The sequence below is a fragment of the Paenibacillus sp. FSL H8-0283 genome (assembly GCF_045040675.1).
GTDB lineage: Bacteria > Bacillota > Bacilli > Paenibacillales > Paenibacillaceae > Paenibacillus > Paenibacillus amylolyticus.
The window spans coordinates 5,533,070-5,590,740 of the sequence record NZ_CP150295.1 but is presented as its reverse complement, the minus strand read 5'-3'; the positions used below and the strand labels follow the sequence as shown (position 1 = coordinate 5,590,740).

At 46.9% G+C, this 57,671-nt stretch carries 45 protein-coding genes, 2 tRNA genes and 1 other annotated feature (1 of these 48 cut by a window edge); of the genes, 42 read left to right on the top strand and 5 right to left on the bottom strand.

What is annotated here, in order from left to right:
- Window positions 1–29: 29 nt before the first annotated feature.
- Window positions 30–596, bottom strand: a complete 567-nt coding sequence (locus MHI52_RS24675; protein WP_405157813.1) for a phosphatidylglycerophosphatase A — start codon at window positions 594–596, stop codon at window positions 30–32.
- Window positions 597–868: 272 nt separating this feature from the next.
- Between MHI52_RS24675 and MHI52_RS24670 the strand changes: the two genes are divergently transcribed.
- The 9 genes from MHI52_RS24670 to MHI52_RS24630 all read left to right on the top strand — a co-directional run bounded on the left by MHI52_RS24670 (window position 869) and on the right by MHI52_RS24630 (window position 11,247).
- Complete coding sequence (locus tag MHI52_RS24670; RefSeq protein WP_405157812.1) at window positions 869–1,924, top strand: GerMN domain-containing protein; 1,056 nt, start codon at window positions 869–871, stop codon at window positions 1,922–1,924.
- Between the two features lie 301 nt (window positions 1,925–2,225).
- Window positions 2,226–2,981 carry a ribonuclease PH gene (rph, locus tag MHI52_RS24665; RefSeq protein ID WP_017692572.1) on the top strand — a complete coding sequence of 252 codons (756 nt, stop codon included), beginning with the start codon at window positions 2,226–2,228 and terminating at the stop codon, window positions 2,979–2,981.
- 1 nt (window position 2,982) lies between these two features.
- Complete coding sequence (locus tag MHI52_RS24660; RefSeq protein ID WP_036605875.1) at window positions 2,983–3,606, top strand: XTP/dITP diphosphatase; 624 nt, start codon at window positions 2,983–2,985, stop codon at window positions 3,604–3,606.
- Window positions 3,607–3,955: 349 nt separating this feature from the next.
- Window positions 3,956–4,798, top strand: a complete 843-nt coding sequence (locus tag MHI52_RS24655; RefSeq protein ID WP_405157811.1) for an STM4015 family protein — start codon at window positions 3,956–3,958, stop codon at window positions 4,796–4,798.
- 21 nt (window positions 4,799–4,819) lie between these two features.
- A complete protein-coding gene (locus MHI52_RS24650) occupies window positions 4,820–6,067 on the top strand; it encodes an STM4014 family protein (RefSeq protein WP_339284086.1) in 1,248 nt (415 codons plus the stop codon).
- Window positions 6,060–6,845, top strand: a complete 786-nt coding sequence (locus MHI52_RS24645; RefSeq protein WP_074096266.1) for an STM4013/SEN3800 family hydrolase — start codon at window positions 6,060–6,062, stop codon at window positions 6,843–6,845. Before MHI52_RS24650 ends, MHI52_RS24645 begins: the two co-directional genes overlap by 8 nt.
- Before the next feature lie 47 nt (window positions 6,846–6,892).
- Window positions 6,893–8,281 carry an STM4012 family radical SAM protein gene (locus MHI52_RS24640; protein ID WP_405157810.1) on the top strand — a complete coding sequence of 463 codons (1,389 nt, stop codon included), beginning with the start codon at window positions 6,893–6,895 and terminating at the stop codon, window positions 8,279–8,281.
- A complete protein-coding gene (locus MHI52_RS24635) occupies window positions 8,278–9,138 on the top strand; it encodes an STM4011 family radical SAM protein (RefSeq protein WP_253502920.1) in 861 nt (286 codons plus the stop codon). The genes MHI52_RS24640 and MHI52_RS24635 overlap by 4 nt, the downstream gene beginning before the upstream one ends.
- 411 nt (window positions 9,139–9,549) lie before the next feature.
- On the top strand, window positions 9,550–11,247 hold the full coding sequence (locus MHI52_RS24630) for a methyl-accepting chemotaxis protein (RefSeq protein ID WP_036673520.1): 1,698 nt from the start codon (window positions 9,550–9,552) through the stop codon (window positions 11,245–11,247).
- A 147-nt stretch (window positions 11,248–11,394) separates the two neighbouring features.
- On the opposite strand, the gene asnB is transcribed toward MHI52_RS24630, so the two are convergent.
- A complete protein-coding gene (asnB, locus tag MHI52_RS24625; RefSeq protein ID WP_405157809.1) occupies window positions 11,395–13,239 on the bottom strand; it encodes an asparagine synthase (glutamine-hydrolyzing) in 1,845 nt (614 codons plus the stop codon).
- A gap of 192 nt (window positions 13,240–13,431) precedes the next feature.
- On the opposite strand from asnB, the gene MHI52_RS24620 reads away from it, so the two are divergent.
- Together MHI52_RS24620 and MHI52_RS24615 are read left to right on the top strand one after the other, a co-directional pair.
- The gene (locus tag MHI52_RS24620; protein WP_017692581.1) at window positions 13,432–13,731 is read left to right on the top strand and encodes a hypothetical protein; all 300 of its coding nucleotides are present in this window, start codon (window positions 13,432–13,434) and stop codon (window positions 13,729–13,731) included.
- 31 nt (window positions 13,732–13,762) lie between these two features.
- The gene (locus tag MHI52_RS24615) at window positions 13,763–14,119 is read left to right on the top strand and encodes a hypothetical protein (RefSeq protein ID WP_036605881.1); all 357 of its coding nucleotides are present in this window, start codon (window positions 13,763–13,765) and stop codon (window positions 14,117–14,119) included.
- A 177-nt stretch (window positions 14,120–14,296) separates the two neighbouring features.
- Here MHI52_RS24615 and MHI52_RS24610 read toward each other — a convergent pair whose 3' ends face one another.
- Window positions 14,297–14,590: a DUF4870 domain-containing protein gene (locus MHI52_RS24610; protein ID WP_017692583.1), complete on the bottom strand. Its 294-nt coding sequence runs from the start codon at window positions 14,588–14,590 to the stop codon at window positions 14,297–14,299.
- 479 nt (window positions 14,591–15,069) lie between these two features.
- Here MHI52_RS24610 and MHI52_RS24605 point away from each other — a divergent pair.
- From MHI52_RS24605 to MHI52_RS24595, 3 genes are all read left to right on the top strand, one after another.
- A tRNA-Arg gene (locus MHI52_RS24605) sits at window positions 15,070–15,143 on the top strand.
- A gap of 199 nt (window positions 15,144–15,342) precedes the next feature.
- Window positions 15,343–16,113, top strand: a complete 771-nt coding sequence (locus MHI52_RS24600; protein ID WP_340984354.1) for a methyltransferase domain-containing protein — start codon at window positions 15,343–15,345, stop codon at window positions 16,111–16,113.
- A gap of 392 nt (window positions 16,114–16,505) precedes the next feature.
- Window positions 16,506–20,465 (top strand): S8 family serine peptidase, encoded by a 3,960-nt coding sequence (locus MHI52_RS24595; protein ID WP_340984355.1) that lies wholly within the window; start codon window positions 16,506–16,508, stop codon window positions 20,463–20,465.
- Between the two features lie 128 nt (window positions 20,466–20,593).
- On the opposite strand, the gene MHI52_RS24590 is transcribed toward MHI52_RS24595, so the two are convergent.
- Window positions 20,594–21,823, bottom strand: a complete 1,230-nt coding sequence (locus MHI52_RS24590; protein WP_340984357.1) for an MFS transporter — start codon at window positions 21,821–21,823, stop codon at window positions 20,594–20,596.
- A gap of 499 nt (window positions 21,824–22,322) precedes the next feature.
- Window positions 22,323–22,396, bottom strand: a tRNA-Arg gene (locus tag MHI52_RS24585).
- Between the two features lie 189 nt (window positions 22,397–22,585).
- On the opposite strand from MHI52_RS24585, the gene MHI52_RS24580 reads away from it, so the two are divergent.
- From MHI52_RS24580 to mreC, 28 genes are all read left to right on the top strand, one after another.
- Window positions 22,586–23,566 carry a hypothetical protein gene (locus MHI52_RS24580; RefSeq protein ID WP_405157808.1) on the top strand — a complete coding sequence of 327 codons (981 nt, stop codon included), beginning with the start codon at window positions 22,586–22,588 and terminating at the stop codon, window positions 23,564–23,566.
- A 138-nt stretch (window positions 23,567–23,704) separates the two neighbouring features.
- Window positions 23,705–25,045, top strand: a complete 1,341-nt coding sequence (gene tig / locus MHI52_RS24575) for a trigger factor (protein WP_405157807.1) — start codon at window positions 23,705–23,707, stop codon at window positions 25,043–25,045.
- 379 nt (window positions 25,046–25,424) lie between these two features.
- Complete coding sequence (clpP, locus tag MHI52_RS24570; protein WP_036605886.1) at window positions 25,425–26,015, top strand: ATP-dependent Clp endopeptidase proteolytic subunit ClpP; 591 nt, start codon at window positions 25,425–25,427, stop codon at window positions 26,013–26,015.
- Between the two features lie 12 nt (window positions 26,016–26,027).
- Window positions 26,028–27,281, top strand: coding sequence for an ATP-dependent protease ATP-binding subunit ClpX (gene clpX, locus MHI52_RS24565; RefSeq protein ID WP_036605887.1), 1,254 nt, complete (start codon window positions 26,028–26,030; stop codon window positions 27,279–27,281).
- A gap of 121 nt (window positions 27,282–27,402) precedes the next feature.
- A complete protein-coding gene (ispG, locus tag MHI52_RS24560) occupies window positions 27,403–28,500 on the top strand; it encodes a flavodoxin-dependent (E)-4-hydroxy-3-methylbut-2-enyl-diphosphate synthase (protein WP_017692591.1) in 1,098 nt (365 codons plus the stop codon).
- A 167-nt stretch (window positions 28,501–28,667) separates the two neighbouring features.
- Complete coding sequence (lonB, locus tag MHI52_RS24555; RefSeq protein ID WP_036605888.1) at window positions 28,668–30,422, top strand: ATP-dependent protease LonB; 1,755 nt, start codon at window positions 28,668–28,670, stop codon at window positions 30,420–30,422.
- An 86-nt stretch (window positions 30,423–30,508) separates the two neighbouring features.
- Entirely contained in the window at window positions 30,509–32,848 is a 2,340-nt protein-coding gene (gene lon / locus MHI52_RS24550) for an endopeptidase La (protein ID WP_339284069.1), read from the top strand.
- Between the two features lie 156 nt (window positions 32,849–33,004).
- Window positions 33,005–33,661: a ribosome biogenesis GTP-binding protein YihA/YsxC gene (yihA, locus tag MHI52_RS24545; protein WP_036605890.1), complete on the top strand. Its 657-nt coding sequence runs from the start codon at window positions 33,005–33,007 to the stop codon at window positions 33,659–33,661.
- Window positions 33,662–33,928: 267 nt separating this feature from the next.
- Window positions 33,929–34,516: a hypothetical protein gene (locus MHI52_RS24540; protein WP_036605891.1), complete on the top strand. Its 588-nt coding sequence runs from the start codon at window positions 33,929–33,931 to the stop codon at window positions 34,514–34,516.
- A 335-nt stretch (window positions 34,517–34,851) separates the two neighbouring features.
- Window positions 34,852–35,253: an adenosylmethionine decarboxylase gene (gene speD / locus MHI52_RS24535; protein WP_036673526.1), complete on the top strand. Its 402-nt coding sequence runs from the start codon at window positions 34,852–34,854 to the stop codon at window positions 35,251–35,253.
- 345 nt (window positions 35,254–35,598) lie between these two features.
- Window positions 35,599–36,984, top strand: a complete 1,386-nt coding sequence (gene hemA, locus MHI52_RS24530) for a glutamyl-tRNA reductase (protein ID WP_036605893.1) — start codon at window positions 35,599–35,601, stop codon at window positions 36,982–36,984.
- A 14-nt stretch (window positions 36,985–36,998) separates the two neighbouring features.
- Complete coding sequence (gene ccsA, locus MHI52_RS24525; protein ID WP_036605894.1) at window positions 36,999–37,826, top strand: cytochrome c biogenesis protein CcsA; 828 nt, start codon at window positions 36,999–37,001, stop codon at window positions 37,824–37,826.
- A 5-nt stretch (window positions 37,827–37,831) separates the two neighbouring features.
- On the top strand, window positions 37,832–38,482 hold the full coding sequence (locus MHI52_RS24520; RefSeq protein WP_076320306.1) for a bifunctional precorrin-2 dehydrogenase/sirohydrochlorin ferrochelatase: 651 nt from the start codon (window positions 37,832–37,834) through the stop codon (window positions 38,480–38,482).
- 2 nt (window positions 38,483–38,484) lie between these two features.
- The gene (hemC, locus tag MHI52_RS24515) at window positions 38,485–39,441 is read left to right on the top strand and encodes a hydroxymethylbilane synthase (protein WP_036605896.1); all 957 of its coding nucleotides are present in this window, start codon (window positions 38,485–38,487) and stop codon (window positions 39,439–39,441) included.
- A 4-nt stretch (window positions 39,442–39,445) separates the two neighbouring features.
- Complete coding sequence (cobA, locus tag MHI52_RS24510) at window positions 39,446–41,008, top strand: uroporphyrinogen-III C-methyltransferase (protein WP_076253319.1); 1,563 nt, start codon at window positions 39,446–39,448, stop codon at window positions 41,006–41,008.
- A gap of 102 nt (window positions 41,009–41,110) precedes the next feature.
- Entirely contained in the window at window positions 41,111–42,112 is a 1,002-nt protein-coding gene (gene hemB, locus MHI52_RS24505; protein WP_017692601.1) for a porphobilinogen synthase, read from the top strand.
- 26 nt (window positions 42,113–42,138) lie between these two features.
- Window positions 42,139–43,443 carry a glutamate-1-semialdehyde 2,1-aminomutase gene (gene hemL, locus MHI52_RS24500; RefSeq protein ID WP_036605898.1) on the top strand — a complete coding sequence of 435 codons (1,305 nt, stop codon included), beginning with the start codon at window positions 42,139–42,141 and terminating at the stop codon, window positions 43,441–43,443.
- Entirely contained in the window at window positions 43,440–44,345 is a 906-nt protein-coding gene (locus MHI52_RS24495) for an RluA family pseudouridine synthase (RefSeq protein WP_405157806.1), read from the top strand. The genes hemL and MHI52_RS24495 overlap by 4 nt, the downstream gene beginning before the upstream one ends.
- Before the next feature lie 367 nt (window positions 44,346–44,712).
- Window positions 44,713–46,296, top strand: coding sequence for a LysM peptidoglycan-binding domain-containing protein (locus tag MHI52_RS24490; protein ID WP_282320391.1), 1,584 nt, complete (start codon window positions 44,713–44,715; stop codon window positions 46,294–46,296).
- Between the two features lie 155 nt (window positions 46,297–46,451).
- Window positions 46,452–46,733, top strand: a binding site (T-box leader).
- A 61-nt stretch (window positions 46,734–46,794) separates the two neighbouring features.
- Window positions 46,795–49,461, top strand: coding sequence for a valine--tRNA ligase (locus tag MHI52_RS24485; protein ID WP_127548260.1), 2,667 nt, complete (start codon window positions 46,795–46,797; stop codon window positions 49,459–49,461).
- A gap of 77 nt (window positions 49,462–49,538) precedes the next feature.
- Window positions 49,539–50,915 (top strand): folylpolyglutamate synthase/dihydrofolate synthase family protein, encoded by a 1,377-nt coding sequence (locus tag MHI52_RS24480; protein ID WP_036673600.1) that lies wholly within the window; start codon window positions 49,539–49,541, stop codon window positions 50,913–50,915.
- Window positions 50,916–50,971: 56 nt separating this feature from the next.
- Window positions 50,972–52,291 carry a UDP-N-acetylmuramate--L-alanine ligase gene (gene murC, locus MHI52_RS24475; protein WP_047841184.1) on the top strand — a complete coding sequence of 440 codons (1,320 nt, stop codon included), beginning with the start codon at window positions 50,972–50,974 and terminating at the stop codon, window positions 52,289–52,291.
- Between the two features lie 116 nt (window positions 52,292–52,407).
- Complete coding sequence (locus MHI52_RS24470; RefSeq protein ID WP_164783275.1) at window positions 52,408–53,634, top strand: SPOR domain-containing protein; 1,227 nt, start codon at window positions 52,408–52,410, stop codon at window positions 53,632–53,634.
- Window positions 53,635–53,779: 145 nt separating this feature from the next.
- Window positions 53,780–54,022 (top strand): DUF4321 domain-containing protein, encoded by a 243-nt coding sequence (locus MHI52_RS24465; protein ID WP_047841183.1) that lies wholly within the window; start codon window positions 53,780–53,782, stop codon window positions 54,020–54,022.
- A gap of 94 nt (window positions 54,023–54,116) precedes the next feature.
- On the top strand, window positions 54,117–54,728 hold the full coding sequence (locus MHI52_RS24460; protein WP_405157805.1) for a Maf family protein: 612 nt from the start codon (window positions 54,117–54,119) through the stop codon (window positions 54,726–54,728).
- 37 nt (window positions 54,729–54,765) lie between these two features.
- Window positions 54,766–55,455, top strand: coding sequence for a DNA repair protein RadC (gene radC, locus MHI52_RS24455; protein WP_036673540.1), 690 nt, complete (start codon window positions 54,766–54,768; stop codon window positions 55,453–55,455).
- 183 nt (window positions 55,456–55,638) lie between these two features.
- Window positions 55,639–56,673, top strand: a complete 1,035-nt coding sequence (locus MHI52_RS24450; protein ID WP_017692612.1) for a rod shape-determining protein — start codon at window positions 55,639–55,641, stop codon at window positions 56,671–56,673.
- Between the two features lie 185 nt (window positions 56,674–56,858).
- Window positions 56,859–57,671, top strand: the 5' portion of a protein-coding gene (gene mreC, locus MHI52_RS24445) for a rod shape-determining protein MreC (RefSeq protein ID WP_124117730.1). It continues 60 nt past the right edge of the window; the window shows 813 of its 873 coding nt (coding positions 1–813); it begins with the start codon at window positions 56,859–56,861; its stop codon lies off the right edge, out of view.

Genomic DNA, 57,671 nt, shown 5'->3' with positions numbered 1-57,671 from the left:
ATGACCTCAGATATGAAACGAGTTACACATTATACAGCGTCATCACTGACAGGTTTTTCTCCCAGTGCTTCTTCAAGCTCGGATTGTTTGCGATGGGCGATCCGACTGCTCGCTGCTGATGCAATCGCACCGACAATATCATCGAAGAACGTGTGGACAGGGCCCAGGCTCTTGTCATTCAGTCGTTCAAGCACCCCTGGTTTCAGCTTGTCCACATAACCATAATTCGTAAATCCAATGCTGCCATATACATTGACGATGGAGAATGCCAAAATCTCATCCACGCCATACAATCCTTCATCGTTCTCAATCATCTCCTGCAAAGGAGATATGAGCTGCCCCTGTTCTGCCAGAATATCAAGCTGAACTCCGGTCAAAACAGCGTTCTGTACCTCACGTTTACGGAGAACCATCTCCACATTTTCGATACATTCTTCCATCGTAAGACCTGGATAATATTTTTGTTGCAATAACATGACCAGCTCTGCGATCTCAGGGATCGTGACGCCCCGCTTATGCAGCCATTCCCTTGTTGCCTCCGCCACCTTGCGGCTATTCAGGCTGTAAGGGATTTTTTCTTGCTCAGGATGTTCCATGGGCGATTCCTCCTCTGAAGTTAGCAATGTCCCTACTCTTGCTTCCTAATACGTTATTAACCTGGTTTACGTTTCTTTAAGATAATAAAATTATAAGTTTCAGTGAAGTTGAACAATTCGATTAACACATGAAAAATTTCAGCTAAAAACGGTCTGCCTTCCGTGAAAGTGCGTTGATAGACATTTTTCTTATTATCTTTTAGTTATTTTTTGGACAAAGGCTCGTATACATGGTAGTACAAACTGTAAAAATGATGAGGGGGAACGTGATCATGAGAAAGATCCATTCTTTGCGTACGGTATCGGCAGCAGCGCTGCTGAGTATTCCTATGGTATTGTCAGGCTGCGGCATGTTTGGAGCACAGTCTTCCGAAGCTGTTGATCCACCACCGCCCATCCAGGAAGCAGCTATGATTCAAGCGGCCGAAGGGAATGGAGCACTCGCAATGCTCCCGTTAACGACGGTATATCTGCAAGACCAGCAGGGGCTGCTCGCTCCGGTATCCCTGACACTTCCTTCTGGAACAGACGCAAGCAGTCCAAAGACAGCTCTGGATACACTTGTCACAGGCGGGGCCTATGCGGGTATGCTGCCTGAAGGATTCCAGGGCGTTCTCCCGCAGGGAACGGTTGTGCAGAATGTAACGATTCACGCGGATGACAAGCTGGCGGTTGTTGAGTTCTCGGGTAATTTTTCCAAGTATGATGCAAAGGAAGAACGGAAAATGCTAGAAGCTGTCACGTGGACATTGACGGGAACACCTGATGTGGAGAATGTGCAGATCTGGGTGGATGGCAAAAAGTTAACACAAATGCCTGTGAACAGCACGCCGTTGCCTGAACCGCTGAATCGGGCTGTGGGAATCAATCTGGATCTGGGTGATACGTTTGTGACCAACAGCAGCCCGGTAACGGTCTATTTCTCCGCTGCTTCGCCAGCGGGCATCCAATATTATGTTCCAGTGACACGTCTGGTTACACCTGGTGAAGATCGGGTGCAGGCAGCATTGAACGAACTGATCAAAGGACCTGACAAAGATGGAGAACTGGAAGAGGTCATGACAGGCGGAACGGAGCTGCAATCGGTCAAAACGGCAGAGGATGGCACGGTCACGGTTGCCTTGAAAGATGATATGTTTGCCGAAGGGGATATCGTGCCAAGCGAGCTGTTACAATCTGTCGTATTAACCACTGCGGAGAACACAGCCAGCAAGGATGCCAAAGTACAGATCGAGTGGAACGGCCAAAAAACGGTCATGGGTGACGACAACAGGGATTACAGTGCGCCGGTTTCCAAGCCTGAATATATCAACGAAATTCCGATTTAATGAACGCAGAATGCTTAAGGATGCTTTTAACCGAACTCTTTGGTAAAATATAAGGGATTCGTAAAAATACGTGTTCAAAAAGATCGGTTTTCAGTACCGAGAAGATGGGATGAAGCTAGAAATGGAGTAGCGGAGCGTAGGCAAACTACGTGAGCAACGGACATTTCGGCTGAATTCCATATTCGATGCTGATGATGCCTTAAGGCATTTTTCGTAATCAAAAGCGAGCTTTTTGAACAATCTCTAAAAGTGTGAATAAGTTCAACATTACAGGATGCTTAAGTCGTAGGAGGCAGAAAATATGAGATCAAACGGACGAACCAGCGAACAGCTGCGCCCGCTGAATTTAACAGTGAACACGAATAAATACGCCGAGGGCTCTGTACTGATTGAAGTTGGAGATACAAAGGTGATCTGTACAGCTACAGTAGAGGAACGTGTACCTCCCTTTATGAAAGGGCAGGGTAAAGGCTGGGTAACAGCTGAATATTCCATGTTGCCACGTGCAACACATACCCGGAACCAACGTGAAGCCAATCGTGGCAAATTAACTGGACGCACCATGGAAATCCAGCGTCTGATTGGTCGGGCACTGCGCTCGGTAGTTAATCTGCAGGCTCTTGGTGAGCGTACGATTACCTTGGACTGTGATGTTATTCAAGCTGACGGAGGTACACGCACAACGTCCATTACCGGTGCATTTGTAGCGCTGGCACTTGCCGTGAACAAGATCTCCCAACAGCACAAACTGCAAGTGTTCCCGATTACGGATTTCATTGCCGCAGTAAGTGTGGGTGTTGTGGGTGAACAGCCTGTACTGGATCTGAACTATGATGAAGATTCCAAAGCCAAGGTGGACATGAACTTGGTGATGACAGGTGGCGGTAAATACGTCGAGCTTCAGGGAACAGGTGAGGAAGCACCATTTGATCGCCGTGAGCTGAACGCCATGTTGGAACTGGGCGAACAGGGAATTCTGGAAATGATCGAGCGTCAAAAAGAAGTGCTTGGACCGATTGCGCTCAAGATCGGCGCGCGTGGATTAGGGGAAGCCTAAGATGAGTTTGGACAGCCCAATCCTCATTGTTGCAACCCGCAATGCGGGTAAAGTCCGTGAATTCGCTCATGCTTTCGCACCGCTTGGCAAAGAGGTTAAGAGCATGTTTGACTATCCGGAGCTGCCGGATGTCGTAGAAGATGGCGTAACGTTTGCGGAGAATGCCTGGAAGAAAGCCAAAGCGGTTGGTGATGCGCTTGGTTTGCCGGTTCTGGCAGATGATTCAGGTTTATGTGTAGACCTGTTGGATGGTGAGCCGGGAGTATATTCAGCGAGATATGCAGGCGAAGGAGCAACGGATGCACAGAATAATGCGAAGTTGCTGGAGACGCTGGAATCGTTGAAATCCGGTGAGGACACCGAGCAGCCGCTACTAAGTCCGGCTCGTTTCGTTTGTGCGCTGGTCCTGTACGATCCGACAACAGGTGATAAGTATGAATCAGAAGGCACTGCGGAAGGCTGGATTACGGCTCAAGCTGCAGGTGCTGGCGGTTTTGGATATGACCCACTCTTCTATGTACCTGAATACGAGCTGACGATGGCAGAGCTGACGCTTGAGCAAAAGCAAGCGATTAGCCACCGTGGTCACGCGCTGAGAGCGCTTGTATCCAGACTTGAAGGCTGAGACTAAACGAAACATCTTGATTTAACTTCATGATATGTGAACATCAAAGCGTTAATGGAAGGACAGAAGCATTCCGATGGGATGCTTCATCCGCCATTAACGCTTTTTCTATGAATTGAAGTGTTGATCGGGTTTAGTGAAGGTCCATCCATATACCTAATTGAAGATAGCTATTTCTGCGACTATACATCGGAACGTACGTTCTTGTACCTACATGAGAAATGGTTTACATTGCACGATTGGGAATCTCATTGGGACTGGAGTTGGAAGAAGTTGCAAGCCTTGTGTGGTATGGGTTAACATTCAAACTAACGAATCACATATGAACCTTAAACGGAGGGATCTACTCATGCAAGAAGTGAAGCTTGTTGTATCTTACGATGATTATGAGGACGGCATTCGTATGGAAAAGTTAATTAAGGAACTGGCAGCTAAACCGGAGGCTAGCTCATTGGAAAGTCTGGTCATCGGAGATTGGGGACAGGCTTATGAAAATTCGCCTGACGAGTTCATAGGTACGCTTGTCGAGTCTGCTCCAAGCTTTCCGTCATTGAAGAAACTGTTTATTGGAGATATGGGATTCGAAGAATGTGAAGTATCGTGGATTATCCAGACAAATCTCACACCACTGTTAGGTGCCTTTCCAGAATTAAAATCATTCTCTGTAATGGGCAGTAGCGGCCTCAGTCTGGAACCACTCCAGCATGCCAAGCTTGAAGAATTGATTATTATTTGTGGTGGTCTCCCGAAAGAAGTGTTATCTTCAATCACCCATGCCAAGTTGCCTGAATTGCGTAAATTGGAACTGTACCTGGGTGTGGATAATTATGGTTTCAATGGATCACTTGAAGATGTGCTTCCTTTGCTAGAAAAAGGATTGTTTCCAAAGCTGGTTTACTTGGGTCTGAAAGACAGTGAAATTCAGGATGAGATTGCCAAAGTAGCAGCTGAAGCACCTATTCTGGATCAACTTGAAGTACTGGATCTATCGCAAGGAACGTTGTCCGATGAAGGGGCTGAGGCGTTGCTTGCCAGTGACAAGATCAAGAAACTGAAACATCTTGATCTAAGTTACCATTACATGACCAATGAAATGATCAGTCGATGGAACCTATCGGGTATATCTGTAGACGTTAGCGACCAGCAACAGAGTGATGAGGATGACTGGCGCTATCCATCGTTAACGGAATAGTCGATGTCAGGTGTAAAGGAAATGAATGAGAGTTTGCATCAACCAATAGATGTACCTGATCTAACGCAAGATCAGCCCTTTTTATTGATCGGAAACCCTGATAACCGACGAACACAAGGGCTGCAAGAGGCTAGGCATAGATTGGGTTTGAAACCTGCGGTTGTACTGCCATATGCTCAATTGCTGCAGAATTGGAGACACGGACGAACCATCGCTGATACAGTAGATTTCAATCTGCCTGTACCCCTGATTCGGATTGATGCTCCTGGTGAGGATTGGGACGTGGAGCGTGAACTACTGTTCCTTGGAGCTATGAATGATTCGTCAACATTAACGGCTGGGATGGGTACAGAAGCATTTTCCGCAGAACAGGCACTTGCGCTGGAACAGGAGTGGGGAAGAATCTACGCTCCCGCCCAGTGGTTTCGTGGCTGGAAAGCATGTTTGGATCGAATCGGCAATGAGTCTCGGGAGATATGGTCTGAAGTCCGATTCATGAATGATCCCGCCGATATCCAATTGATGTTTGACAAGAGAACTTGTCAGCAACATCTAACTTCACATGGAGTTGATGTACCTCCGGCGCTGCAATTTTCGCGGCCAATCCGTAATTATATGGACCTGCGTAGCTCAATGAAGTCTGCCGAGATGCATCGTGTGTTTGTGAAGCTTGCGTGCGGCTCCGGGGCTTCAGGAGTTGTTGCCTATCAAGTCAATCCTCGAACGGGTGATGAAATTGCTGTAACAACGATGGGGATGGAACAGAGACAGGGCAAGACGATTTTCTTCAATGAAGGACGTCTACGCAAGTATACCCGCAGTGAAGAGATTGCTACGCTGATGAAATGGTTATGTGCAGAAGGTGCACAGATTGAACGGTGGATGCCAAAAGCCACGCTTGATCAGCGGGCCTATGATATCCGCCAACTGGTTGCAGGTGGACAGGCAGGTCACGCGATTATGCGGCTGAGCCGCACCCCGATTACCAATCTGCATCTGCGCAATGAGCGTATGCTGCCTGCTGAAGCAGGCCTGGATGAACAGCGGATGTCGCTGGTACGGTTGGCAGCGCAAGCAGCCATATCTGCATTTCCCAACTCATGGTCAGCCGGGATTGATGTGATGCTTACTAGTGGTTCGAATCCGCGTGCCTATGTGCTGGATGTGAATCCATTTGGAGATCTGTTATACAGGGTCGAGCATCATGGCCTCGGAACCTATGAGTGGGAAATGGAACTTTTACGAAAGGAGCCTATTCAACATGCCTGATATGAACACCATTGTGGGCTCCCATGATCTGTTAATGATTACGCTGGATACGTTACGCTATGACGTAGCCAAGCTGGAAGAGGAGAATTGTCCTAATCTGTGTGGTTCGGGTCCGTGGGAGAAGCGTCATACCCCAGGTAGTTTTACATATGCGGCGCACCATGCTTTTTTTGGTGGTTTTATGCCGACTCCTGCCAATACAGATAAGGCATCTCATGTAAGGCTATTTCATTCCCGAAATACTGGGCTCAAAACACATCCGCACACCTGGCTGTTTGATACACCGGATATCGTATCCGGGTTCGCAGCTGAAGGTTACCGTACCATCTGTATTGGCGGCGTCATCTTTTTTACGAAAAAAAACCCGCTTGCAAAAGTATTGCCCGGCTATTTCCAACAGAGCTACTGGCGAATGAACTTTGGGGTAACCAACCCCAAATCGACAGAGCATCAGGTACAGCATGCATTAAAGCTACTTGAACAGACAGCGCCGGATGAAAAGATATTTATGTTTTTGAACGTGTCTGCCATTCATGGACCCAATCGTTACTTCGTGGAAGGAGCGAAGGAGGATTCGGTGGAGACTCAGAGAGCTGCACTTCGATATGTAGATGAGGCTCTTGGACCATTGTTCGAGGCGATGAGGAAACGCGCCCGGCCTGCGTATTGCCTGGCTTTTTCCGATCATGGTACAGCTTACGGTGAAGACGGGTATCAAGGACACCGGCTTGCACATGATGTCGTCTGGACGGTGCCTTACCGTGAATTTTTAGTATAGAATGTATTGATTTTATGAGGACAACAACCGGAGACAGGAGGAAACCGATGGAGAAACATATACAACATACAACAACAGGCCATCCCACACAGTCCGGATTCAATATAGCTACAAGTCTCAGTGAAGTACTGGCATTCCCTTATCGTTCTTACTTATACTCGTACCCACACAAGACAGCCTATCGGGAGCTTGACCCACCACTGCCGTTAGGGCCACTGTGGGAACGAGAAAATACCGATACGTATTTTTTATATATGCATATTCCCTTTTGTGCTGCTCGTTGCGGATTCTGTAATCTGTTCACACTGCCGGATCGACGGGATGATACGCATGAACGCTATGTAGATGCGCTGGAACGTCAGGCGAAGCAGTGGGCACCTATTACATCTCGAAGACCGTATTCGCGGTTCGCGATTGGTGGGGGAACGCCTACATTATTAAATGAGGTTCAGTTGAATCGTCTGTTTGATATTGCTGAACATGTGATGGGGCTGGACCCTGCGCAAGCATCGATTTCGGTGGAAACGTCGCCGGATACCGTTACGGAAGCCAAGCTGGCCATCATGAAGGAACGAAGTGTGGATCGTGTCAGTATGGGTATCCAGAGTTTTATTGAAGCTGAAGCATCTGCCATCTATCGTCCACAAAAACCGCAGGAAGTTGAACGAGCGCTTGAGAAGCTTACTCGGTATGATTTCCCATTATTAAATCTGGATCTGATCTATGGTTTGCCGGGTCAAACGGTGGAATCGTGGATCTATTCATTGGAAAGAGTTCTGGCTTACGAACCGGGCGAAATTTTTATCTATCCCTTGTATACACGGGAAAATACAATCGTGAAGCCTGATGACATTCGCCGTCAGGGACCTGATATTCGGATGGAACTGTATAAAGCTGCACGTGAGACTTTAAAAAGTAAAGGTTATGTGCAATATTCGATGCGCAGATTTGCCAAGGAACAGTCGTCGTCCAAAGTGCTTCTGCCTTATAGTTGTCAGGAGGAGGGCATGGTTGGACTGGGATGTGGCGCACGATCTTATACGAGTGAAGTACATTATGCTTCCAAGTATGGCGTGAGTTACAAGGCTACACAGAGCATCATTGCCGATTATGTGGCAACCGAGCGCTACGATGTGGCGGATTATGGCATCGTGTTAAGCCGTGAGGAACAGAGACGTCGCTTTATTCTGAAAGCCTTGCTGCATCGGGAGGGATTGACACTGTCTGACTACCAACAGCGCTTTGGTACCGATGTGATGTCCGACTATGCCTGGTTGGCTGAACTGTTGACAGAGGGCATGGCGGAGTTGGAGAGTGATGAGGACAAGCAGGTGCTGCGTCTGACAGAAGAAGGACTAGGTTACTCCGATGCGATTGGAGATTGGCTTATATCTGCCGAAATTCGTGAACAGATGGAAGGGTTTGTTTTCTCATGAGAGCGACTTTGTATTATCGGGGGAAGCTGTCTTCCTGTAATTACGACTGTCCCTACTGTCCTTTTAGCAAAACCGTGGATTCCAAAGAGACGTTGGAAGTGGATGAACAACAATTGCGTCAATTTGTGAATTGGGTCAGGGAGCAAGAGAGTGCCGGGCATCAATTTTCGATTTTCTTCAATCCCTACGGTGAAGCTTTGGTGCGTCGTTGGTACCGGGAAGCGATGGTTGAGCTGTCACATATGCCACATGTGGATAAAGTTGCAATTCAAACCAACCTGTCCGTCAAGCTGGATTGGGCGAGGGAGCTGGATGCGAGCAAAGCAGCCTTTTGGGCTACGTATCATCCTCGTGAGACAAAAGAGGCTTCTTTTGTTAAACAATGTCTGACCTTGCGTCAGATGGGACTTGCTTTTAGTGTCGGTACTGTCGGACTCCGTAGTGCTTTCCCCTCAATTGAGTCCATGAGACAGGCTTTGCCGGATGATGTGTATATGTGGGTTAATGCCTTCAAAGATCGGCCCAAGTATTACACTCCAGAGGAAATTCAGTTTTTACGTGGGCTTGATCCGCTTTTTGAAGGTAATCTGCAGGATTATGAGAGCTTGGGCAAACGATGTGCTGCCGGTTCGGAAGTGTTTTATGTACAGGGGTCCGGGCATGTGAAGAGATGTTACAAGGATCGACGAATCATTGGACATCTATATCGCGATGGTTTGCAGGCTTTGGCTGAGGATCGGCCTTGTCGCATGAAAAAATGTGGCTGTTACATCGGTTATATCCATATGGAGGATTCCCCGTTCAGAGAAACGTTTGGCAGCGGGCTGCTTGAACGTAATCCGGTATTGATTCGTTGACCGGCATTTCATATTTAGCTATTCCACTGGGGAGCTGGAATAGGTTTATCCGTTTCTAAACCACATATCAGCGTAACTTCAAACGCATCTTTTAGTATAGGCAGGATCAGACCTTTGGTTTGGACTTGCCTTCTGGAAGGTGTTTTTTTGTTTTACCGGACTAGAGTTAGTGTTTGTGTTCTTTATTAAAAGGGCCTTGACAATTTTGAAAAATAATATTTTTAAGTTTATGATTCAAATTTTATATTTTATGGGTTAGTATGAATAGGAAAAAAGACCCTGTTACGAATAGTATTTGTACATATAATCGCGAATTATATTTTTAATTGGGTCTAAAGTCTCAATTTAATTGAAAGGAGGGTGGAGGTAGGAAGCATCATGCACGTTATCTGAACTTTCGGGGGAGTACACATGAAAAAAATCTCAATTAGCCGTAAATTACTTATGGGTTTCTCATCTGTGCTGTTATTATTGGTGGCTATAACGGTTATAACATATACGCAGTTTATAGCCGTTGAGAAAACGTATACAGAATTAATTAATGATAGAACAAGCAAACTATTACTCATTAAAAATATGTCGATTGATCTTAAATCACAGCAGATTGCTTTGAGAAATTATATTCTGGAAGACAGTGCGGAGAACGAACAGGCATTTAATAAAGCTTATGAAGATTACATAGCATTAAATGAAGATTTAAAATCATCAGTTTCAAGTTCAAAGATGAAAGATTACCTTTCACGATCGGATGAAGCGATGAGCCAATATTATGAACTTGCGCAGCAGATTATGACATTGACAAGACAGGGGAATAACAGTGAAATCTCAAGATTACTGAAGGATACAGCCCCAAGTCTGATCTCTGAATTTGAAGGCATTGTGGAAGGAATGGAAACGCATCAACAAGATGCCATGAACTCAGGCGTTGTGGAGGCTAATCTTCAGATTGTGCAGGTCCTTAGGTGGATTGCAATTATTGGAGTGGCTTCTCTTCTAATCGGGGCACTTGTGGCGTATGTCATTGGCAGAATGATATCCTTGCCTGTTGCTGCTATTGCCCAATCCGCGAGCCGGATTGCAGACGGAGATCTGACTGGTGAGCCTATTGTGGTCCGTAACAAGGATGAGATTGGTGATCTCGCCCAAGCCTTTAACATCATGTCTGCAAATTTGCGTACACTCATTCATCAGGTAGGAGACAGTGCAGAACGGGTAGCTGCCTCTTCAGAGGAGTTGACGGCAAGCACCGAACAGACAGCAACCGCCACAGAGCAAGTGGCCATCACAATGGGTGAGATTGCAACAGGTATGGATACACAGGTTCGAATGGCGAGTGATGGATTCCAGACGATGAATGAGTTAACGACAGGCTTTCAACAAGTTACGGAGAACACACTCCATATGTCTGAAGAAGCTACCAAAGTCTCCGTAAAAACAATATCGGGTAGCGAGTCAGTTCAGTCTGCGATAGGTCAAATGAATTCTATACAAGGGACGGTGTCGAATCTGTCGGTCGTGATCCAGGAACTGAGCAGACACTCTCAGGATATTGTGAAAATGGTGGACAGCATCTCGGAAATATCAGCACAGACGAATCTCCTATCCCTTAATGCTGCTATTGAGGCTGCACGAGCTGGCGAACAGGGAAGAGGGTTTCAGGTTGTTGCTACAGAGGTTCGGAAGCTGTCTGAGCAGTCTGCGCTTTCTGCTAATCAAATTGTTCCATTGGTGGCATCGATTGAGAAGGGAATGCGAAATGCTGCTGAATCTATGGTGGTTGTATCCGCAGAGGTTCAAGAGGGGATTACACTTGTTCACCAGGCGGGAGCCACATTTGATGAAATTCGTGAGGCGGTTGGGGGCGTAGCGGGGCAAACACAGGAAGTCTCTGCTTCAATTGAGCAAATGTCAACAGGGGTAGAACAGATTAATAGGTCTATGAAAACAATCATGGAAGTGACCGAAACGGGGGCCGCCGGAACAGAAGAAGTGAGTGCATCTTCTGAGGAGCAGTTGTCTGCGATGCAGGAGATTGCTTCCGCAGCCAATGATCTCTCCTTGATGGCAGAACAGTTGCAACAGACCGTCAGTCGTTTCAAAGTGCAATAAATCGAACTGAGTGGAATGTGGATGAAGAACGAGCGCATCCGTACAGAGATTCTTATAAAAAAGTAATAAAAGGGTGTCCAAACACAGTAGTTACTGTTTGGGCACCCTTAAATAATTCATCATGCTGAATCAATGCATAACATGATCTTAACGAATAGCGACTTTATATGTCCGCAACCAGGTATTGATCTGAGTCAGATAAGCAAATAACTGGGGACCAGACATGAGCTGCCCGAACCAGGGAAGATTGGAAGCTGCATCTGGTGAAGACGCAAGATTCCGGATCTGAGTTTTGTCGATCAAAGGCAAAATCGGCGAAGTGGGGTCATCCAGGATATCAAGTACCTGTTGTTTGACCGCGGCCAGATATTGTGGATTATGTGTTTTCGGGTACGGACTCTTTTTGCGATATAACACATCGTCAGGCAGGACACCTTCGAGTGCTTTACGCAGAATACCTTTTTCCCGTCCGCCCGTTATTTTCATTTCCCAAGGGATGTTAAACACATACTGGATCAGACGATGGTCACAGTAAGGTACCCGCACTTCCAGTCCTGCCCCCATGCTCATCCGGTCTTTGCGATCCAGAAGTGTTGGCATGAAACGTGTAATGTTCAGGTAGGACATCACCCGCATTTGTGCAGCTTTACCCGTTTCCCCGTCCAACAGAGGTACTTCAGCCACTGCATCCGAATAGCGGTCTGCCAAATAATCGAGTGGCCGAATCCATTCCCGAATATCCGGGGATAACAATGTTGCTCGCATATCAGGCGCTACAGACCACGGAAACGTACCGGAGTTCAGCATATCTTCTCGATGGAACCAGGGGTAACCGCCAAACACTTCATCCGCTGCTTCGCCTGAAATGGCAACGGTGGCCCCTTTTTTGATTTCTTTACAGAACAAATAGAGCGAGGAGTCTACATCTGCCATACCTGGCAGATCCCTGACTAACATGGCCTGTGTCAGTGCATGAATCAGTTCTCCGTTCTCAATCTCAATCCAGTGATGGTCGGTCTTGAGTTCATCCACCATTCGCTTAATCCAGGGTCCATCTGCACCCGGCTGAAAGGAATGCGCCTGGAAATGCTTGGCGTTATCCACATAATCGACAGAATACGTACTGATTTGGCCTTGCCCGGTTCGCTTGTAATAATCAACGGCTAATGCAGACAAGGCGCTGGAGTCCAGTCCTCCTGATAAAAGAGAGCATACTGGAACATCCGAAGCCAACTGGCGCTCCAGTGTATCTTGCAAGAGAGAGCGTACCTCTGCTGCCGTCTCTTCCAGGTTATGTTCGTGGTTCTGGCTTTCCAGTTTCCAGTAGGCATAGGTTCGGATACCGTTTCGGTTATAGATCAGCGCGTGCGCAGGCTTGAGTTCGCTTAGTGAAGAGTATACGCCGTGTCCTGGTGTCCGTGCAGGCCCTACGATAAACACTTCGGCCAATCCTTCCGGGCCAACAGCGGCTTCCACATCAGGGTGAATAAGCAGAGCTTTGGGCTCTGAACCAAATACGAGAGTGTCTTTGTTATTACTGTAGAACAGAGGTTTCACGCCAAGGCGATCTCGTGCGATAAAAACCTGTTCGCGTCCCCCATCCCATATGGCAAAAGCAAAAATACCGTTAAACCGGTCAACACATGCCGGTCCCCACTCAATATAAGAGGCGAGCAACACTTCCGTATCACATTGCGTGCGGAACTGATGCCCCCGCTGGAGCAATTCCTTTTTCAACTCGGGTGCATTGTATAGTTCTCCGTTATACACGACGGTATAGGAGGTATCTCCCTGTAACGCATGCATGGGCTGTGCGCCGTTCTCGGGGTCCATTACACTAAGACGCCGATGTCCAAAGGCACAAGGATTGGAGATCCATGTACCTGAAGCGTCGGGCCCCCGGTTCGACAAGCTATCCGTCATACGGACCAGCAACTCTGATTCCTGGGTCAAATCCCGATTCCACTGTATGAAGCCGGTAATACCGCACATGGTTTGTTCATCCTTTCTTGGTCGAGTCATTCATCCGTATGGCTGCTTAGTTACTGGCAACCAGCAAATGTTGTCTTTTCGTCAGAGGTCGTAACAAATATATGCCGAAAGCAGGCATAAAATGTCTGTCCTCTTCGGAAACTAGTTCTAGGGACAACGGCCTCAACATGCCTGTGAAGGAGAGAACATGCAATGGACAGTATGAAGTATTATGTGTCTGTCATGGGCCGCTCCGTTATTCCGGATCCGTCGGTAACATCATATGAATGGATCATTCAGGCAACGCCGCAGGAAGCGGAGCAATTACTGGGACTGCTGAGCCTCATGCAGGAAAAGGAGGAAGAGGCCTTTCCTGGCATGGTATTCCCATGGCCAGATACACCGGAGGAGTCCGTAAACCGAGCTTATGAAACGGTATTACAACAGGTGTATCGAGAGATTTACCGATTGGGCACACCAGAGACACGATACCAGATTGAACAAAGTACATGATAAGCACAAAGGAAAAGGAGCGCGATGACGAATGTATGCCATTCAAGATGCCAAAATACGCAGATTAACCGAGGTGGATGGATTGTCTTGTGCAGAGGTTGAAGTGCAACCTGGAAATGCCGGAGATCCATCGTTACTTGTATACGTGGCTTCAACACAGCCCGGAAATTCGCTGGAAGTTGTTCGGATTGTACGCAATCACTCCGATTCGGCGATCGACTGGTATAACAATAATATGCATACTGCGTTTGAAGAGGCGACAGATACCGCATTTGAGAACAGCGAAGGTATGACAGTAGAAGAAGATAAAGCTCGGTTTCAAAGTGAGTTGTTTTCCTTTGGTTTGCTTGGTCCAACACTTCAGCGTTATCTGATCGGGCAGGCTTAACAGGTAACGCTCCAGCAACACATGTGGCGATAGTGGGATAGAGTTCGATGTTGAGCTATATGTAGATGCGACCTGTTGCTGTTGCTGGTTGCTCTGACTGTATCTGTAACTGGAAAAACCCGCCGTTGTTGAACGGCGGGTTTTGTTATGCGATGGTCAGATCAGGTGGAGATGTGATCAAGCATACTCGCGCAGCACTTGAATCCCTTTAACCACATTGTACACAAAGCTTAATCCGTAAATCACAAAGAATAGAATGACAAACCCAACGGCGGAACCCAGACTATGCGCAGTCACGAAGAAATAAAATAACGGAATGGCAGCGAGAAAGGGGAATACATGTGAGAATAAGGCGCGTTTTGCATGTCCCTCAATGTAATCATCCTTGGCAACAATCCATATAATGATCGGAAACAAGAACGGGGCAAAGAAAATACTGAAATAGGATAGGGCTGATAAAAGCTGTCTCATGACGATTCTCTCCTTCAATGGATCATTGAAATGTATGTATGCAAAAGATTACCCAGCAATTCTGACATTGAAAATGTCTGATGTTAATCTTACTCTAAATGTCCCAATCTCCTCAATATAACCTGGTTCAAGCTATCATATTCTCAAAGGGACTGAAGTATGAGAATAACACTGAAAAGTACATTTATCGCCTTTGATTACGAATGATGCCTAGTGGCATCATCAACATCGAATATGGAATTCAGCCTAATAAGCATAAGCTTACGAAGTATGTTTCCTTCGGAAACATTGTAGTTGCTCACGTAGTTTGCCTACGCTCCGCTACTCCATTTCTAGCTTCATTCCATCTTCTCGGTACTGAAAACCGGAGTTTTTGAACCCGCATTTAAGTATAATTATTAATTTTTTTATAAAACTATTGAAAAATATAGAAATCAGAGTATAATAAGAACCGCGCCGAAAATTTATTATACATATTTGTCTCAGTAGCTCAGCTGGATAGAGCAACGCCCTTCTAAGGCGTCGGTCGGGGGTTCGAATCCCTCCTGGGACGTTAAAAAGAAGAAGCTTCCTTCGGGAAGCTTCTTCTTTTTCGTTCAAGGGAAGAGAACCCCCAATGGTTCGTCGGAGCATCCGCTTCGTTAGCCCTTTTATTGGTTATACCTATAAAAAATATAGAGTTTATATATTTAAAGAATAAACAATTCTGTGTCACAATGAGGATATCAATAACGAAAGCGACGGTGGTATCCATGAAATCATTAAATCAATGGCAACCAGATGAGTATGACAACAAACTGGCTTTTGTGTCCGGATACGGCAAAAATCTGATCTCTTGGCTTCAACCCCAAAAAGGGGAATACATTCTTGATCTGGGTTGTGGGACGGGGGATTTGACGCATGAAATTTCTCTGACTGGAGCTGAAGTTATTGGCATGGATGCATCGACGGACATGATTCGCCGTGCGAGGAAGAAATTCCCTGAACTTGAGTTCGTGGAAGGAGACGGTCATCAGTTTGAGACGAATAGACTATATGATGCCGTCTTCTCCAATGCAGCCCTGCACTGGATGCGAAGCCCGCGATTAGTGGTGGATAGTATATGGAAATCTTTGAAGCCCGGAGGGCGTTTTGTAGCAGAATTTGGTGGTAAAGGGAACGTGCAGACCATTGTGAATGCATTAGAGCAGGTTATGGAGCGAAACACGGGCATTCGTGCATCGGAACGCAATCCTTGGTACTTTCCTTCGATCGGAGAATATAGCCATATTTTAGAGCAAAGTGGATTTATGGTGCGTCATGCCTATCACTATGACCGTCCTACCAGACTGGCAGATGGTGAGCAGGGTATAGTAGGCTGGTTGGCTCATTTTGGAGGCGACTATTTTGCCGGTCTCAGTCATGAAGAGATACAACAAATATGCCATGAAACCAGTCAGATCGTGATGTCTCACCTTTGGAAAGATGATGCGATGTATGCCGATTACAAGCGCCTGCGTATTGAAGCCGTGAAGCCAGAATAAAGTGAAATTTCGCGATACGTAGCAATTTTATCGATGTTAGACGAACTATCACGATCCTTTGTATACTAACCACGCTTCCCCTATACACCAAGAGCCTCTTTTGGATAAAGAGGCTCTTGGTCTTTTTTGATGCATTATTTCAAAAATGAAATATTCAAACGACAAATAATTACAAATGGATATTTTTATCATACTGAAGACCCATATAAGTAATTTCTATATCATATTTGTAATTATTTAGAAGGAAAATGTGGTATTTTGATAGAATAATTTACCAAGGGTCAATCTTCTTGCAGATAGGCGGTGAAATTGGAGTGTGTATTGCAGTACGCACAAACAGCAGGAACCCATCATTTGGTGACGTATTCACATTTAAAAGGAGGGGCAAAGCCTTGAGTAAACGATTGATATCCACGTTATTAAGTGTTCTGATGGTCTTTTCCATTATTCTCCCCGCGGCTGGAGCCGCTCCCGCAGATTCAGTTATTCAGCTTGACAACTTACCCAGTACAGCCGAAGCCAAGCAATGGAGAGAGATTCTTGCAGGACGGGAAGCAAAACTTGCAGCAGATCCATTTTTGGATAAAAGCTTGGAAGGTCTGGGTGGAGAGAACACCCGAGTAATCGTTGAGCTTTCCAATAAACCTGTTGCAGTAGCGCAAGGTGAATCAACCCTCTCCGGAAAATCTTTTACCTCCTCTATGGAAACAAAGGCTGTGACTCAAGTTGAGCAACAACAACAGTCATTTGTACATAGCCTCACTCAGAAGAAAATCAAACATGAAGTATTGGAAGAATATGCATATGCCCTGAATGGTGTAGCGATTGAGCTTAAAGGAAACCAGGTGGGACAATTGCTTCAAATACCTGGCGTGGTCAGCGTATATCCTGACCTTGAAGTTACAATAGCGCCAGAGACAGATGAAGTGAACCCGTACATGAAAGACACAGCGCCTTTTATTGGTGCACCTGAAGTATGGGATCTGGGTTACAAAGGAAATGGCATCAAAGTGGGTGTCATCGATACAGGGATTGACTATGAACATCCTAATTTGCAGGAAGCTTACAAAGGCGGATGGGACTTTGTTGGAAACGACAATGATCCGTATGAAACAACATATCAAGAATGGAAAGGATCGGGCGAGCCTGAGCTTAACGAGCTTGGAAGCCCCTATTACACATCTCACGGTACGCACGTAGCGGGTACCGTTGCTGCTCGCGAAGCAGGGGACTACGGTATTGTTGGTGTGGCTCCTGAAGCAGATATCTATGCTTACCGTGTACTTGGACCGTATGGTAGTGGTCAAACCTCATGGGTACTCGGCGGAATTGATCGTTCTGTTCAAGATGGCATGGACGTAATCAATCTCTCGTTAGGTAACGCCGCCAACGACCCGAGTTATATCACTTCGGTTGCCCTGAACAATGCGATGTTGTCTGGTGTGACAGCGGTTGTGGCAAGTGGTAACAGTGGACCTAACCGTTATACACTCGGTTCTCCGGGTGCGTCTGCAATGGCCATTACGGTAGGTAACTCTACAGGACCTAGCCAGCTGATTACAGCCGATACTCACTTCTGGATTGGTGAGGAAGGCGAAGAGGCACAACCTGAACAACAACCGGTGCCAGAGGTTGAACAATCTCCTGAACTGGGTACGGCACCTGGAACAGAAGCACCAGAAGTTTCAGAGCAAGGTGTACCTGCAACTACTGATGAGGAAAGTGCAGCGGCTGTGGAGGACACAGTTTCTAACGAAGCTGAAGATCTGAATGTAGAAGAAGCTACAACGGAAGAAAATACTCCATCTGCATCACCTTCTGCACCCGTTGAAGCTTCTCCTGAAGCTGCTCCTGTGGAAGAAGAGTCTGTAATTGCTCCGACTGAAGCTCCACTGGCTATTACAGAGTCGGTTTACCGTCTGGATCTGATGGGATGGAGCCTGTCGGCAGACCCTGAAACTGTTTTGACAGGGAAATATGAGCTTGAATATGCAGCACTGGGTAAGCCAACTGATTTTGAAGGTAAGGATTTTACAGGTAAAGTGGCATTAATACAGCGTGGTGAAATCGCATTTGTAGAGAAAATCGCCAATGCCAAAGCAGCTGGAGCCGTGGCTGTTATTGTATATAACAACATTCCGGGTCCAATCGGTGTAAGTCTGGGCGATAACTTTGAACTCATTCCAACACTGAGCATGTCCAAGGAAGATGGAGATGTGATCAAGGCTGAGCTGGACGCAGGCCAAGCCGTTGAAGTGAGCTTTAGTGATTTTGAACGTTCACAAACTCCGGGCGATGAAATGAGCTCATCCAGTTCACGTGGACCTGCAAAGGTAACACTGGACATCAAACCGGATATTGTTGCACCAGGTACAAGCATTTTGTCTACGATTCCTGCCTACGGCAAGGATGAGCCAGACGCAGATTACGCACAAGCTTATGATCGTAAATCAGGTACAAGTATGGCTACACCTCATGTAGCAGGTTTGATTGCTTTGCTGATCGAGAAGCATCCGGAATGGACTCCATTTGATATCAAAGTTGCACTGATGAACAATAGTAAAGTGCTGGATACAACCAAGTTTGATGTATTTGATCAAGGTGCTGGCCGTATTCAGGCTGTTAATACCATTGATCCTGCGGCTTTTGTCAAAGTGCTTGATGTAACTCAATACACAGAAAGTGGCTCTGTTGTTGAAAAGGAGAATATCACCGGAAGTATCAACTACGGTAATTTCCTGAGCACAGATGAAAAGACGATTACCAAAACAATTAAAGTTGAAGCGCTGAATGGTAGTGGCGGGGATTACACCGTAAATGTGAATCCAACTCGTAATGTCGCTGGTGTATCCGTTGCGGTGGACAAGAGTTCCTTCACACTGAATGGTGAGGAAGAACTTGCAGTGACAATCACCGTTCCGCGTGGGGTTACTGCGACTACAGAAGCACAAGGATACATTGAGTTCTCGAACGGAACCAATACTTTTACTGTGCCATATGTTGCTCATTTCAACGTTACGTTGAGTGGGGTTAAATATATTGAAACCGTAAAAGGCACTGAGAAAAATCCATTCCACTATCCATTGAAGGCTGATGGTACATTGGATACGCTGAATGTTGCGATGGAATTCTATAATCCGATGACATTTGCCCTGATTGAGATCTATGATGGTCTTAATCCGGAAGGTGGATATTATCAAGATGGTTATATCGGCTCCATCTTTGGTAACTATTTTAACTTCAATGCCAATGCAAGATACAACCTTGCTTGGGACGGCTCATATGCAGACTACACAACCGATGAAGTGACTGAGATTCCGGATGGTTTATATACGGTAGACATCACTACTATTGGTACGGACGGCAAAACCTATAAGGAAGACACTTCGCCATTTTTGGTGAAAAAGACAGCTCCAGCTGTAACTGCACCAGAAGCGTTGGAGTTCAAAGAGGATGAGTCTGCTGTCCTTAACGGTAGCGTGGAAGACTTGTACTTCCGTGTAGCTCCTGCGCTTGCCAGCGGATGGGACATCACGTTTGATCCGGCCGCTTCTCTGGAAGCAACGTATGTTGTGAAAAAAGAGGATGGATCAGTTTATAAAGAAGGAGTCTTTGAAGTACAAGCTGATGGCAGCATCAGCCTTCCTTTGGAGGGAATTGAAGCAGGCGAGTATGCTGTTGAACTTACGGTAAAAGACCAACAGGGGCTTTCGGGTACAGCCAATACGGCACTGAAATTGGAAGCCGTGGAGACCGAACCTGAAACTCCGGCAACCAAGGCCCCAGGTACGCCTGTATTGTCTCACAATAACTGGGTAGGCAACGGCCTACCAGAGGGCGCGTATATCGTTACAATGAACCTGTGGTGGGGTGAGAACGCAACTAGCTACAAGTTATATGAGGACGGGGTTTTGGTAGATACGCAGAAGTTGACTTACAACGCGCCTTGGGCGCAGTTTGCTCAGACGAAGATCACGGGCAAAGCCAACGGCACGTATACGTACGTGGCTGAGCTGACCAACGACAAGGGAACAACGCGTAGTCAGACGTTGACTGTTCAGGTTACCAACGCAACGCCAGGCAAAGCGGTTCTTTCTCACGATAACTGGGATGGCGATGGCAATTATAAGGTGTCTATGAACCTGTGGTGGGGGACCAACGCTACAGAGTATCGTCTCTATGAAAATGATAAGTTGATCGATACGCAAGAACTCCGTTCGGCTACACCTTATGCGCAAAGTGCTGTGACTACACTGTCTGGGAAAACATCGGGCACGTATACGTATCGGGCAGAGTTAATTAACGCAGGCGGTGTTACCAGCACAGACACGATTAAGGTAAAAGTGAAGTAAGTTCATTCCTCATTGAAATTGATTAAAATGGATTCAATTAATGAAGGAATTGTTCTATGCAAAAACGGCCTCCATCCTGATTCGCAGGATGGAGGCCGTTTTGTTTTTTTTGTAAATGAATTATATGACTAACCGATCATCCTATTTTTGCTGGCTTGAATCCCTGCGATTAGCAAAGCGATGGCCAGAATGACCTGTATTAGCAACGGCAGGGTCCATCCTTTTGTCCAGTCATGAAGCATACCGAACAGTAAAGGTCCAACTGCCGCTAGCATATATCCGAAGGACTGGGCCATACCGGACAGGCTGGCAGCTTGTCTGGCATCTTTTGTGCGAAGGACGAAGAACATCGTTACCATTCCAAATGAAGCTCCAGCGCCTATTCCTGCCAACGTGACACCGATGGTAACGAGCGAAGCGATACCACTTAACAATAAAGCATACCCGACAATTAAAGAAGAGCACGTTATCGCGGTTAGAACACGCTGATCTCGCGTTCGGCCGGCGAGGATTGGAACGATAAAGGTAGCCGGTACACTAACCATCTGCATTAGGGATAGCATCCACCCTGCTGAGGTGGGGCTGAATCCTTGCTCAGCAAGAATTTCGGGAAGCCAGGTAATCGTTGTATAGAATATTAGAGATTGCAGACCCATAAATAAAGTAATGAACCAGGCCAGGGAAGAGGTCCGTAGACGTACAGGCGTCCCTTCACTCTGTGTGGCTATGAATAACATTCGCTGACGTCCTGCGGCGATCTGGGGGAGCCACAAGAGAAGCGCCAATATGGACAACAGGGCCCACATGCCTAACGAAGCACGCCAACCCATAGATGTGGCTCCTGCTAGGGGCACACTCACACCTGAGGCGATGGCGCCAAATATATTCATGGATACAGAGTATAATCCGGTGACGATACCTACCCGCAATGGAAAATCACGTTTGATCAAACTTGGCAAAAGCACGTTGCTTAATGCAATGCCGCACCCCAAAATTGCGGTTCCTGCATATAAGGAGAGAACGGAAGGCAACAAGCGTAATGCCACCCCAATGGTTACGATCATAACAGCCAATAGCAGAGCAGATTCGAGTCCTAACCGCTTGGCAAGACGTGGTGCAAAAGGAGAGACTGCTGCAAAGGCGAGCAAAGGAAGTGAGGTCAGAAGCCCGACCATTGAATGGCCGATACCTGTATCTGAGCGGATCATCTCCACAACGGGACCCGTTGCAGTGATCGGTGACCTCATGGTAGCGGCGATGACGATAATGCCTGCTAACAACAGGCCGAATCTTTTGGATGTCGAAGAATGTTCTTCCTCGGTATGGATAGATGAGTGTTGCTGTATTGAAGATGACATTGATAAAATCTCCTGTTTCCTAAGAAGTTAATATGTATGGATTGTTACATTACCCACTCCGTAAGCATAACATTCTATGTCAATGTTGAGCAATGAAATGAAAAAACACCCAATGGACTTTGGGTGTCTTGACTAGCCTGTGAACTTTAACGAATCCACGAGGTCTTATAATGGGTAAAACCGCTATTTTCAGATTCTAACGAACCTCAGCGACGTTAATCAGGCTACGAAGTGCGAATAAGTGAGTTAATACCCCAGAATGGTGAAATAAGTTCTCTAAGATTCGTTAGAATTCCACAATGCTGAATTTGGAGCAAATAAAGTGTCCTGTGTTCGTTAGAACATCGATACTTCAACGTGTTGCTTATAGAATGAGCAAATACGGATGCTCCAATGCAACGACATAGAGCATGTAACGAAGCGAATGCTCCGACAAACCGTTGGGGTTTTCATCCCCAGAACACAAAAAAAGCTTCCCGAAGGAAGCTTCTTTTTAATACGTCCCAGGAGGGATTCGAACCCCCGACCGACGCCTTAGAAGGGCGTTGCTCTATCCAGCTGAGCTACTGAGACATGAATTTTTTCAAGCAAAATTGATTTTATCATATGCATACAGGAATATCAAGCATTTTATTTTAAACTATTTTTCGTATATGATATTTGGCGGCAGTAACGTTTTTTTCATTATATTTAAGGTTATGTTAGAATATCAGGAGAACTCAGAAAATAGATCAACAATCGTTTTAATATATACATCTATTTATGTTGATTCCGACTGGAGATTCAGGATATAGAGGAGGTGCTCCCATTAAGGAATCCACGACCCCGGAAACCGAGCATAACAACAATATTGTGCTGTTTCCTAAGACGCTGGACTATTACCAGATTCAATTGACAGTTATGCTTGAAAATGAACGGTATGGTGAAGCGATGAAATTGCTTCACTTTTTGTTGCAATGTCAGGGACAGGAAGAGCGCCATTATGATGAATGGCGGGCTCTGCTCGAATGGCTTCAGGCTGCGTTTCCTCAATATGAAGAAACCTCGCCTGCCGTTCTTGGAGAACGAGAAGAGGAAGAAGAGATTAGTGAGGAAGACATGGCACGGCAGCATGCCCGAATGAAGCTTGAACAGGATGATGGTTATGCAGATAAGATGCTTCGCACAGTAATGGAGGAGCCGCTGTCTGAACAGACGATGCTGGCTTTGGAGCAGCTGGCCTATCTTGATCTACCGAAGATTGACGAGGCACTTACGAGTTGGTTAAAAGATAAGTCGCTTCACCCACTGCTTCAATTTCGGGTGTTGCAAACCTTGCGTCGACGAGGTGTTCAAGGTATGATCCTGTTTACGAGAGGCGAAGAGCAGGTTGAAGTCGAGATCGACACCGTGCCTCTTAGACCAGAGGAATTCCCGCTCCAAATCGTTCAGATTCTGGAACGAGTGGCAGATCAGACGGAGGTTCATGAACCTACGCTCTTTTATTTTGCCCAAGAACTGTGGATACAATATGTCATGGCGGTGTATGGAACCCGTGATTATGTATCGATGCTGGAAGAAAATGATCCCATGACAGATATATGGGCAGCAGCTCTACATATGACCGTTGCAGACAGTCTGGGTGGTTCGCATGATGAGGAAAATACCCGCTCAATGTATGCTGTGACAGGCGCGATGCGCTTTCGACTGGAACAGGCTTATCGTTCTATGAAACAGTTTGTATCTGCCGGTTTGGATGGTTAATCGAGGCCGGAAACGTTTTCCTTAAACTGTATCAAGGGATTCCCCTTGAAAAAGAATCTAATCTTGTTTATACTAAAATGGTTATTTTGTACGTGATTGCCTACGTGAACATGTGAATTTTGGAGGGGAAAGTATACAATGAAAGCAACTTGGGAAAAGATAGAGAAGAACCTTGGGGTTCTTGAGGTTGAAGTGGATGCAGATCGTGTAACTGCAGCACTCGACAAAGCTTTTAATAAAGTGGTTAAACAAGCAAACGTACCTGGATTCCGTAAAGGTAAAGTACCACGTTCCATCTTCGAAGCACGTTTTGGTGTAGAGAGCCTTTATCAAGAAGCAATCGACATTTTGCTTCCTGAAGCTTATACAGAAGCAATCGACCAAACGGATATCTTCCCGGTTGATCTTCCTGACGTAGATGTTGAACAATTCGCTAAAGGACAAACATTCAAGTTCAAAGCAAAAGTAACTGTGAAACCTGAAGTTACTCTTGGTGAGTACAAAGGAATCGAAGTTGCTGTAGCAAAAGGTGAAGTAACTGACGCAGAAGTGACTGAAGAACTTGAGCGTCTTCAACAACGTCACGCTGAACTCGTTGTAATTGACGAAGGTTCCGCTGCTAACGGCGACGTTGCAGTAATCGACTTCGACGGTTCCGTTGATGGTGTACCTTTCGAAGGTGGACAAGCTGAGCGTTATTCCCTGGAACTGGGTTCCAACACATTCATTCCTGGATTTGAAGAACAAGTTGTGGGTCTGTCCACAGGCGACTTCAAAGACGTAGAAGTGACTTTCCCAGAGAGCTACCATGCAGCAGAACTTGCTGGCAAACAAGCGGTATTCAAAGTGAAAATTCACGAAATCAAACGCAAACAACTTCCTGCATTGGATGATGAGTTTGCTAAAGATGTTAGCGAATTCGACACACTTGAAGAGTACAAAGCTGATCTGAAAACACAATTGGAATCCCGTAAAGCTGACGAAGCCAAAGCTGCACAAGAAAATGCAGTTGTAGAAAAAGTGGCTGAGAACGCTGAAGTGGACATTCCTTCTGCAATGGTAGAGAGCGAAGTACAAAACATGATGCGTGATTTCGACAACCGTCTTCGCAACCAAGGGATGAACCTTGAAATGTTCCTGAGCTTCTCTGGCCAGACACAAGCTGACCTGAGAGGACAAATGCAAGAAGATGCTTCCAAACGTGTTCGCAATAACCTGGTGCTTGAAGCTGTAGGTAAAGCGGAAAACATTGAAGTGTCTGATGAAGAAGTGAATCAAGAACTCGAAAAAATGGCTGAATCTTACAAGCGTCCTGCTGATGAGATCCGTGGCATCCTCGAGGGTAATGGTTCCCTGGACAGCCTTCGTGATGAAGTAAAACTGCGTAAAACGATTGACGTTCTCCTTGAGAACAGCACAGTTGTTGAACCGGTTGAAGCTCCAGCTGAAGAAGTTGTTGCAGAAGCTGACGAAAAATAAGACAAGCTGTTATCAACTTGTCAGTTGAATAAACGATAAGGCACGTGAATTATTGCGTGCCTTATTTTTAAATTATGACATCCATTTTATAGAAAATGAAGTAATTATATGGATGAACACTATTTTTATTGATCCGCGTACACTTTTTACATACCTATGTACTTCATGCAAATAAAAAACGGCAAGACGGCATAGGATGGCTTCAATTTGCACATACATAGAAAACATGGTTAAATATGATCAGGCTAAAAAAGTAAACAAATTGATGTCTCACCCCTCTTGTGAAAAATGACATTGTCACAGGAAAGTGTTAGAATGAATTTGGGTTTGCTTTACAGGTGGCCTATGTCTAATTACATGTAGAAAAGAGGTTGGTCTCATGAGTCTGGTGCCAATGGTTATAGAACAAACCAATCGAGGCGAGCGGTCTTACGATATATATTCACGTTTGCTGAAAGATCGCATTATCTTTCTAACCAGTGCGATTGATGACGATGTAGCCAATCTTGTCATAGCACAGCTTTTGTTTTTGGCAGCCGACGATCCTGAGAAGGATATCAGCTTGTACATTAACTCACCTGGTGGTTCTGTCACCGCAGGGATGGGTATATACGATACGATGCAATTTATCAAGCCGGATGTATCTACCATTTGCGTAGGGATGGCAGCAAGCATGGGCTCGTTATTGCTGACAGCCGGTGCACCTGGCAAGAGATATGCGCTGACAAATAGCGAAGTAATGATTCATCAGCCGCTTGGCGGCATTCAAGGACAGGCTGCGGATATTAAGATACACGCAGAATGGATTATTAAAACACGTCAGAAACTGAATCAAATATACGTCGATCGTACGGGTCAGCCTCTTGAGAAAATTGAGCGGGATACCGACCGTGACTTCTTCATGAGCGCTGAAGAAGCTAAGACGTACGGCATTATTGACCAGGTGCTCAGTAGACCGATCAATTCCTAAAGGGGTGGTTTCATGTTTAAATTTAACGATGAGAAAGGGCAGTTGAAGTGCTCTTTTTGCGGTAAATCTCAGGAGCAGGTACGCAAGTTGGTCGCTGGACCAGGCGTGTACATCTGTGATGAATGTATCGAACTTTGCACCGAAATCGTTGAGGAAGAACTTGGTCATGATGAAGAAGTAGACCTGAAAGATATTCCGAAACCAAAAGAAATTCGTAATATCCTGGATCAATATGTTATTGGACAGGAACAAGCGAAAAAATCATTGTCTGTTGCGGTGTATAATCACTACAAACGGATCAACACACAAAGCAAGATCGAAGACGTTGAATTGTCAAAGAGTAACATTTTGCTGTTAGGACCAACAGGTTCTGGTAAAACGTTGCTTGCGCAAACGATGGCAAAAATTTTGAACGTTCCTTTTGCTATTGCGGATGCTACGTCATTAACAGAAGCGGGTTATGTAGGTGAGGATGTAGAGAACATCCTGCTCAAACTGATTCAAGCTGCTGATTATGATGTGGAAAAAGCAGAGCGTGGCATTATTTATATCGATGAGATTGATAAAGTAGCGCGTAAATCCGAAAACCCATCCATTACTCGTGATGTATCGGGCGAAGGTGTGCAACAGGCTCTCTTGAAAATTCTTGAAGGAACTGTGGCTTCTGTACCACCACAAGGTGGTCGTAAACACCCTCATCAAGAATTCATTCAGATCGATACAACAAACATCCTGTTCATTTGCGGCGGTGCCTTTGATGGTCTGGAGCAAATGATCAAACGCCGGATCGGTAAAAAAGTCATTGGCTTTAATACCGTTTCTGAGCAAAAAGATCTGAAACCAGGTGAATACCTGGGTATGGTATTGCCGGAAGATTTGCTGAAATTTGGTCTGATTCCGGAATTTGTAGGCCGTCTGCCAGTCATCTCCACTTTGGAGCCGCTGGATGAAGATACGCTGGTACGGATCCTTTCCGAACCAAAAAACGCGCTTACCAAACAGTACCAAAAACTGCTTGAGCTGGATAATGTGAATCTGGTCTTTGAACCAGCTGCATTGCTTGCGATTGCAAAAGAAGCAATTAAACGTAACACAGGTGCACGTGGATTGCGTGCCATCATTGAAGGTATCATGCTGGAAATCATGTATGAAGTGCCTTCACGTGAAGATGTTACGAACTGTGTCATTACCGAAGAAGTTGTTGAGAAAAGAGTCGTGCCTGAACTAAGCCAATCGAAGGACGATAAGCAGGAAGAGAGCGCCTAATAAAAGGCCTGAATCCCGTTGAACTCTGAAATATAGACTTGTCAGTTCTCCACTTTGGCAGAAGGCGAATTCTTGTCTCTGTCAGGGTGGAGCTTTGACGTTGTGGGGAGAGAAATCACTCATGTATTTAAGACAGGATACACGTCCCGTGAAAGTGGGAAACGTAACGATCGGTGGCAGTAACGAAGTCATTATCCAAAGTATGTGTACAACCAAAACGGCAGACGTTGAAGCAACGGTTGCAGAGATTCTGCGACTGGAAGAAGCGGGCTGTCAAGTGGTACGTGTAACGGTGAATAATGAGGAAGCTGCCGCAGCCATCAAGGAAATCAAAAAACGCATTAATATACCGCTCGTAGCGGACATTCATTTCAACTATAAGCTGGCTTTACTTGCGATTGAGAACGGCATCGATAAAGTTCGGATTAATCCAGGTAACATCGGTAAACGTGCAAAAGTGGAAGAAGTGGTTAAGGCTTGTAAAGACCGCGGCATTCCGATTCGGATTGGAGTAAATGCGGGTTCTTTGGAAAACCATCTCCTTGAGAAGTATGGGTATCCTACGGCAGATGCTATGGTAGAAAGTGCATTGTATCACATTGGTATTTTGGAAGAGCTTGATTTCCATGATATCATCGTGTCTCTCAAAGCATCAGATGTGCCGATGGCAATTGAGGCGTATACCAAAGCAGCTCAAATCATTCCGTATCCGTTGCATCTCGGGATTACCGAAGCAGGTACACTGTTCTCCGGTACAATCAAAAGCTCCGCAGGTATGGGAGCTCTATTGTCCATGGGTATTGGTTCAACGATGCGGATCTCACTGAGTGCGGACCCGGTAGAAGAAATTAAGGTCGCTCGTGATCTGCTCAAAACATTTGGACTGATTACAAATGCAGCCACATTGATCTCCTGCCCAACGTGTGGACGTTTGGACATCGACCTGTTCTCCATTGCCAACGAAGTGGAAGAGTATATCTCCAAACTGAAGGTGCCGATTAAAGTATCGGTGTTGGGTTGTGCGGTTAATGGTCCAGGTGAGGCCAAAGAAGCGGATATCGGAATTGCCGGTGCTCGTGGAGAAGGTCTCTTATTCCGTCATGGTAAGATGATTCGTAAAGTGCCTGAAGAAATCATGGTTGAGGAATTAAAAAAAGAGATCGACAAAATCGTTGAAGCCTACGAAGAGACAGGTGTTATTCCTGGTCGTTCGCACTGATTGATTCATATCTTGTTACAGCAAAAGCTCGCCAGCGATGGCGGGCTTTTTATTTTCTCGCATACAAATTCCGCATCGCCCGTTTACGTCGCGTTGAAAAGGCTATACTACCAAGTATTAGCATGATCTCATATGAGAATAGCGACAAAATAGGAGGATGTGAAGACATGGAATTTGGTATGGTCATCATGTTGATTCAGTTATTTTTTGGAGTGGTGATTGGTTTATATTTCTGGAACCTGCTGCGTGGTCAGAAAACAAACCGCAGTGCCGTTGAGCGTGAATCTCGCAAGGAACTGGAGAAGCTGCGCAAGCTGCGTTCGATCTCACTCACCAAGCCGTTGTCGGAGAAGACGCGTCCAGCTACCATTAACGATATTGTTGGGCAAAAAGACGGGCTGCGTGCCCTTAAAGCTGCTTTGTGCAGTGCTAATCCGCAACATGTTATCATTTATGGCCCTCCCGGAGTCGGGAAGACAGCCGCGGCAAGGGTCGTTTTGGAAGAGGCTAAGAAGAATCCAACATCGCCTTTCAAGCCAGATGCGAAATTCACGGAGTTGGATGCAACAACAGCTCGTTTTGATGAGCGTGGTATTGCGGACCCCTTAATTGGTTCGGTCCACGATCCGATATATCAGGGAGCAGGAGCCATGGGCGTTGCAGGTATTCCCCAACCGAAACCGGGCGCTGTCACGAAAGCGCATGGGGGAATGCTTTTTATTGATGAGATTGGTGAATTACATTCGATTCAGATGAATAAGCTGTTGAAAGTGTTGGAGGATCGCAAGGTGTTTTTGGAGAGTGCGTACTATAACTCGGAAGACACGCATACTCCTGCTTATATCCACGATATTTTTCAAAATGGCCTGCCGGCCGATTTCCGCCTTGTTGGAGCAACGACACGTTCGCCTCATGAACTGCCACCAGCTCTGCGTTCCCGCTGCATGGAAGTTTATTTCCGTCCTCTGTTGCCTGAGGAGATTGGGCGAATTGCAGAGGATGCTGTTCAGAAAATAGGGTTCAGTCCATGTCCGGATGCCGTTGATGTGGTCAAGCGATATGCAACCAATGGACGTGAAGCGGTCAATATCATCCAGCTGGCTGCTGGACTTGCGCTGACAGAGAAGCGTGAGACGCTTCAGGCGTCTGATGTGGAGTGGGTGGCGGGTAGCAGTCAGATTCAGCCGCGACCTGATCGGAAGGTCCCTACACAGCCGCAGGTGGGTTTTGTTAACGGCTTGGCGGTATACGGACCGAATATGGGAACCATTTTGGAGATCGAAGTGTCTGCTGTTCCGGCTCTTAAAGATCAAGGCCGAATCAACATTACAGGCGTTGTGGATGAAGAAGAGATTGGAGGCGGTTCGCGTACACTCCGGCGAAAAAGTATGGCCAAAGGCTCGGTTGAAAATGTGTTAACCGTATTAAAAGCCATGGGTATTCGTCCGAATGATTACGATTTACACGTGAATTTCCCAGGTGGGACGCCTATTGATGGTCCATCCGCCGGGATCGCCATGGCGACTGCCATTACATCAGCCATTCAGAGGCGTCCTGTGGATCATGAGACAGCGATGACTGGCGAGATCAGTATTCATGGTCGGGTTAAACCTATCGGTGGCGTGCTGGCCAAGGTCGAGGCTGCCTTTCAGGCAGGAGCGAAGACCGTTATTATTCCCGCGGAGAACTGGCAGTCCATTTTTGAGAATCTGGATGGCTTGCGCGTTATCCCGGTAGATACGGTACAGGACGTATTCCGTGAAGTGTTCGCCTGGGTTCCGGAATCACAACAAATGGAACAAACGAAGCTTGCAGAGGAGACAGTTGCACCTGCACCGGAGATTTTTCCACCGGCATCCGCTTCCTATTTGCGTGCGGATGTGCCTCGTCCAGGACAGGTTACAGATTCGGGAAGCTGCTAAGCGCTTCCCTTCATTGGTTTTTTATGTGAACATTTGATAGAATAATGAATGACTACAACCTGAGAGCCATTGGAGGTGCGAAAGCGATGGGACCGAGCAAAGCGAAAGGTCGTCGTTTTCCTTTACTGCCTTTAAGAGGACTTCTCGTCTACCCGAGTATGGTACTGCATCTCGATGTGGGCCGGGAGAAATCGGTCAAGGCTTTAGAAAAAGCGATGGTAGAAGAACATCTGATTCTCCTATGTTCCCAAGCCGAAGTAAATATTGAAGAACCAACACAAGAGGACATTTTCAGAATCGGAACCGTGGCCAAGGTCAGACAGATGCTGAAGCTTCCGAACGGTACGATTCGTGTACTCGTTGAAGGCTTGGAACGGGCTGAAATTATTGAATATACGGACAACGAGGAATATTATGAAGTACTGGCTAAAGAGCTGCCTGAAGAGGAGAATACCCATCCGGAGACGGATGCCTTGATGCGTACCGTTCTGAACCAGTTCGAGAATTATATTAATCTGTCCAAAAAAGTGACACCAGAGACACTCGCAGCGGTGTCTGACATCGAAGAACCAGGGCGTCTGGCCGATGTCATCACGAGTCACCTGTCCTTGAAGATCAAGGATAAACAGGAAATTCTGGAGACCATCGACGTTCGGGAACGTCTGGAGAAATTGCTGGATATCCTGAACAATGAGCGCGAAGTGCTGGAGCTTGAACGCAAGATTAGCCAACGTGTGAAGAAACAGATGGAGAAAACGCAGAAGGAATATTATTTGCGGGAGCAGATGAAAGCGATCCAGAAAGAACTGGGTGAAAAAGAAGGCCGTGCGGGTGAGGTCGAGGAACTTCGCACTCAGATGGAAGAACTCGGCTTGCCGGACAAGGTGAAAGAAAAGGTCGAGAAAGAAATTGATCGACTGGAGAAAATGCCTGCAAGTTCAGCCGAGGGCGGAGTCATTCGCAACTACGTGGATTGGCTGCTTGGCCTTCCTTGGAGTCAGATGACAGCGGATGATCTGGATATCCAAAAAGCCGAAGATGTGCTCAATGCAGATCATTACGGACTGGAAAAACCCAAAGAGCGTGTGCTTGAATATCTGGCTGTCCAGAAGCTCGTCAAGAAGCTCAAAGGGCCAATTCTCTGTCTGGTTGGACCTCCAGGGGTCGGTAAAACATCACTTGCTCGTTCGATCGCGAGATCGCTGGGTCGGGAATTTGTAAGAATATCTCTTGGCGGCGTGCGGGATGAAGCCGAGATTCGTGGTCACCGGCGCACCTATGTAGGGGCTATGCCTGGGCGTATCATCCAGGGGATGAAAACGGCAGGGTCACTTAATCCGGTATTCCTGCTGGACGAGATTGATAAGATGGCTTCAGATTTCCGCGGAGATCCTTCCGCAGCGTTACTTGAGGTACTTGATCCGGAACAAAATAATACGTTTAGTGATCATTTTGTAGAATTGCCGTTTGACTTATCCAACGTTATGTTTATAACAACTGCCAACACGGTACACAATATTCCGCGTCCATTGCTGGATCGGATGGAAATGCTCAACATCCCTGGTTATACGGAACTGGAGAAGCAACAAATTGCGAAAAACTATTTGTTGCCCAAACAGAAGAAGGACCATGGTTTGGAAGAAGAGCAATTGGAAATCCCGGATGACGCGTTGTTGCGTGTAATTCGTGAATATACACGGGAGTCAGGTGTGCGTAATCTGGAACAGCAGATGGCTTCGTTGTGCCGGAAAGCTGCCAAGAACATCGTATCGGGTGTGGAAGGTCAGATTAACATCTCATCCGATGAGATCAAAGACTACCTTGGACCTGGCAAGTTCCGTTATGGTATGGCCGAACTGGAAGATCAGATTGGTACCGTAACGGGTCTGGCGTGGACTGAAGTGGGTGGAGATACCCTTATCATTGAAGTGACTGTTGTGCCTGGAACAGGTAAATTGACTCTCACAGGTAAACTGGGGGATGTCATGAAGGAATCGGCACAAGCCGCATTCAGTTACACCCGTTCCAAAGCTACACAGCTAGGAATTTCGCCTGACTTCCATGAGAAGAACGATATCCATATCCACGTTCCGGAAGGAGCGATTCCGAAGGATGGTCCATCTGCCGGGATTACGATGGCAACAGCGTTAATCTCAGCCTTGACGAACAAACATGTGTCCAAGGATATCGCGATGACTGGTGAAATAACACTGCGTGGACGTGTGCTGCCGATTGGTGGTCTGAAAGAGAAATCACTGGCGGCCCATCGTGCCGGCTATAAAAAAATATTATTGCCTAAGGATAACGAACGGGACCTGCGTGACATTCCAGACAGCATCAAGGAAGATGTGGAGTTTGTCCCTGTAGCCCATATGGATCAGGTATTGCAGCATGCACTTGTTGAGCAGACAGGAATTCACCTGTAATCCACGTATCCGAAAGGTTCGTATGAAGATTAGACCGTTCTGCGGAGGCTTCGGCGTCCGCTGGAACGGTTTTTTTGGTATGATAGAACAATCCATGGCATAATACCTTCAACAGGTGATGCATAGCACAGGCGTTCAAGAGAGGAAAGATACAATATGAAAGTAAATCAATCTGAATTTATTATCAGTGCCGTTCGGCCTGAACAATACCCCGAGGATGGTCTGCCAGAGATTGCTTTGGCGGGACGCTCCAATGTGGGGAAATCTTCCCTGATCAACCGATTGATCAATCGTAAAAACTTGGCTCGGACGAGCTCAACACCGGGTAAGACACAGCAACTCAACTATTATAAAATTAATCAGGATCTCTACTTCGTCGATTTCCCGGGATATGGCTACGCTAAAGTTTCTAAAGAGCAACGCTTTGCCTGGGGTAAAATGATGGAGAAATACTTGTTGGGACGCGAGGAATTGAAACTGGTCATGCAGATGGTTGATATGAGACATGAACCGTCCAAAGAGGACAAGATGATGAACGAATGGCTTCGTCATAATGGACTGCCATTGGTTGTCGTAGCAACCAAGATGGACAAGATTCCAAAAACCCGCAGAGCCAAATATATCAAAGTCATTAAGGAATCACTGGGTCTTCGTTCAGGGGATTTGTTTGTGCCGTTTTCATCCGAAGAGGGATTGGGGAAAGAAGAGTTATGGGACATCATTACCCGCCATGCCCGCATAGATAAGTATGCACCAGTGCTGGATGCAGAGGGTGCTTCTGATGAGGAAGAAACCAACGGAATTAACGGATAACCGAGATAGTATACCGTTTTAGTGCAGGAAAGTGAGCATGCTAAATGAATCTTTGATGAGATCCAGATTAATCCGGTTTTTTAAGGAATTTCGTGACAATTCATCATCTGGGTCTGGAGAAAAATAACGTTAGGGTAGTGTATAATGAGCATAGGTGCATATTGCCAACAGTACCAAAATTACCGGCCATGCCGGCCTGAAGAATTTTGAGATGACTGCTACATGTGCAGGAAGGCAAAACAATCGGGAAAGAATTGAGGGATTTGTATGGCTCAGCGGTTAGCCACAGAGTACGTTAAGGCCACTATGAAATTGTCAGAACCCCAGATGCATCAGTTTTTGCGCATGACAGAAGACGGCAGGCTTCATCACCGGGTTAAGGTGTTGGACAATGGTTGTCAGGAGGTTGTGCTGGGGGATGTAAGTGGAGAAGAAGTGCATTTCCCTTTTGACCGCATAGAAGGGTTTTATATCTGTGAATTATCTTGCCGCCTGGTGAATCTGCATCTGACCAACGTTGTCCGGAAGCTCTTTGTGACTTTTAAGGGTGACGGGGTCGTTCATCGGATCTATAAAGGGTTCACCATGACGTATGTTTATGCTCAAGGCACTGTCCGCAAAATTGTGGAGAAGACCGGGGAGAACACCCGAGTGATCTATGAATACAAAAATACGTTGCTTGAATTGCAACATCTGTTCCAGGCCAGAGATGTAGAACGCGAAATCAACCGTGTGTATGCCGAGATCGATTCACTACTGGACACTAGAAAAGATGCGACTGCTGATCAGCTCCATCAGATTGATGAGACCCTTGCTCGTCATCAAAAACGGTTGTTTGAGCTTGAAGCTTATTAGCTTAAAATTGTATGTTTATAAACGTATATGTATATAATGAATTCCCTTGTATCTTCCGTGCAGTGGCACTCGCCAATGTGGAGGTTTCAGGGGAATTTTTTGATGTGAGATCGAATATTCCGAATTGGAAATATTTATTTTACAATCTTCTGGAAAAGGGTTGATTTCACTCTGATTCAATGTTATTTTTAATCTCGTTGAAAACAAAATAGGAACCAGGATTCACTCAGGACATTATATGTTGCGAGAGATTTTTCCCTCGGGAAGTGAATGACGTAGGTCCTAGCGGATGAAATTTTTCAAACATTTTATTCCTAGGAAGGGGGAACCGAAGGATGGAATATTCAACTTTCGGAAGACACGTTGCTGTTGATACTTGGGGTGTTGACTTTAATCTACTGAACAATGCAGAGTATCTGGAAGCCCAAATGGTTGAAGCAGCAGAGGCATGTGGCGCGACAGTGATGTCCGTACAATCCAAGCAGTTTGATCCACAGGGAGCGACCGTACTTGTACTATTGTCTGAGAGCCATCTCTCCATTCATACGTATCCTGAGAGAGGTTTTGCAGCGATTGATTGTTACACTTGTGGGGAGACTGTAGATCCACAGCTTGCTATTGACTACCTGGTATCCGTATTAAAGCCTGAAAAAACGTATGCAAAGAAGTTGGTACGTGGTTTGGGCGAATTACAAGTTGAAACACCAGACATGAACAACCAGACTGAACGGGTTTAAATAAAAAGTATATTGCATACACACAAATGTTCACATATCGGGATGGACACATAACCTCCCAAACTCTAATAGTCATGGAATAATTCCATGGCTATTTGTTTTAATATGCGTATCGTTATGAATATTCATAATGGACACTTTTTAACGCATAACGGTGAACTTTGGTGAGACACTACAATAAATGACAGTGCATATGATGATGAACATGGTGATTTCATAAACATTTCATAAAAATGACCCGGTCATGGCTATGATGTGTGATATAATTAACCTTGTCAATCATAAATGGATAGACATATGCAGTAAGCACTTTGATTGGAAATTTATTAGGCAGGTGAACTTGCAATGCACATCGTTGTCGTTGGTTTGAATTATCGCACGGCGCCTGTAGAGGTTAGGGAACGATTCACATTTGCAGAAAAGGATTTGTCTGAAGCGCTGCAGCAGCTCAAGCTGACCAAGAGTGTATTGGAAGGTGTAATCGTAGCCACATGTAACCGTACCGAGTTGTATGTTGTGGTGGACCGTCTTCACATGTGTGGTTATTTTATTCGAACATTCATGGAACAATGGTTTAACGTACCACGGGAAGAATTTACGCAACACTTATATATATATGAAGATGATCAAGCCATGCGCCATTTGTTCCGCGTCATCTGCGGACTAGATTCCATGGTCATTGGTGAGACTCAGATTCTTGGACAGGTGAAACAGGCTTTTCTTAAAGCGCAGGAAGAGAAATCAACAGGTACCTGGTTTAATATGCTGTTCAAACAGGCAGTTACGCTGGGCAAACGGGCACATTCGGAGACTTCCATCGGGGAGAGTGCCGTATCTGTCAGTTATGCTGCTGTTGAACTCGGTAAGAGGATTTTTGGCATGTTCACAGACAAGAAGGTGCTCATTTTGGGTGCCGGCAAGATGAGTGAACTAACCGTGAAACATCTCTATGCCAACGGGGCATCCGAGGTCATCGTGGCGAATCGCACGCTCGCAAGAGCTGAAGAATTGGCAGCCAAGTTCCGGGGGACACCTTGTACCATGGAACAGGCACTAGATCGACTTAATGAAGTTGATATTGTGATTAGTTCCACTGGAGCTGAACGTTATGTCATGGATGCAGCAGTGGTACGAGAGAGCATGAAGCGTCGTCAATCTCGTCCATTGTTCCTGATTGATATTGCGGTTCCACGCGATATTGATCCGGCGATTGGTGAATTATCCAACGTATTTCTCTATGACATTGATGATCTGGAAGGAATCGTGGAGAGCAACCTGGAGATGCGTAAGGTGGAAGCTGCCAAAATTGAGAGAATGATTGAGCTTGAGATGGAGGATTATTACCATTGGCTCAAAACGTTGGGTGTTCGTCCCGTTATTCGGGCTTTGCAGGAAAAAGGTGTCTCCATTCATGAAGAAACGATGGATAGCCTGTTTAATAAACTGCCTGAGCTGGATGAACATCAACGTAAAGTCATTCGTCGTTTGACCAAGAGTATTGTGAACCAAATGACGACAGATCCGATTAATCGGATTAAGGAAATGGCAGGCACGAAGCAAGGTGATGAAGCTCTGCGCATGTTTACTCAGATTTTCGCTCTGGAAGATGCAGTAGAGATGGCCGCTGAAAAAGTGAGTCAGAGTGATGCTACAGCTCTGGCGAAACCAGCCGCTCACCTTAACGAAAACCGGCAAGACCCCGTGCCGGCTTATGCTCCGGCAGGCGTATAAGGCGGGTGGGCAGCTTGACCCTTGCTGAACAAGTTTATGAAGCTCTAATCTATATGTATGCCCTGAGCCTACTGTTCTATTTCTCGGACTGCATTCGACGCAATGCGGGGGCGAAGCGGACAGGCACAGGGTTTCTTGTCGTTGTTTGGGGATTGCAGGTAACGCATGTCATATTGCGCATGTGGACTGAAGGCCATTTCCCCATCTATACCACCTTTGATTTTTTGTTTATATTTTCATTCAGTATTGTGCTGATGTCTCTCGTCATGACTCGCATCCAGCGTTCCGAATTTGTGATTTTGTTGCTGAATGTTGTAGGTTTTTCCGTTACGGTATTAAACCGACTGTGGTTTACGGCCGGAGAGATATCACTGCATAACTGGCAAACGGTACATGGATTACTCATTATGCATATTACCTTGGCGAATCTTGGTTTTGCGGCGTTAACCGTTGCTACGGTATTTGCCATGTTATATCTGTTCCTGCACCGTAAGTTGAAGAAAAAAAAGTGGAATGATACGATGCGGCGGATGCCAAGCCTGGAAGTGATCGGCAAATACATGGATGGTGCTAATTTCATAGGTACACCGCTCCTTGGCGTTTCTGTGATGCTTGCCGTATTATCCATTGTGGCGGAAAGACGCTGGATTCTACTCTTGGATCTCAAAGTTATTGCGACAGGTCTTGCTATAGCCATCTATGTGGGGTACTTCGTATCCAAGAGAAGGAAACAGTTCTCTACAATTATCATGGCAAGATGGACACTGATCGGGTACGGATTTGTCATTATAAGTTTTTTATCCAATGCGTATTCAGCGTTTCATCGTTGGACGGGAGAGTGAAGGGGATGGACCGTTACACGCCGATATTTGTGAATACTTCAGGCAAAAAGTGCTGCGTGGTTGGTGGTGGACGTGTTGCCGAACGTAAAATTAAGGGATTGCTGCATGCTGAGGCACAGATTACGGTCATTAGTCCGGAGCTTACTCCCGTATTAAAACAACTGCATCATGAATCCCGAATTCAATGGATAGACCGGTCCTACCGCAATGGAGATTTGCGGGGGGCCTTTCTCGTATATGCAGCGACTGACCGTTCAGAGGTCAATTCAACTGTGGTTCGGGATGCTGAGGCTGCGGGCATACTGGTGAATAACGCGATGTCTTCGGAGCACAGCAGCTTTATTACACCAAGCGTGGTAAGGCGTGGGAGATTAAGTATAGCCATATCCACAGCAGGAGCGGGACCGGCAGCAGCTGCGGAGATACGTGCCACACTCGAACGACAGTTCGGTGATGAATATGAGACGTACCTTGAGTTTTTGCACCAGATGAGGACTGAGGTGAAGTCACGCGTATCTTCTTCAAGTCTCAGGAGTACGTTGCTTCGGCAATTAACTGAAATGCACATATTAGAAGATATTCGTACAGGCCATTTTCGGTGGTGGACCGAAGAAGAAATCGGGGACTGGATATCCCGTAATCAGGAGGAAGTGTAGATATGCGTACAATTAAAGTTGGAAGTAGACAGAGCGCGCTTGCGCTAACCCAGACAGGCCATGTCATTCAGGATTTACGCGATATTTGTGAGCGGGAAGGATTAGCTTTTGACTTTGAAGTACATAAGATTGTTACCAAGGGAGATCTCATTCTGGATGTAACGTTGTCAAAAGTGGGAGGCAAAGGTCTGTTTGTCAAAGAGATTGAACAGGCGATGCTTGATCGTACGATTGATATGGCTGTGCATAGCATGAAGGATATGCCTTCCGAGTTACCCGAAGGATTAATCAATGGTGCTATTCCTCGTCGTGCAGATCCACGGGATGCGCTGATCTCTAATGGTGGACTTACTCTGGATCAACTGCCAGAAGGAGCTAGAGTCGGAACAAGCAGTCTGCGCCGGTCGAGTCAATTAAAGGCCTATCGTCCAGATTTGCAATTGGAATCGATTCGCGGCAATATTGATTCCCGTCTGCGGAAGCTGGAGACAGAAGGATTCGATGCGATTATTCTGGCAGCTGCAGGATTGTACCGTATGGGCTGGGAAGACCGAATCACAGAGTACCTGACGGAAACAGCTTGCCTTCCGGCAGTGGGTCAAGGCGCGCTTGGTATCGAATGTCGTGAAGACGATGAGGAACTATTGCACTTGCTACAGCTGTATAACGATCCCGAGACAGCATTTCCTGTACAGGCGGAACGCCGTTTTCTCAGTGTATTGAATGGGGGCTGTCAGGTTCCGATCGGTGCTCATGCGGTGTGGGTGCCTCAGCAAGATGCAGATTCCCTGAATGGTGAAAACACGTTACAATTAACAGGTATGGTCGGCACGCCGGATGGTGGACTGATTCTTAAGGAAGCTATGATCGGCAAGGACCCGGTTCGTCTGGGTGAAGAAGTGGCGTGGAGATTGATCGAACGGGGAGCAGAGCAGATACTGGCAGAAGTTAGGGGATGAAGACATGGTGGGAAAGGTCTTTTTGGTAGGGGCAGGTCCTGGGGATGCAAAGCTGATTACGGTAAAAGGGTGGGAATCCATCGGGAAAGCCGATGCTGTAGTCTATGATCGTTTGGCAAGTCCGAGATTGTTGAAACAAATGAAACCCGGCGCAGTCAAGATTTACGTGGGCAAGCGCCCGGATCGGCATACGATGAAACAGGAAGAGATCAATCAACTGTTGGTTGATCTGGCTCTTGAAGGCAAGGTTGTGGTTCGGCTTAAGGGCGGCGATCCAACTATCTTTGGACGCGTGGGCGAAGAGGCGGGTTTGCTGCACAAAAACGGAATTCCGTTTGAGATTGTACCTGGGGTTACCGCTGCAATAAGTGTGCCTGCGTATGCTGGAATTCCTGTGACTCACCGTGACTATGCATCTTCCATCTCTATTATTACGGGGCACGAGAGTCCGGACAAGCTTGATCGCAGTATCCATTGGGATAAAGTGACGAATGCAACGGGCACACTTGTATTTATGATGGGGGTTGCCAAAATTGGATATATCAGCGAACAATTGATTCGTCATGGTCGTCCAGCGCAAACACCGGTAGCTCTGATTCGTTGGGGAACACGAGCGGAACAGGATACCCTTACAGGTACCCTTGAAGATATAGAAGCGAAAGTGATCGCAGCCAATTTCCAACCACCAGCTGTTATTGTGGTGGGAGATGTCGTCAATCAGCGGGAACAATTGAAATGGGCAGAAGCGCTGCCGCTATTTGGCAAACGAATTCTGGTAACCCGTGCTCGCAGTCAGGCGAGTGAACTGGTGAATCGCATCGAGGAACTCGGCGGCGAACCGTATGAGTTTCCGGTTATTGAGACGGTCATGCCATCCAGTGAATCTGCCAAGCAAAGTGTCAAAGACGCCTTCAGTGCTTTAAATACCTATGACTGGGTGTTTTTCACAAGTGTGAACGGCGTGGAGTTTTTCTTCCGCCATCTGGAACAGGAAGGCAAGGATATTCGCTCGGTTCATCAAGCGAGAATTACTGCCGTAGGACCTTCCACAGCGGACGCTTTGCGCAAACATGGCATCGTAGCTGAAGTTGTCAAAGGTCCTTTCCAGGCCGAAGGCATGCTTGAGGCTTTTGAAAGCGAATTGAAGGAAGGTCAGAGAGTATTGCTTCCGCACGGTGATCTGGCACGTACGTGGTTACGTGATCAGTTGAGAGAACGAGGACTTCAGGTAACCGAAGCCATCACCTACGATACGATCCTTGCTGGTGAGGATGATGACGAACTGCTCAAGCTACTTGAAGAAGGTGGAATTCATGCGGTGACCTTTACAAGTTCATCGACGGTTACCAACTTCATGAGTATGTTGAAACGTATGGGGTTGCAAGACCCACTGCCTTTATTGAAAGATGTTGAGGTTGCGTGTATCGGGCCTGTTACGGCGAAAACGGCAGAAGCCGCTGGACTAAAGGTTACACTGATGGCAGAGGAAGCAACGATGGATAGCTTGATCACAGTGCTATGCGACTGGAAACGGACAGGCACCAAAGAAGGCGCTCTTCGAAATTAATACACATGTAATCATGTCAACATATGAAGCGTGCTGAATTCGATAGGATACCAGCGCGCTTCCCTTTTTGCTCTATTTAACTTTCAGGGAGGTTTTACACGTATGAGTTTTCCAATTGTACGGCATCGCCGTTTACGTCAATCCACAGGTATTCGCAATATGGTCAGAGAGACCCATCTAACCGTGGATGATTTTATTCAACCAATCTATGTTACGTATGGAGAAAATGTAAAATCTGAAATTAAATCCATGCCTGGCGTATTCCGCTTCTCGCTGGATCGTCTTCAGGAGGAAGTAACGGAAATTGCCGAGCTGGGAATTCCAGCCGTGTTATTGTTTGGTATTCCCGAGACGAAGGACAGTGTGGGTTCATCTGGCTTTGCTGAAGATGGCATTGTGCAGGAAGCGACGAGATTGATCAAATCCTGGTACCCGGAACTGCTGGTTGTTGCGGATACTTGTCTGTGTGAATTCACGGATCACGGTCACTGCGGTATGGTACACACCGTGGAGATTGACGGTCACATCTGCGGAGATGTGTTAAATGACGAATCACTTGATCTGCTCGTGCAAACGGCAGTGTCTCAAGCCAAAGCAGGAGCGGACATTATTGCACCATCCAACATGATGGATGGATTTGTACAAGCGATCCGCGCGGGGCTGGATGAGAATGGATTCAGTCACATTCCGATTATGTCTTACTCTGTTAAATATGCATCCGCGTTCTATGGTCCATTCCGTGAAGCTGCGGATTCCACACCACAATTCGGAGACCGCAAGTCATATCAGATGGACCCGGCGAACGCGCGTGAAGCCTTGCGTGAAGCAGAGACGGATGTGCTCGAAGGAGCGGATATGCTAATGGTTAAACCTTCGCTGTCCTATCTTGATGTCATGCGTACGATTAAGGATCAATTTGATCTTCCGCTTGTTGCCTATAATGTAAGTGGCGAGTATGCCATGGTGAAGGCGGCGGCGATTCAAGGCTGGATCGATGAGAAAAAAGTTGCCATGGAAATCCTGCTCAGCATGAAACGCGCAGGTGCAGATATGATCATTACCTACTACGGAAAAGACGCTTCACGCTGGTTGGCTGAGAAATAAAATAAATTACATTGAGGAGGATATTCATGACTGCACAACAAGGTAATCGTCGCAATGATGAGCGCTCACGCAGCGCGTTTGAGGAAGCGAAGCAGTACATACCCGGGGGTGTGAACAGCCCTGTACGCGCATTCAAATCGGTGGGACTTACTCCGATCTATGCAGAACGTGGTGAAGGGTCCAAAATCTACGATATTGATGGCAATGTTTTTATTGACTATGTGGGATCCTGGGGCCCACTCATTATGGGACATGCACACCCTGACGTTGTAGAAGCTTTGCGTGAGACAGCCCTCAAAGGAACAAGCTTTGGTGCGCCTACCTTGCTGGAGACCGAGATGGCAAAACTGGTCTGTGAGCGTGTACCTTCTATCGATATCGTGCGGATGGTTAATTCTGGAACTGAAGCAACGATGAGTGCCATTCGACTGGCACGCGGGGTAACCGGACGCAGTAAAATTCTGAAGTTTGAAGGATCATATCATGGACATGCAGACAGCTTGCTGATCAAGGCTGGCTCAGGTGTTGCAACGCTGGGTCTTCCAGATAGTCCAGGCGTGCCTGAAGGCGTAGCTGTGAATACCATTACGGTGCCTTATAACGATCTGGAGTCCGTGAGACTTGCTTTTGAACGTTATGGTGAAGAACTGGCGGCTGTTATTGTGGAGCCTGTGGCAGGTAACATGGGGGTTGTTCCTCCGGCTTCCGGTTTCCTTGAAGGGCTGCGCAGTTTGACGACCCAATATGGCAGCCTGCTTATTTTTGACGAAGTCATGACCGGTTTCCGCGTAGGGTTGAACTGTGCTCAGGGACGGTATGGGGTTACACCTGACCTGACTTGTCTGGGTAAAGTTATCGGTGGCGGCCTCCCGGTTGGCGCTTATGGTGGTCGTCGGGATCTGATGGAACAGATTGCTCCAACAGGACCAATCTATCAGGCAGGTACATTGAGCGGGAATCCGCTGGCTATGGCAGCAGGGTATACAACGCTCAAATTGTTAACACCAGAGGTCTATGACCGTCTGGAGACATTGTCTGCACGTCTGCAAGCCGGATTCGAGAAAAATGCAGCTGAGACGGGTATTGCGATAACCATTAACCGTGTGGGTTCCATGGTTTGTCCATTCTTCAGTGCCGTTCCAGTAACCAATTATGATATTGCCAAAGAAAGCAATCTGGATCAATTCCGTCGTTATTTTGCGGCCATGATTGATCAAGGTGTGAGTGTTGCGCCTTCGCAATACGAAGGTATGTTTGTCTCTGGTGTGCATACGGAGCAGGATATTGACGATACGATTGAGGCGAATCGTAAAGCTCTTCAATCGCTATGACCATCAAAAGTTGGAAACGCCGCGGGGAATGGCTTGAGCTGATGCCAGGGAAAGCCGTAACAGGCAGCTCGGACAAACCGATGGCTGCAGAGCAATGGTTATTGTCTGAGCTTCAGTTTCCGGAGAAACTGCTCCGTCAGCTGAAAGCAAACCAAGGAATACAACTTGCAGGGGACCGGCTTCGGCTGGCCCTTTTTGCGTCCCAGCCAATCGATGTTGAGCCACGCTGGGCTGATGTGGATGTATTATATGAGGATGATTTCTGTCTGGTTATGCACAAACCTGCAGGCATGAAACTGCATCCAGATGGAAGCCGTACCGATCAGGCGATCACGCTGGATCATGTGGTTGCCTCTTATTATGAAATGAACGGAATACAGGCGAGCGTACGCCATGTTCATCGACTGGATGAGGATACAACGGGACCTGTCCTATATGCCAAAAATACTTTTGCCCTCGCCAAACTGGATGAAGCGATGCGTCGTAAAGAGATTGGTCGCCATTATGTAGCTATTGCAGGTGGACAAATTCCCCTTGAACTCCACAAAATTGATGCTCCGATTGGCAAGGATAGACATCACAAGCAGCGCAGACGTGTCTCGGAAGGTGGACAGGAAGCTGTTACTCATGTGGAGACCGTCGAAGTGTGGGAAAGAGCAACCCTTGTACGATTAAAGCTGGATACAGGACGAACACACCAAATTCGTGTACACCTGAGTTACGCGGGACACCCGCTCATTGGTGATTCGTTGTATGGTGGTAGAGCGGATGCCATTGGGCGACAAGCACTTCATGGAGAGATGCTTAAGTTTAGTCATCCGTTAACCGGAGCGATGATTGAAGTGAACGACCATTGGCCATCCGACTTCACACAATTGGCAGAGCGAGAGGGGGCTTACTAGTACACTATATAAGTTCGACTAACTATTTACACGAAAACGGAAAGGACAGAAACAACCAGAAGAAGTAAAGCGTTCGCCTAAAAGCTTTCTGAAAGAAAGCTACTTCGGAAGCATAAGCTATCCCCGGTTTTTCCCTTTGAAGAAGGGAATCAAAAAAAATCTGGGGATAACAGTGATCGGAAGGTTGTTCTGTCATTGGAGTGACAGTGTAAATAACCATGAGTTGAACATATATAGCAAGGTTTTTCAAAAGGTGGCATGCTCCTCTCATTCAAGGCATATAGATGGGGTAACGAAGGATTTGGACCATGGATCAGTCCCATGAGAAGGATCATGGTGAACATATGCCGAAAGGAGGACGCCACCTTTGTTGAATCAACCTTATGGTTTACGGTTCGATATTTATGAGCGCGTTCATTTGTCTGAGGGAGTCCCTGCGATTGAGGAACTGGAGGAGATTGAACTATACCCGCGCATTCAAGTCATAGGGCAGGATGATCATGCCACGTTAAGAGGACATCTTTTACTTACAGGTGCGTACAGAGGAGAGAATGAGGCTTCAGAGGAGCTCAAACATTTCATTCCCGTGGAGATCACAGTGCCGCTGAACCGGGTCAGATCGATTGAGGATATTTCCATCGAGATCGAAAATTTTGACGTGGATCTGTTATCCAATCGCAGTCTGAACATTACAGGCGTGTTGTCGCTACGAGGTATCGAAGGTTTTCCTGTTGAAGAGCCACAAGTGTGGTCAGCAGATGAGTTTACAGTTGTTCATTCACCTGATGCTCAGCAATCCAACCGTTCCGATGAAGCAGCACAGGCAGGTAGCGATCCCAACACATTTGCACAAGAGTACCTGCTCCAGCGGAGTGAGGAAGAGAGACTTACGAATGCAGCAGAACTTGCATATGGTGCTCCGGAATTCGCTGACCTGTCCACACGGGAAGAGACATTAAGGAATAGCGAAGAATGGCAGCAGGATTATGCGAATGCGTCATCCGCAGAGCCACTTCAATCTGAGGAGCTAAGTGCGGAGTACGTTAACGAAAACAGACAACCTGATGCAAATGAAGATCCCGCATCTCTGACAGCGAATGGAGATGAATTGGCATCTCATGAGCAATACAGCGAACCTTCTCCGATCTCGTCATTTATGGCTGAGACCGCAGATCGATTAGCTTCTTACCCTGAGTCGGAACCATTGTTGCCTCTGGAAGATGAGTCTTCGGGTTGGTCCGAGCCTTCCGTGGATGCATTGCCTGCGAACTCGAGAAGTGCAGATCAAGCAGTCTCAGAGCCTACTGCTCAATCATCTAATGAGTTGGCATCACCGGATGTACCGGACGCACCAGAGGTATGGCACTTCGAATCCGCGAGATCTGTACCTCAGCAGGAGAATCAGGCAGTTGCCGATGTCCCGGGCGAATCACAGGCGGAGAACTGGCAAGGTGTATTTGCTTCGTCCGAACCAGGCAACGCTGAGGAAGACCGGCCGTCTTTTGAAGCGACTGGGGTAGACGAGTTCGTACAGAACGAAGCATTTGTTCCTGAACCTGTGGCTGAGACGGAAGACAAGCCGGAGCTGAAGGTTGCTTTTGGCAGCAAAAAAGAATCCGCACCACGGCAAGAAGAGGGCGTAGGTATCTCTTCTTTGTTATCCTCCGGTAGAGCGGCACGCGATGCTGAAGTGGAGCGAGGCGATGAGGTTCCTGCGGGTGTGGTACAGGAAGAAACGTATCCAGCTGATGATGTGGAATGGAAGAACCTGTTCCTGGGAACGATCGTGGACCAGACCCCGTTCCGCAAGGTGAAACTTTGCATCGTTCAGCGAGAAGATACACTGGATGCTATTGCAGATCGATATCAATTGAGCACGAGGGAACTTCAGTTGTATAACCGATTATCTGAGCAGGTTGTGGAAGAAGGTCAGATATTGTACATCCCTTAATCCGTAGTTAAAGCCTTCGTTACGACCCGTGATCCCCTTGAGGATTGCGGGTTTTTGCATGATTCGTCCTAAACCTGCATTCCAGCGCTCTTTATCCGCTGTTGTCAGGTTGACTATCGCGCACGAGCAAGGTATGATGTGTGTAGGTTTTTTGAAGAACAACGTGGAACGGGAGTAGTAGACAGTATGACCTTTCAGAGAGTGGAATTGCAGCGCTGTGAGATTCCGCAGGAACCAACTGATCGAAGTCGCCCGGGAGTTGCCTGTTTGAATACAAGGGATGAATGAGATCTATCGTCATTTATTACTGAGGTAGGATGGGCCGGTAGCAGCCGTTATCTGCTTGAAGTGTCACGTCATGTACAGAGGGTGAAGTCTATCTTGCTGTAGGCGTGAAACAAAGGTGGTACCGCGAAAGCTAACCTTTCGTCCTTTGATGGATGAAAGGTTTTTTTTGTTTTTTTTGGCGAAGATGATGAAGTAACGGAGGAATGACACATGTCTGAGGAAAAAAAATCAGCTGCAACAGAAATGCCGACCACTTACGATCCTAAGGCGGCAGAGGATAAATGGTACTCCACCTGGATGGAGCGTGGATATTTCAAAGCCGGTCAACGTAAAGATGCCGAGCCGTATACGATTGTAATTCCACCCCCAAATGTGACCGGGATGCTGCACATTGGGCATGCGCTTGATTTTACACTGCAGGATATTCTGATCCGCACCAAACGGATGCAAGGTTATGACGCACTGTGGCTTCCGGGTTCCGACCATGCAGGTATTGCTACCCAAACCAAAGTGGAGCAGAAGCTGCGTGAAGAAGGTCTGACTCGTTATGATCTGGGACGTGAGAAGTTTCTGGAGAAGGTATGGGACTGGAAAGATCAATATGCCACTACCATTCGTCAGCAATGGGGCAAAATGGGATTGTCGCTTGATTACTCACGTGAACGTTTTACGCTGGATGAAGGTCTGTCCCAAGCGGTTCGTAAAGTATTTGTTCAACTGTATGAAAAAGGCCTTATTTACCGAGGCAAACGTATCATTAACTGGGACCCGGTGAACCGGACAGCTCTGTCCGACATTGAGGTTGAATATAAAGAGGTTCAGGGTCACCTGTACCATCTGCGGTACCCGCTCAAAGACGGAAGTGGCTACGTTACAGTGGCAACAACGCGTCCTGAAACGATGCTGGGTGATACAGCGGTTGCTGTTCATCCGAAGGATGAGCGTTATGCAGATATGATTGGTAAAGTACTTGTACTGCCTATCATTGGACGCGAAATTCCAATTATCGCTGATGATTATGTGGATAAAGAGTTTGGAAGTGGTGCAGTTAAAATCACACCTGCGCATGATCCAAATGACTTTGAAGTAGGTCTTCGTCATGATCTGCCTCAGATTACGGTAATGGATGAGAGCGGCACAATGAATGCTGAGGCAGGCAAGTATCAGGGACTGGATCGCAGTGACTGCCGCAAGCAGATTGTTGCTGACTTGAAAGAGCAGGGCGTATTGATCAACATTGAGGATCACACGCATCAGGTTGGACACAGTGAACGTACCGGAGCTGTTGTTGAGCCGTATCTGTCTACACAGTGGTTCGTTGAGATGAAGCCACTTGCAGAGAGAGCGATTAAGAAACAACAGAGCGGCGAAGGGGTTAATTTTGTTCCAGATCGTTTTGAGAAAACCTATCTGAACTGGATCGAGAACGTTCGTGACTGGTGTATTTCCCGTCAACTGTGGTGGGGACATCGTATTCCTGCCTGGTATGATGAAGAAACGGGTGAAATCATCGTATCTGCTGAAGATCCAACAACGCTGCCAGAGTATGCTGGACGCAAGCTCAGACAGGACGAAGACGTACTCGATACTTGGTTTAGCTCCGGCTTATGGCCATTCTCCACACTAGGCTGGCCGGAAGATACGGAAGACCTGAAACGTTATTATCCGACAAGTGTACTTGTGACAGGGTATGACATCATATATTTCTGGGTTGCACGTATGATTTTCACTGCATTGGAATTCACCGATGAGATTCCGTTCAAGGATGTGCTGATGCATGGTCTTGTCCGTGATGCAGATGGACGTAAAATGTCCAAATCACTGGGTAACGGTGTAGATCCGCTGGATGTGATTGAGAAATACGGCGCAGATGCAATGCGTTACATGATCTCAACCAGCAGCACGCCAGGTCAGGATCTGCGTTTCCGTTGGGAACGGGTGGAACAGGCTCGTAATTTCGCCAACAAGATCTGGAATGCTTCGCGCTTTGCATTGATGAATCTGGAAGGATTCACCTATGAGGAACGTGACATCAGCGGAGAGCTCGGTACAGCGGATTATTGGATTTTGCACCGTCTTAACGAAACTTCCCGCGATATTACGCGTCTAATCGAAGCGTATGAATTTGGGGAAACGGGTCGTGTGTTATATAACTTTATCTGGGATGACCTGTGTGACTGGTACATCGAGTTTGCTAAGCTGTCCTTCTATGGGGAAGATCCGGTTGCCAAGAAGAAAACGCAATCCGTGCTTGCTTATGTGCTGGATCAGACCATGCGCCTGATTCATCCGTTTATGCCATACATCTCGGAAGAGATCTGGCAGCATCTGCCGCATGAAGGTGAGACGATTACGCTGGCATCATGGCCGGTATATGATCCTGCTCTTGAGAACCCAGAGGCTGTTGCCGAGATGAACCTGCTCATGGATACCATTCGTGCAGTTCGAAACATTCGTGCAGAAGTTAACGTGCCGATGAGCAAAAAGATCGAGTTGATGGTCAAAGCAAACAGTCCTGAGACGTCCAGCATCATTGAGCGTAACAGTCACTACATCAAACGTTTCTGTAATACGTCCGAGTTCGATAGTGGGCTGGATTTAAACTCACCGGATAAGGCAATGACTGCGATCATTACGGGGGCAGAACTATACTTGCCGCTCGCAGGTCTTATTGATATCGAGCAGGAAGTGGCACGTTTGGAGAAAGAGTTGGAGAACCTTGAGGGCGAAGTTCTCCGTGTAGAGAAAAAGCTGGCGAACGAAGGCTTTGTAGCCAAAGCTCCTGCCAAAGTTATTGAGGAAGAGCGCGCCAAGCAAGCAGATTATTCCGATAAACGGGATAAAGTGATTGCACGAATCAAGGAACTTAAAGGTTAATATATGTGGGTCGGATGGAGAGCCATTATGCCATCCGGCCGCTTTTTCACTCAAACTCGGGACCGAAGGTGAATCAGATGACGGAATTAGACGGGACAGATGCAGCAGCTCCTTTACTTACGTACAACGAGGCCGTGGACTGGATCAATGGCCTTATTCCTTTTGGCATCCGACCTGGATTGGAACGAATCGAGAGTCTGATGTCCATGTTAGGCAATCCACACCAACGTCTCAAATTTATTCATGTCGCGGGAACGAACGGCAAAGGTTCGACTTGCGCTTTTTTGACGTCAGTGCTTCTTCAGGCTGGATATGATGTGGGTACCTTTACGTCGCCTTATATCACCAAGTTTACAAACCGTTTTCAATACAACGGTGAGGATATTCCTGAAGAAATCCTGCTTAAGCTCTCGAACCGATTACATCCACTGGTCATGGAAATGGCCTCCACTCCGCTTGGATCACCCACAATGTTTGAGGTGTCCACGGCTCTGGCGCTTCTGTACTATGCAGAGGAGTGTTACCCTGACGTTGTGGTATGGGAGACGGGGCTAGGGGGAAGGATGGACGTAACGAATATTGTCGCACCTGTTGTGTCCGTCATCACCAACATTGGTATGGATCATACGGATGTGCTTGGAGATACGATTGAGCAGATTGCTGGAGAAAAGGCAGGTATTATCAAGCCGGGAGTACCCGTTGTGACTTGCGCGACTCAACCCGAAGCTGTGAAGGTGATTCAGGAGAAAGCACAGCAGCTTCAATCAAGCGTGTATTTGGCTGGAGATCAATTCTCATATCATAGACTGGACAGCAATGAGAACGGACAATCTTTTCATTTTACAGGCCCGTTCCGTGATCTGGACGTTCGCATACGCATGCAGGGTTCACATCAATGTGACAATGCAGCGGCCGCACTTATGGTGCTTGAATTGCTTAGACAATACATGGCATTTATGCTGGATGACAACGATATTGCACTTGGACTGGAGAATGCTTTCTGGGCAGGAAGATTCGAAAAAGTCGTCGATGAACCCCGAATTGTGCTTGATGGAGCACATAATCCGGAAGGGGCAGAGTCACTGGCCAAGAGCATTATGGATGTCTATCCGCACAACAAGTTAATTTTGATGATGGGTATGTTGGCAAATAAGCATCACGAAGCGTATTTGCAGCATATACTGCCACTAGTGGATACGCTGATCCTGACCGAGCCAGATTTCCGACGCAAAATGGATGCAGCCGAATTGCTGCAGATTGTCGAACGGGTACGTCCCGCCATTGCGAAGCAGGAACTGGAAATCATCGTCGAGCCCGAATGGGCAAAGGCACTTGATCTATTGAAGTCACGGACGGAAGCGGAAGATCTGGGGGTGGTCTCCGGCACACTGTACCTGATTGCGGATGTGCGGGCAGCCCTTTTGCATCAAACCGATTCTGAAAAAGGTTGGTGAAAGTTTTGTTAAATACATCGGAACACGTTCATTTTATAGGGATTGGCGGATATGGCATGAGTGCCATCGCAAGAGTTATGTTGGAAATGGGATACACCGTTACCGGATCGGATGTCGCTTCACAGGAGTTGACCGAGAAGTTGGCAGCCAAGGGAGCGAAAATATATATTGGACATACGGCAGAGCACGTCACTGGAGCAGATCTTGTTGTCTACTCTACAGCAGCGCCTGCTGATAATGTGGAACGGGTAGCAGCTGCAGAGCTGAACATTCCGATTCTGCATCGTTCCCAGATGCTTGCACGTTTGTTGAACGAACGTAAAGGTGTGGCTGTAGCTGGGGCTCATGGTAAAACAACCACTTCATCCATGATTGCACTTGTTATGGATAAATGTGATACAGATCCGACATACATTATTGGCGGAGAAATCATGAATGTGGGTACCAACGCGAAGGCCGGTCAAGGCGACTGGGTAGTCGCTGAAGCGGACGAGAGCGATGGTTCATTTTTGCAGTACCATCCATGGCTCGGTATTGTAACCAATATTGAGGCAGATCATCTGGAGAATTACAACAGTGATTTTGAGGAGCTCAAAAGGGCTTATGTGCAGTTCCTGAGCCAGATTCGTCCGGAAGGAACAGCGATTGTGTGTTCTGACGACGAGAATGTTCAAGCGATTTTGCCAGAACTCAAGTCACGGATTACAACCTATGGTATTGATCGTGCTGCAGATTATACGGCAACGGATATTGTATTGGGCGATCGCCGTATCTCCTTTACGATGAATCATCAGGGTGCTGCTATGGGCACGGTGGAATTATCAGTGCCGGGTAAGCATAACGTTTATAATGCGATGGCTACTGTGATTACCTGTCTGGAAGCAGGCATTCCATTTGAGAAGATTGTGGCAGCTATCATCCAGTTCCATGGAGCCAAACGCAGATTCCAGGTATTGGGCGAGGCGCGCGATATGCTGATCATCGATGATTATGCTCATCACCCGACTGAGATTGAAGCTACAATTAGTGCCGCCAAAGCAACGGGCAAACGCATTATTGCGGTATTCCAGCCACAGCGTTATACGCGGACGTTCTTCCTGCTGGATGCGTTCAGTCGTGCTTTCGCGGAAGCGGATGAGGTGCTTATTACGGACATCTATTCTCCTGCGGGCGAAAAACAGATCGAAGGGGTAACCTCAGCCCGACTGGTTGAACTGATCGTTCAAAACAGTAATGCTTCTGCACGTTACCTTCCTACAAAAGAAGAAGTGGTAGCTGATCTGCAACATCGTCTGCAGCCAGGAGATCTTGTGATTACGATGGGCGCAGGTGATATTTGGAAAGTCGGCGATACACTTGCCAAAGGTTTGAAATAGATCAATTGAGAAATCGCCTGTCTTCGATACGAAGCAGGCGTTTTTTGCGTTATATGGAATGTATTCTCCAGTCTCTGCATATAGCTTATATAAATGGGACAAAGGAGAGGGTACGGGTGAGCAATGCTAGAATGACGTTTCGCTTCGGGGATCATGAGTCGGACAAGCCTGAAAACAAGAGGATATCTGCGTCCAGTCCATTGGTGACGTTAAGTGAAGAATTACCGCATAATCAACCGCTAACGCCTAAGATGGATACAACCCCATCATGGACGCCTGAGGATATCCCCGGAGACTGGGGAGAGACGGTGCTGACAAGCTCTACTGTACCTGAACCTGACGAACGGGTGAGTCATGATTCGAACTTGAACTTGGATGAGGCCCATTATTTTGGGAACCGTTCCGGTTACGGTTATGTTAATCACACCGATAATCCGGAGGAAGAGCGTCGTGATCTGCCCAATATCCATGATGATCAAGGCCACGACTGGCTTGCAGATTCGGAGAACTATTCCTATAAACGCAATCGCCCTCCAAGGGGATGGAAAATGATTGGTTCTGTCACTGGGGCACTTGTTACCGGAGCGCTTTTTGGTATGGTTATTCTTTCGTTTTTTAATAAAGAAGGAGCCGCGAAGCCAGGCGATCTTCTGCCCGTCAATCAGGCAGTTTCTACTGTGACGGGTCAGGAGGGGACTGCAGGTACAGAACAGCAACTTCAGACAGCTACGACTGGCAGCACGTATTATGCACTTCAATACGGTGTATTCAGTTCTCCTGAACGTGCTGAGCAGGCCAAGCTTGAGCTCGCTCAGGCAGGTATAGCCGCAGGTTCTGATCCTGAAGACGGCAATCGAGTATATGCAGGCATTTCGGCTGATCGTGAAGAGGCCAAGCTACTTAGCTCCAGGCTAAAAGCCCAGGGAGTTGAACTGTATGTCAAGGAGATTGTGAACCCTGAGATCAATCCGGCTATATTCGGTGGCAAACAAGAGGATGTGCAGCTTTTCTTCACAAACAGTTCTGCACTGGTGGAACAATTATCTACCTTGTCCATTCAGCAGCTGGGACAGTCTGTTCCGGCAGCAGTTTCTACAGAAACGATGACCGCGATTCAAAATAAGCACGAGTCATGGCTGACGGGATTGAATAGTCTTACACCTGGCCTGACCGCAGATGTACAACCTATTATTGGTGGAATGGAGAAATCAATGAACAGTGCAATTACGGCTATAGCGGAGTACAACAAAAACCCGGATGATGTACACATGTGGTCCGTGCAGTCCGATCTGATGGAATATGTACTACAGCAGAAAAAATGGCTCGAAGCGATAAAGCAGTAACATGCTCTTTCCCATAACAACGCTTGGAAATACCCATCCGGCAAGGAACTGGAAATAGTTCCCCTTGCCGGATTTGTGTTTGTATTGACGTACAAAACCCCGTATAATAATGTGGGTGTCAAAAAATGGCGAGGGAAGATTACCGATGAAAAAAAACTTCGGCATGTTATTGCTGTTTCTGCTGCTCGGCTGGATGGCCGGAGCGTGGATCGCCAAGGCACTGCAGCCTGTAAAGGCAGTAGCCTTTCTTACGAAAGCCACGACCATACGTTGGTCGCCACAGGCTGATCTGGATATTATCAGTTATGATATTTCACTTCAATTTCAAATGAGCCTTCTGAGTCTGATCGGTATGATTGCCGCTGTGTGGCTTTATCGCAGACTGTAGGAGAATGACGAGTTATGACGAAAAAAATTAAACCAGTGACATCTATTATCGTGATTCGGACAGGATGTTGCCGTGGCATAAGGAGCCGTTCATTTTGGATAACACACAACAGCGCCCTATTATTCTGGCCTCCACATCGCCTCGGCGCAAAGAACTGATCGCATCACTCCACCTAGCGTTTGATGTAGTACCAAGTCATGCCAATGAAGATACACCACCAGAGTGGACACCTGAACAGACGGTACAGGAACTTGCTTTGCGCAAGGCGCTTGCCGTGTATCGTGGGCTTGAAGGCCGCGAGCAGGAAGCCATTATTGTTGGTAGTGACACCGTTGTTGTTCTGGATGGTGAGATTCTAGGCAAACCCTTAGACGAAGCGGATGCTGAACGTATGTTATCAAGGCTGCAGGGCCGCGTACATCGGGTGTTCACGGGTGTCGCTTGTATTGATGCGGGCAATGGACAGTCGTTAGTTCATTACCGCCAGACCGATGTAACGATGAAAGAGCTGTCGGATGCGACCATCCGTGCTTATGTGCAGACAGGTGAGCCTTCAGATAAGGCGGGATCATATGCCATTCAGGGCATTGGTGCTTCACTGATCGACCGCATTGAAGGATGTTATTTTAATGTGGTTGGCTTGCCGCTATCTTTGCTAAGTGATATGTTGGACGGGTTCGGCGTACATGTGTTGCCACGAACATGAATGAAGCCAAATGTTGTGAAATGAAAAGAGGGAACATATGGAGTCGCCTCAATACATGATGCGCGACATCCCCCAGGAAGAACGCCCGAGAGAACGCATGATGGAATACGGGGCGGGCGCCTTAAGCCATGCTGAATTGCTGGCAATTTTACTTCGAACAGGCACAAGACAGGAATCCGCGGTGCATATGGCACAGCGGATTCTGGCCGAAGCGGGTGGCATTCGCTCGTTGATGGATTTGAGTCTGGAAGAACTGACCGCGATGAAAGGGATCGGCAATGCCAAGGCTGTGCAATTGAAAGCTGGCATTGAGCTGGGTCATCGGATTGCCAAGAGCAGACTCACACAGTCGACTTCAATTCGTACACCGCGTGATGCAGCTGATATCCTGATGGAACAATTGCGTTACTTGCAAAAAGAACATTTTGTGTGTCTCTTTCTGAATAGCAAAAATCATATTATTGCCCAGGAAACACTCTCCATGGGCAGCCTTAACGCTTCGATTGTACATCCACGTGAAGTGTTCCGGGCTGCCATCAAATGTAGCAGCGCATCGATTGTGTGCGCACACAACCATCCGAGTGGTGATCCTACGCCCAGTCCGGAGGATATCCAAATAACCAAGAGACTGATTGAAGCAGGCGCTATTGTTGGCATTGATGTGCTTGATCATATTATTATCGGAGATGGAACGTACGTAAGTTTGAAGGAGAAGGGCTTAGTATAATATAATGGTTGGCGTTGATGTTTTCCTATGAATGTTAACGGCGTTGTCCGTAAAAGATAGGTTCACTTTACAAATGCAAAAAAACAAATGCGAATATTAGCTCCACGTATTGCGTGGGAATAAAATTATTACGCTCTGGATCAGAATGGAGCGGCTATATGAGGCAGAAAAGGAGATTATGTTATGTTTGGTGGTTTTACGAAAGATTTGGGTATTGACTTGGGGACAGCAAATACGTTGGTTTATGTACGAGGAAAAGGAATTGTGGTGCGAGAACCTTCGGTTGTCGCTATACGGACAGATACAAATAGCATCGAGGCAGTAGGTGAAGCCGCCAAAAAAATGATTGGACGTACACCAGGTAACATTCGTGCCATTCGTCCAATGAAAGATGGCGTTATTGCCGATTTTGATACAACAGCAACGATGATCAAATATTTCATCCGTGAGGCGCAGAAACAGCGCTCCATGTTCCAGCGTCATCCAAACGTGATGGTATGTGTACCATCCGGGATCACAGCAGTAGAACAACGTGCGGTTGAAGATGCAACCAAACAGGCTGGAGCACGTGAAGCCTATACGATTGAAGAGCCTTTTGCTGCTGCAATCGGTGCAGATCTGCCTGTATGGGAACCAACGGGTAGTATGGTTGTCGATATTGGTGGCGGTACAACGGAAGTGGCTGTTATCTCTCTTGGTGGTATTGTAACGAGCCGTTCGGTTCGTGTAGCAGGTGACGAGATGGATGAATCCGTTATCCAGTACATCAAACGCCAATACAATCTGATGATCGGTGAGCGTACATCGGAGCAATTGAAGATGGACATCGGATCGGCTATGCCATTGGAACAAGTAGAAACGATGGAAATTCGTGGACGTGACCTTGTAACAGGTCTGCCGAAGACCATTACGATTACTTCGGACGAGATCAGTGAAGCGCTGGCTGATACCGTGAATGCAATTGTTGAAGCGGTAAAAGTAACACTGGAAAAATGCCCGCCTGAACTTGCTGCCGATATCATGGATCGGGGTATCGTTCTTACAGGTGGTGGGGCTTTGCTTCGCAACCTGGACAAGCTTCTCGCTGGTGAGACAGGAATGCCTGTCATTGTGGCTGAGAACCCGCTGGATTGTGTAGCAATCGGAACAGGTAAAGCGCTTGAGAATATTCATTTGTTCAAAAGCAGAAGCAGTTCGGCAGTTCGTTCCAAACGTTAATTGGTATTTCCCTAACTTGGCATAGCGACCAAGTGGCAAGATATCTTTATAGAGGACCCGGTTAACCCCGGGGATGAGCTATTACCCGCTTAACAGGGGAGGATCGGCTGATATTCTCGCAGGGACTACAGGTCTGACAGTCTCCCCGCCGGGCATGGCTCGGAAGAGAATATGGATGTTAGAGGGTGTTCGAACTGTTTAAACTGCTAGGCAACAAAAGACTTTTTGTTTTGCTGGTGGGCCTTGTTACATTTATCGCGTTAATGGGCTTTACGCTCAGTCCGCGAACCACTCTATCCTGGCCGGAGAAATTCCTGAAGGATTCAGTTGGATTTGTACAATACGTATTTTACAAGCCCGCTTCCTATGTAGCGGGCTTTTTCAAAGATGTAGCGAACATGCGTACGGTATATGATGAGAATGAAGAGCTTCGCATCGCGATGGGTCACTATACCCGGGATCGGCTGAAGTACAATGATATGGAGCAAGTGAATGAGCAACTTCAGAAAGCGCTCAATTTCACAGAAGAACAGAAGAATCGCTATAATTACGGTTCACGAATTGCTCAGGTTATCAGTGCTAATTCGGATCCAAACAGCAGAACCATTAACATTGATATCGGTGAAAATGCGGGAATCAAGCCGGGGATGGCCGTTACCTCCCAGGAAGGGCTGGTCGGCGTGATCAGTCATGTCAGCTCATATACATCAACGGTTAATCTGTTAACGTCCATGGACGCCAATGATCCGACATCCAATGCCATTGCAGCAACGGCAGTAGGTAAGGAGAAAGTATTTGGTATGATTGAGAGCTACGATCCGAAGACGGGCATGCTCAAGATGACCAAAATCTCAGAAGATTCTAATATCCAAAAGGATGATGAGATCATCTCCTCCGGAATTATTAACAATTTTCCGAAGTACATGCGGATTGGTAAAGTGAAGAGTGTCGAGAAAAGTGAGTATGGTTTAACGAAAACAGCTACAATTGAGCCATAT

Coding starts and splice junctions, on each gene's coding strand:
- MHI52_RS24675 (WP_405157813.1), bottom strand. CDS start 596: ATGGAACATCCTGAGCAAGAAAAAATCCCTTACAGCCTGAATAGCCGC.
- MHI52_RS24670 (WP_405157812.1), top strand. CDS start 869: ATGAGAAAGATCCATTCTTTGCGTACGGTATCGGCAGCAGCGCTGCTG.
- rph (WP_017692572.1), top strand. CDS start 2,226: ATGAGATCAAACGGACGAACCAGCGAACAGCTGCGCCCGCTGAATTTA.
- MHI52_RS24660 (WP_036605875.1), top strand. CDS start 2,983: ATGAGTTTGGACAGCCCAATCCTCATTGTTGCAACCCGCAATGCGGGT.
- MHI52_RS24655 (WP_405157811.1), top strand. CDS start 3,956: ATGCAAGAAGTGAAGCTTGTTGTATCTTACGATGATTATGAGGACGGC.
- MHI52_RS24650 (WP_339284086.1), top strand. CDS start 4,820: ATGAATGAGAGTTTGCATCAACCAATAGATGTACCTGATCTAACGCAA.
- MHI52_RS24645 (WP_074096266.1), top strand. CDS start 6,060: ATGCCTGATATGAACACCATTGTGGGCTCCCATGATCTGTTAATGATT.
- MHI52_RS24640 (WP_405157810.1), top strand. CDS start 6,893: ATGGAGAAACATATACAACATACAACAACAGGCCATCCCACACAGTCC.
- MHI52_RS24635 (WP_253502920.1), top strand. CDS start 8,278: ATGAGAGCGACTTTGTATTATCGGGGGAAGCTGTCTTCCTGTAATTAC.
- MHI52_RS24630 (WP_036673520.1), top strand. CDS start 9,550: ATGAAAAAAATCTCAATTAGCCGTAAATTACTTATGGGTTTCTCATCT.
- asnB (WP_405157809.1), bottom strand. CDS start 13,239: ATGTGCGGTATTACCGGCTTCATACAGTGGAATCGGGATTTGACCCAG.
- MHI52_RS24620 (WP_017692581.1), top strand. CDS start 13,432: ATGGACAGTATGAAGTATTATGTGTCTGTCATGGGCCGCTCCGTTATT.
- MHI52_RS24615 (WP_036605881.1), top strand. CDS start 13,763: ATGTATGCCATTCAAGATGCCAAAATACGCAGATTAACCGAGGTGGAT.
- MHI52_RS24610 (WP_017692583.1), bottom strand. CDS start 14,590: ATGAGACAGCTTTTATCAGCCCTATCCTATTTCAGTATTTTCTTTGCC.
- MHI52_RS24600 (WP_340984354.1), top strand. CDS start 15,343: ATGAAATCATTAAATCAATGGCAACCAGATGAGTATGACAACAAACTG.
- MHI52_RS24590 (WP_340984357.1), bottom strand. CDS start 21,823: ATGTCATCTTCAATACAGCAACACTCATCTATCCATACCGAGGAAGAA.
- MHI52_RS24580 (WP_405157808.1), top strand. CDS start 22,586: ATGTTGATTCCGACTGGAGATTCAGGATATAGAGGAGGTGCTCCCATT.
- tig (WP_405157807.1), top strand. CDS start 23,705: ATGAAAGCAACTTGGGAAAAGATAGAGAAGAACCTTGGGGTTCTTGAG.
- clpP (WP_036605886.1), top strand. CDS start 25,425: ATGAGTCTGGTGCCAATGGTTATAGAACAAACCAATCGAGGCGAGCGG.
- clpX (WP_036605887.1), top strand. CDS start 26,028: ATGTTTAAATTTAACGATGAGAAAGGGCAGTTGAAGTGCTCTTTTTGC.
- ispG (WP_017692591.1), top strand. CDS start 27,403: ATGTATTTAAGACAGGATACACGTCCCGTGAAAGTGGGAAACGTAACG.
- lonB (WP_036605888.1), top strand. CDS start 28,668: ATGGAATTTGGTATGGTCATCATGTTGATTCAGTTATTTTTTGGAGTG.
- lon (WP_339284069.1), top strand. CDS start 30,509: ATGGGACCGAGCAAAGCGAAAGGTCGTCGTTTTCCTTTACTGCCTTTA.
- yihA (WP_036605890.1), top strand. CDS start 33,005: ATGAAAGTAAATCAATCTGAATTTATTATCAGTGCCGTTCGGCCTGAA.
- MHI52_RS24540 (WP_036605891.1), top strand. CDS start 33,929: ATGGCTCAGCGGTTAGCCACAGAGTACGTTAAGGCCACTATGAAATTG.
- speD (WP_036673526.1), top strand. CDS start 34,852: ATGGAATATTCAACTTTCGGAAGACACGTTGCTGTTGATACTTGGGGT.
- hemA (WP_036605893.1), top strand. CDS start 35,599: ATGCACATCGTTGTCGTTGGTTTGAATTATCGCACGGCGCCTGTAGAG.
- MHI52_RS24520 (WP_076320306.1), top strand. CDS start 37,832: ATGGACCGTTACACGCCGATATTTGTGAATACTTCAGGCAAAAAGTGC.
- hemC (WP_036605896.1), top strand. CDS start 38,485: ATGCGTACAATTAAAGTTGGAAGTAGACAGAGCGCGCTTGCGCTAACC.
- cobA (WP_076253319.1), top strand. CDS start 39,446: ATGGTGGGAAAGGTCTTTTTGGTAGGGGCAGGTCCTGGGGATGCAAAG.
- hemB (WP_017692601.1), top strand. CDS start 41,111: ATGAGTTTTCCAATTGTACGGCATCGCCGTTTACGTCAATCCACAGGT.
- hemL (WP_036605898.1), top strand. CDS start 42,139: ATGACTGCACAACAAGGTAATCGTCGCAATGATGAGCGCTCACGCAGC.
- MHI52_RS24495 (WP_405157806.1), top strand. CDS start 43,440: ATGACCATCAAAAGTTGGAAACGCCGCGGGGAATGGCTTGAGCTGATG.
- MHI52_RS24485 (WP_127548260.1), top strand. CDS start 46,795: ATGTCTGAGGAAAAAAAATCAGCTGCAACAGAAATGCCGACCACTTAC.
- MHI52_RS24480 (WP_036673600.1), top strand. CDS start 49,539: ATGACGGAATTAGACGGGACAGATGCAGCAGCTCCTTTACTTACGTAC.
- murC (WP_047841184.1), top strand. CDS start 50,972: ATGAGTGCCATCGCAAGAGTTATGTTGGAAATGGGATACACCGTTACC.
- MHI52_RS24465 (WP_047841183.1), top strand. CDS start 53,780: ATGAAAAAAAACTTCGGCATGTTATTGCTGTTTCTGCTGCTCGGCTGG.
- radC (WP_036673540.1), top strand. CDS start 54,766: ATGGAGTCGCCTCAATACATGATGCGCGACATCCCCCAGGAAGAACGC.
- MHI52_RS24450 (WP_017692612.1), top strand. CDS start 55,639: ATGTTTGGTGGTTTTACGAAAGATTTGGGTATTGACTTGGGGACAGCA.